This is a genomic window from Mesorhizobium sp. M0276 (assembly GCF_040321755.1).
In the GTDB taxonomy this organism is placed as follows: Bacteria; Pseudomonadota; Alphaproteobacteria; order Rhizobiales; family Rhizobiaceae; genus Mesorhizobium.
The window spans coordinates 113,271-170,941 of sequence record NZ_JAMYSC010000007.1 but is presented as its reverse complement, the minus strand read 5'-3'; the positions used below and the strand labels follow the sequence as shown (position 1 = coordinate 170,941).

48 protein-coding genes, 1 tRNA gene and 1 pseudogene (2 of these 50 cut by a window edge) are annotated in these 57,671 nt (G+C 62.4%); 17 read left to right on the top strand and 33 right to left on the bottom strand.

Annotation, left to right across the window (positions count from 1 at the left end):
- From NKJ01_RS08200 to NKJ01_RS08160, 9 genes are all read left to right on the top strand, one after another.
- On the top strand, positions 1–4 hold the final stretch of the coding sequence (locus tag NKJ01_RS08200; protein WP_352727341.1) for an ABC transporter ATP-binding protein. 1,010 nt of this gene lie to the left of the window's left edge; 4 of the gene's 1,014 nt are visible here — the last part of the coding sequence; its start codon lies beyond the left edge, outside the window; the stop codon is at positions 2–4.
- A gap of 84 nt (positions 5–88) precedes the next feature.
- Positions 89–1,732: a dihydroxyacetone kinase subunit DhaK gene (locus tag NKJ01_RS08195; protein WP_352727339.1), complete on the top strand. Its 1,644-nt coding sequence runs from the start codon at positions 89–91 to the stop codon at positions 1,730–1,732.
- Positions 1,733–1,804: 72 nt separating this feature from the next.
- Positions 1,805–2,407, top strand: coding sequence for a dihydroxyacetone kinase subunit DhaL (dhaL, locus tag NKJ01_RS08190; RefSeq protein WP_352608202.1), 603 nt, complete (start codon positions 1,805–1,807; stop codon positions 2,405–2,407).
- Positions 2,404–2,793, top strand: coding sequence for a dihydroxyacetone kinase phosphoryl donor subunit DhaM (gene dhaM / locus NKJ01_RS08185; protein ID WP_352608200.1), 390 nt, complete (start codon positions 2,404–2,406; stop codon positions 2,791–2,793). The genes dhaL and dhaM overlap by 4 nt, the downstream gene beginning before the upstream one ends.
- A 21-nt stretch (positions 2,794–2,814) precedes the next feature.
- Complete coding sequence (locus NKJ01_RS08180) at positions 2,815–3,117, top strand: HPr family phosphocarrier protein (RefSeq protein ID WP_352727337.1); 303 nt, start codon at positions 2,815–2,817, stop codon at positions 3,115–3,117.
- Positions 3,101–4,687 (top strand): phosphoenolpyruvate--protein phosphotransferase, encoded by a 1,587-nt coding sequence (ptsP, locus tag NKJ01_RS08175; protein WP_352727335.1) that lies wholly within the window; start codon positions 3,101–3,103, stop codon positions 4,685–4,687. The genes NKJ01_RS08180 and ptsP overlap by 17 nt, the downstream gene beginning before the upstream one ends.
- An 11-nt stretch (positions 4,688–4,698) precedes the next feature.
- Positions 4,699–5,121, top strand: coding sequence for a hypothetical protein (locus NKJ01_RS08170; RefSeq protein ID WP_352727333.1), 423 nt, complete (start codon positions 4,699–4,701; stop codon positions 5,119–5,121).
- A 95-nt stretch (positions 5,122–5,216) separates the two neighbouring features.
- Entirely contained in the window at positions 5,217–6,203 is a 987-nt protein-coding gene (dhaK, locus tag NKJ01_RS08165) for a dihydroxyacetone kinase subunit DhaK (RefSeq protein WP_352727331.1), read from the top strand.
- A 634-nt stretch (positions 6,204–6,837) separates the two neighbouring features.
- Positions 6,838–8,745 carry a propionyl-CoA synthetase gene (locus tag NKJ01_RS08160; RefSeq protein ID WP_352727329.1) on the top strand — a complete coding sequence of 636 codons (1,908 nt, stop codon included), beginning with the start codon at positions 6,838–6,840 and terminating at the stop codon, positions 8,743–8,745.
- A gap of 193 nt (positions 8,746–8,938) precedes the next feature.
- Here NKJ01_RS08160 and NKJ01_RS08155 read toward each other — a convergent pair whose 3' ends face one another.
- From NKJ01_RS08155 to NKJ01_RS08130, 6 genes are all read right to left on the bottom strand, one after another.
- The gene (locus NKJ01_RS08155; protein WP_352608188.1) at positions 8,939–11,326 is read right to left on the bottom strand and encodes a polysaccharide biosynthesis tyrosine autokinase; all 2,388 of its coding nucleotides are present in this window, start codon (positions 11,324–11,326) and stop codon (positions 8,939–8,941) included.
- A 238-nt stretch (positions 11,327–11,564) separates the two neighbouring features.
- A complete protein-coding gene (locus NKJ01_RS08150) occupies positions 11,565–12,461 on the bottom strand; it encodes a UTP--glucose-1-phosphate uridylyltransferase (RefSeq protein ID WP_352727327.1) in 897 nt (298 codons plus the stop codon).
- A gap of 73 nt (positions 12,462–12,534) precedes the next feature.
- Entirely contained in the window at positions 12,535–13,485 is a 951-nt protein-coding gene (locus NKJ01_RS08145) for a glycosyltransferase family 2 protein (protein ID WP_352727325.1), read from the bottom strand.
- On the bottom strand, positions 13,475–14,425 hold the full coding sequence (locus NKJ01_RS08140; RefSeq protein ID WP_352727324.1) for a glycosyltransferase family 2 protein: 951 nt from the start codon (positions 14,423–14,425) through the stop codon (positions 13,475–13,477). The genes NKJ01_RS08145 and NKJ01_RS08140 overlap by 11 nt, the downstream gene beginning before the upstream one ends.
- A complete protein-coding gene (locus tag NKJ01_RS08135; RefSeq protein WP_352727322.1) occupies positions 14,425–15,420 on the bottom strand; it encodes a glycosyltransferase family 2 protein in 996 nt (331 codons plus the stop codon). Before NKJ01_RS08135 ends, NKJ01_RS08140 begins: the two co-directional genes overlap by 1 nt.
- Before the next feature lie 40 nt (positions 15,421–15,460).
- Complete coding sequence (locus NKJ01_RS08130; protein ID WP_352727321.1) at positions 15,461–16,633, bottom strand: glycosyltransferase; 1,173 nt, start codon at positions 16,631–16,633, stop codon at positions 15,461–15,463.
- 292 nt (positions 16,634–16,925) lie between these two features.
- On the opposite strand from NKJ01_RS08130, the pseudogene NKJ01_RS08125 reads away from it, so the two are divergent.
- A pseudogene (locus NKJ01_RS08125) lies at positions 16,926–17,975 on the top strand (polysaccharide pyruvyl transferase family protein); the annotation flags it as partial.
- Between the two features lie 225 nt (positions 17,976–18,200).
- Here the strand turns inward: NKJ01_RS08125 and NKJ01_RS08120 are convergent.
- The 9 genes from NKJ01_RS08120 to NKJ01_RS08080 all read right to left on the bottom strand — a co-directional run bounded on the left by NKJ01_RS08120 (position 18,201) and on the right by NKJ01_RS08080 (position 28,737).
- On the bottom strand, positions 18,201–19,667 hold the full coding sequence (locus NKJ01_RS08120) for a lipopolysaccharide biosynthesis protein (RefSeq protein ID WP_352727319.1): 1,467 nt from the start codon (positions 19,665–19,667) through the stop codon (positions 18,201–18,203).
- Positions 19,664–20,833: a glycosyltransferase gene (locus tag NKJ01_RS08115; RefSeq protein WP_352727317.1), complete on the bottom strand. Its 1,170-nt coding sequence runs from the start codon at positions 20,831–20,833 to the stop codon at positions 19,664–19,666. The genes NKJ01_RS08120 and NKJ01_RS08115 overlap by 4 nt, the downstream gene beginning before the upstream one ends.
- 294 nt (positions 20,834–21,127) lie before the next feature.
- A complete protein-coding gene (locus NKJ01_RS08110; protein WP_352727315.1) occupies positions 21,128–22,378 on the bottom strand; it encodes a glycosyltransferase in 1,251 nt (416 codons plus the stop codon).
- A 240-nt stretch (positions 22,379–22,618) separates the two neighbouring features.
- Positions 22,619–23,698 (bottom strand): glycosyltransferase, encoded by a 1,080-nt coding sequence (locus tag NKJ01_RS08105; protein WP_352727313.1) that lies wholly within the window; start codon positions 23,696–23,698, stop codon positions 22,619–22,621.
- Positions 23,699–23,730: 32 nt separating this feature from the next.
- Entirely contained in the window at positions 23,731–25,062 is a 1,332-nt protein-coding gene (locus NKJ01_RS08100) for a UDP-glucose dehydrogenase family protein (RefSeq protein WP_023761503.1), read from the bottom strand.
- A 67-nt stretch (positions 25,063–25,129) separates the two neighbouring features.
- The gene (exoK, locus tag NKJ01_RS08095) at positions 25,130–25,993 is read right to left on the bottom strand and encodes an endo-1,3-1,4-beta-glycanase ExoK (protein WP_352727311.1); all 864 of its coding nucleotides are present in this window, start codon (positions 25,991–25,993) and stop codon (positions 25,130–25,132) included.
- Positions 25,994–26,144: 151 nt separating this feature from the next.
- A complete protein-coding gene (locus NKJ01_RS08090; RefSeq protein WP_352727309.1) occupies positions 26,145–26,540 on the bottom strand; it encodes a hypothetical protein in 396 nt (131 codons plus the stop codon).
- 290 nt (positions 26,541–26,830) lie between these two features.
- Positions 26,831–27,853, bottom strand: a complete 1,023-nt coding sequence (locus NKJ01_RS08085; protein ID WP_352727307.1) for a glycosyltransferase — start codon at positions 27,851–27,853, stop codon at positions 26,831–26,833.
- Positions 27,854–28,464: 611 nt separating this feature from the next.
- Entirely contained in the window at positions 28,465–28,737 is a 273-nt protein-coding gene (locus tag NKJ01_RS08080; RefSeq protein WP_352727305.1) for an exopolysaccharide production repressor protein, read from the bottom strand.
- A gap of 603 nt (positions 28,738–29,340) precedes the next feature.
- Here NKJ01_RS08080 and NKJ01_RS08075 point away from each other — a divergent pair.
- Both NKJ01_RS08075 and NKJ01_RS08070 read left to right on the top strand, forming a co-directional pair.
- Positions 29,341–30,018: a sugar transferase gene (locus NKJ01_RS08075; protein WP_023761497.1), complete on the top strand. Its 678-nt coding sequence runs from the start codon at positions 29,341–29,343 to the stop codon at positions 30,016–30,018.
- Between the two features lie 100 nt (positions 30,019–30,118).
- On the top strand, positions 30,119–31,387 hold the full coding sequence (locus NKJ01_RS08070) for a polysaccharide biosynthesis/export family protein (RefSeq protein ID WP_031260783.1): 1,269 nt from the start codon (positions 30,119–30,121) through the stop codon (positions 31,385–31,387).
- Positions 31,388–31,570: 183 nt separating this feature from the next.
- Here NKJ01_RS08070 and NKJ01_RS08065 read toward each other — a convergent pair whose 3' ends face one another.
- Positions 31,571–32,884, bottom strand: a complete 1,314-nt coding sequence (locus NKJ01_RS08065) for an O-antigen ligase family protein (RefSeq protein ID WP_352727303.1) — start codon at positions 32,882–32,884, stop codon at positions 31,571–31,573.
- A gap of 530 nt (positions 32,885–33,414) precedes the next feature.
- On the opposite strand from NKJ01_RS08065, the gene NKJ01_RS08060 reads away from it, so the two are divergent.
- Complete coding sequence (locus NKJ01_RS08060; RefSeq protein WP_352727301.1) at positions 33,415–34,764, top strand: glucoamylase family protein; 1,350 nt, start codon at positions 33,415–33,417, stop codon at positions 34,762–34,764.
- On the top strand, positions 34,754–36,283 hold the full coding sequence (locus NKJ01_RS08055) for a mercuric reductase (protein ID WP_352727299.1): 1,530 nt from the start codon (positions 34,754–34,756) through the stop codon (positions 36,281–36,283). The genes NKJ01_RS08060 and NKJ01_RS08055 overlap by 11 nt, the downstream gene beginning before the upstream one ends.
- 121 nt (positions 36,284–36,404) lie before the next feature.
- On the opposite strand, the gene NKJ01_RS08050 is transcribed toward NKJ01_RS08055, so the two are convergent.
- From NKJ01_RS08050 to NKJ01_RS07980, 15 genes are all read right to left on the bottom strand, one after another.
- Positions 36,405–36,980 carry a DUF1349 domain-containing protein gene (locus NKJ01_RS08050; RefSeq protein WP_352727297.1) on the bottom strand — a complete coding sequence of 192 codons (576 nt, stop codon included), beginning with the start codon at positions 36,978–36,980 and terminating at the stop codon, positions 36,405–36,407.
- A 120-nt stretch (positions 36,981–37,100) separates the two neighbouring features.
- Positions 37,101–38,540, bottom strand: a complete 1,440-nt coding sequence (locus NKJ01_RS08045) for an aldehyde dehydrogenase family protein (protein ID WP_352727295.1) — start codon at positions 38,538–38,540, stop codon at positions 37,101–37,103.
- A gap of 308 nt (positions 38,541–38,848) precedes the next feature.
- The gene (locus NKJ01_RS08040) at positions 38,849–39,334 is read right to left on the bottom strand and encodes a hypothetical protein (RefSeq protein ID WP_023761490.1); all 486 of its coding nucleotides are present in this window, start codon (positions 39,332–39,334) and stop codon (positions 38,849–38,851) included.
- A gap of 120 nt (positions 39,335–39,454) precedes the next feature.
- Positions 39,455–40,015 carry an FMN reductase gene (gene msuE, locus NKJ01_RS08035; protein WP_352608150.1) on the bottom strand — a complete coding sequence of 187 codons (561 nt, stop codon included), beginning with the start codon at positions 40,013–40,015 and terminating at the stop codon, positions 39,455–39,457.
- Positions 40,016–40,083: 68 nt separating this feature from the next.
- Complete coding sequence (locus NKJ01_RS08030) at positions 40,084–41,331, bottom strand: SfnB family sulfur acquisition oxidoreductase (RefSeq protein WP_352727293.1); 1,248 nt, start codon at positions 41,329–41,331, stop codon at positions 40,084–40,086.
- Positions 41,332–41,354: 23 nt separating this feature from the next.
- Positions 41,355–42,161 carry an ABC transporter ATP-binding protein gene (locus NKJ01_RS08025; protein WP_352727291.1) on the bottom strand — a complete coding sequence of 269 codons (807 nt, stop codon included), beginning with the start codon at positions 42,159–42,161 and terminating at the stop codon, positions 41,355–41,357.
- Between the two features lie 85 nt (positions 42,162–42,246).
- On the bottom strand, positions 42,247–43,584 hold the full coding sequence (locus NKJ01_RS08020; protein WP_352727289.1) for an ABC transporter substrate-binding protein: 1,338 nt from the start codon (positions 43,582–43,584) through the stop codon (positions 42,247–42,249).
- Between the two features lie 79 nt (positions 43,585–43,663).
- Complete coding sequence (locus tag NKJ01_RS08015; protein WP_352727287.1) at positions 43,664–44,704, bottom strand: branched-chain amino acid ABC transporter permease; 1,041 nt, start codon at positions 44,702–44,704, stop codon at positions 43,664–43,666.
- A 3-nt stretch (positions 44,705–44,707) separates the two neighbouring features.
- Complete coding sequence (locus NKJ01_RS08010) at positions 44,708–45,607, bottom strand: branched-chain amino acid ABC transporter permease (protein WP_352727285.1); 900 nt, start codon at positions 45,605–45,607, stop codon at positions 44,708–44,710.
- Positions 45,604–46,536 carry an ABC transporter ATP-binding protein gene (locus NKJ01_RS08005; RefSeq protein ID WP_352727283.1) on the bottom strand — a complete coding sequence of 311 codons (933 nt, stop codon included), beginning with the start codon at positions 46,534–46,536 and terminating at the stop codon, positions 45,604–45,606. The genes NKJ01_RS08010 and NKJ01_RS08005 overlap by 4 nt, the downstream gene beginning before the upstream one ends.
- 122 nt (positions 46,537–46,658) lie before the next feature.
- Positions 46,659–47,762, bottom strand: coding sequence for a dimethylsulfone monooxygenase SfnG (sfnG, locus tag NKJ01_RS08000; RefSeq protein ID WP_352727281.1), 1,104 nt, complete (start codon positions 47,760–47,762; stop codon positions 46,659–46,661).
- Between the two features lie 145 nt (positions 47,763–47,907).
- On the bottom strand, positions 47,908–49,368 hold the full coding sequence (locus NKJ01_RS07995) for an FAD/NAD(P)-binding protein (RefSeq protein WP_352727279.1): 1,461 nt from the start codon (positions 49,366–49,368) through the stop codon (positions 47,908–47,910).
- Positions 49,365–50,537: an FMNH2-dependent alkanesulfonate monooxygenase gene (ssuD, locus tag NKJ01_RS07990; RefSeq protein WP_023761482.1), complete on the bottom strand. Its 1,173-nt coding sequence runs from the start codon at positions 50,535–50,537 to the stop codon at positions 49,365–49,367. Before ssuD ends, NKJ01_RS07995 begins: the two co-directional genes overlap by 4 nt.
- A 369-nt stretch (positions 50,538–50,906) precedes the next feature.
- Positions 50,907–50,982, bottom strand: a tRNA-Ala gene (locus NKJ01_RS07985).
- Positions 50,983–51,154: 172 nt separating this feature from the next.
- Positions 51,155–51,544 carry a TIGR02300 family protein gene (locus tag NKJ01_RS07980; protein ID WP_352727277.1) on the bottom strand — a complete coding sequence of 130 codons (390 nt, stop codon included), beginning with the start codon at positions 51,542–51,544 and terminating at the stop codon, positions 51,155–51,157.
- Between the two features lie 206 nt (positions 51,545–51,750).
- Here NKJ01_RS07980 and aroA point away from each other — a divergent pair, with 206 nt between their 5' ends.
- From aroA to rpsA, 3 genes are all read left to right on the top strand, one after another.
- Entirely contained in the window at positions 51,751–53,109 is a 1,359-nt protein-coding gene (aroA, locus tag NKJ01_RS07975) for a 3-phosphoshikimate 1-carboxyvinyltransferase (RefSeq protein ID WP_023761479.1), read from the top strand.
- Positions 53,110–53,192: 83 nt separating this feature from the next.
- Positions 53,193–53,843: a (d)CMP kinase gene (gene cmk, locus NKJ01_RS07970; protein WP_352727275.1), complete on the top strand. Its 651-nt coding sequence runs from the start codon at positions 53,193–53,195 to the stop codon at positions 53,841–53,843.
- A gap of 208 nt (positions 53,844–54,051) precedes the next feature.
- Complete coding sequence (rpsA, locus tag NKJ01_RS07965; protein ID WP_013528183.1) at positions 54,052–55,749, top strand: 30S ribosomal protein S1; 1,698 nt, start codon at positions 54,052–54,054, stop codon at positions 55,747–55,749.
- A gap of 84 nt (positions 55,750–55,833) precedes the next feature.
- On the opposite strand, the gene NKJ01_RS07960 is transcribed toward rpsA, so the two are convergent.
- Both NKJ01_RS07960 and NKJ01_RS07955 read right to left on the bottom strand, forming a co-directional pair.
- The gene (locus NKJ01_RS07960) at positions 55,834–56,541 is read right to left on the bottom strand and encodes an SDR family NAD(P)-dependent oxidoreductase (protein ID WP_023761477.1); all 708 of its coding nucleotides are present in this window, start codon (positions 56,539–56,541) and stop codon (positions 55,834–55,836) included.
- A 187-nt stretch (positions 56,542–56,728) separates the two neighbouring features.
- Positions 56,729–57,671: the 3' portion of a 5-guanidino-2-oxopentanoate decarboxylase gene (locus tag NKJ01_RS07955; protein WP_352727273.1), read on the bottom strand. The gene runs 647 nt beyond the window's last position; 943 of the gene's 1,590 nt are visible here — the last part of the coding sequence; its start codon lies off the right edge, out of view; its stop codon occupies positions 56,729–56,731.

Genomic DNA, 57,671 nt, shown 5'->3' with positions numbered 1-57,671 from the left:
GTGAATGGGGCTGATGTGAGCGGTTTTCGGTGTTTGCCTGCCAGCGGCTCAGCGCCGGTTTTTGACTTTGCGAGTACGGGACGAATCGATGAAGCACTTTTTTAACCGCAGGGAAACGATCGTCACCGAGGCGCTGGACGGCCTGTTGCGGACCATCGGATCAGGCGATCTCGCGCGCCTCGATGGCTATCCCGAAATCAAGGTCATCCTGCGCGCCGGTTGGGACAAGACGAAGGTCAGCATCGTCTCCGGCGGTGGCGCCGGGCACGAACCATCGCATGCCGGTTTCGTCGGCAAAGGCATGCTGACAGCGGCGGTCTCGGGCGAGATCTTTGCCTCGCCAAGCGTCGAGGCGGTGCTGGCGGCCATTCGCGCGGTCACCGGTCCGGCAGGCTGCCTGCTCATCGTCAAGAACTACACAGGTGACCGCCTCAATTTCGGCCTCGCGGCCGAGAAGGCGCGCGCCGAAGGCTTTCGCGTCGAGATGGTGATCGTCGCCGACGACGTCGCTTTGCCTGACATCACCCAGCCGCGCGGCGTTGCCGGCACCTTGTTCGTGCACAAGATCGCTGGCCATCTGTCGGAAACCGGCCATGACCTGGCGTCTGTTGCGGCAGCCGCGCGCGCGGCGGCGAAGGATATCGTTTCGTTCGGCATGTCGCTGTCGTCCTGCTCGATCCCCGGCCAGCCGCATGAAGACCGGTTCGGTGAAAATGACGGCGAGCTCGGCCTCGGCATTCATGGCGAGCCGGGCGTCGAGCGCATTGCGGTGCAAAGCGCCGACAGGCTGGTCGCGGTCATGGCCGAGCGCCTGTCGGCGCGGCTCGACCCTGCGGCCAGCTACGCCCTGCTGATCAACAATCTCGGCTCGGTGCCACCGCTCGAAATGTCTGTTCTTGCCAACGCGGTGCTGGCTTCGCCGCTGGCCAAAGCGATCAAGCTGACCATCGGCCCAGGCCCGCTGATGACGGCGCTCAACATGAACGGTTTTTCGCTGTCTCTGATCCGGCTCGACGCGGCACGCGAAACAGCCTTGCTGGCGCCAGTCGGCCCGCATGCCTGGATGCCGGCAAAGCCTGTTGTGCCGCCTGCCGTCTTGCCGATGTCGAAAGCGGCCGGGCAAAGTGCGGCGTGCAAGCCCAGCCAGGATGCAAACACCAGACGCCTGATCGTCACGGTCTGCGAAAGATTGATCGCGCTCGAAGGCACCTTGAACGTGCTGGATGCCAAGGCGGGTGACGGCGATACCGGTTCGACGGTGGCGACCGGCGCACGCAGCGTGCTGGAACGGCTCGACACGCTGCCGCTTGCCGAACCTGCCGCGACCCTTGGTGCGATAGGTGACATTCTGAGCGCGTCCATGGGCGGTTCCAGCGGCGTGCTGCTGTCGATCTTTTTCACGGCGGCGGCTCAGGGTTTGGACAGCGGGGCCAAACTGGCCAAGGCGCTGCTAGCCGGCCTGGAGCGGATGACCTTCTATGGCGGTGCAAGGATCGGGGACCGGACCATGGTCGATGCCTTGGAACCGGCCCTGAAAGCGCTCGACGCCAATGGCCTGGAAGATGCGGCAACAGCGGCCCGACGCGGCGCAGAGGCTACCTCCTCCATGGAGAAGGCGAAAGCCGGACGATCCGCCTATGTCGGCAGCAAGCTGCAAGGCGTTGTGGACCCCGGCGCCTATGCGGTGGCCGAGGTCTTCGCGGCCGCCGCCGCGCTGCACGAAGCGGCCTGATGCATGCTCCAGTTGTCGAATGAGCGTTCTTTCGATACTGCCGGAAGGGTGGAAACCAGGAATGCGGGTGATATGGCGGCGCTGAACCTTGCCGGGCTGATAACGGCTGCCGCGGACACGATTGCCGCGCACGCCGAAGAGTTGACGGCGCTCGACCAGGCGATCGGCGACGGCGACCACGGGTTGAACATGAAGCGCGGCTTCGAGGCGGTGCGGGCCGAGGCCGAGATGTTTGCTGCCAAGCCATTGCCCGAGGCGCTGAAGGCGATCGGCACCAAGCTGGTAATGACGGTCGGCGGCGCTTCCGGCCCGCTGTTCGGAACTTTGTTCATGGCGCTCGGCAAGGAAATTTCGGCGGAGCCCGATCGCACCAATCTGACCGCGGCCTTCGGCAAGGCGATCGAAGCGGTGGCCGCGCGCGGCAAGTCACAGGTTGGACAAAAAACCATGCTCGACGTCCTACAGCCGGCGCATGATGCGTTGGTCGTGGGCAAGACTGGATCGGAAATCGCCGATGTCGCCGACGCTGCGGCTAAGGCGACCGTGCCGATGAAGGCCCTGCGTGGCCGCGCCTCGTTCCTCGGCGACCGCTCGATCGGCCACATGGATGCCGGCGCACGTTCGACCGCGCTTCTGGTACGCACGATCGTCGAGATGCTGGAACGTCAGCCATGAGCAATGTCGGCATCGTCATCGTTTCGCATTCGCCGCTGGTCGCCGAGGGCACGGCCGACATGGTGCGGCAGATGGTGGGCGACGAAGTGCCGCTTGCGTGGTGCGGCGGAAACGGCCATGGCGGACTCGGCACCAATGTCGAGGCCATCATGGCCGCCATCGACAGAGCCTGGTCGGAGGCCGGTGTCGCCATCCTGGTCGATCTCGGCGGCGCCGAGACCAACAGTGAAATGGCGGTGGATTTGATCGGCGAGCCCCGGTCGCAAAAGATCATCGTGTGCAACGCGCCGATCGTCGAAGGCGCGGTGATGGCGGCGACCGAGGCGTCCGGCGGCGCCTCGCTGAAGGAAGTGGTGGCGACGGCGCATGAATTGTCGCCGTCGTGAGCGAACGGGAAGCTTGAAGACATGTCCGCATCCGCCGAAGCGACCGTTGTGATCACCCACGAGGTGGGCCTGCACGCGCGTCCTTCGGTGAAGTTCACCAAGCTGGCCAAGACTTTTGCCGCTGAGGTGGAAATAGCGCTGGCCGCCAACGGGCCATGGTTCGACGCCAAGAGCATCGTCAAGGTGATGGCGACCAAGGCGCCGAAGGGTACGGTGCTGCATATCAGGGCCAGCGGCGACGGCGCCAATGATGCCGTCGACGCGCTGGTAGAACTGGTGCGCCGCGACTTCGACGAAGGCAAGGACCATGTCCGGACCGCTTAGGCTGCAAGGCATTTCGGCCTCGGCCGGCTATGCCGAGGGGCCGCTGTTCGATCTCGACCGGGTTGCCGCATCCTATGTCGGCAAGGCGACAGCCGCCGAAGAGAAAGCCGCGCTTGAGAGCGCAATCGGCAGTGCGGCGGCTCGTCTCGCCGCTTTGATCCAAACCGCCGACGGCGACGCTGCCGACATTCTTGAATTTCAAATCGCCATGCTGGAGGATGATGCACTGAACCGCCCGGCCTTTGCCGCGATCGGGACCGGTCAACCCGCCGATGTGGCGTGGCGACAGGCGCTCGACGCCGAGATTGCCGGCTACGATGCCTCGGACCAGGACTATTTCCGCGCACGTGCCGCCGACATACGCGACATCAGGGACCAGGTGCTGCGGGCACTGACCAAGGATAGTGACATCCAGGCACCGGCCGGCGCCATTCTCTATGGCGAGGACATCGCGCCGACGCGCTTTCTCGAAACCGACTGGAGCGGCGGCGGCGGCATCGCGCTGGAGGCAGGCAGCACCGCCAGCCACGTCGCCATGCTGGCGCGCTCGCGCGGTGTTCCCATGGTCGTCGGGCTGGGCGCTGCGCCGGCTCACCCCTCGGGCAACGCCCTGCTCGACGCCGAACATGGCGGCATCGTGCTGTCACCCTCCAAGGCCGATATCGTTGCCTTTCACCAATCGTCGTCATCATTCTCGGCGCGCCGCGACCGGGCTGGGACTTTCCTGGCACGGCCGGCGGTGACCAGCACCGGCACGCCCGTTCGCGTGCAGGTCAACATCGCCGACCCGTCCGAAGTCGACAGCATCGACATCGCCACCTGCGACGGTGTCGGGCTGATGCGCACCGAATTCCTCTTCGGCAGGACGCTTCCGGATGAGGAGACGCAATATCGCGCCTACCGCAAGGTGCTGGAGTGGGCCGGCGACAAGCCGGTGACGATCCGTACCGTCGATGCCGGCGGCGACAAGCCGGTGCCCGGCTTCACCGTCGAGGAGAGCAACCCGTTTCTTGGCCTGCGCGGCATCAGGCTGTCGCTGGCAAGACCGGAGGTTTTTCGTGTACAGATCCGTGCGCTGTTGCGCGCAGCCGTGCACGGCAGTCTGAAGGTGATGTTCCCGATGATCGCCGTTATTGAGGAATACAGGCAGGCAGCGGCGATGTTCGCTGAGGAACAGGCCGCGCTTGCCGCGCGCGGCATCGCCCAAAAGATGCCGCCACTCGGCATCATGGTCGAAGTGCCTTCGGTGGCGATCGCGCCGGAGGCGCTTGCCGAGGCCGCCTTTTTCTCTATCGGCTCCAACGATCTCACCCAATATGTCATGGCGGCCGCCCGCGACAATGCCGCGGTGGCACATTTGAATTCGGTTCGTCATCCTGCCGTGCTGCGGCTGATCGCTGCCGTGACCGCGTTTGGCTCGCGTGAAAATATCCCAGTCAGCCTGTGCGGCGATGCCGGCGCGGACCCCGCCTCGATCCCGTCACTGCTCGAGGCCGGCCTGCGCGACCTTTCCGTCGCTCCGGCGCAACTCGCCATGGCCAAGGCGGCCATCGCCGACGTTTCGATTTAGGCGCGGCTGGCATGATCGACAAGAAACCCGAACCCGGCTCCGAAGAGGCAATCCGCGCCTACAAGACGATCCTGTCGCACGTCATCGACCAGCGCCCATCCGGCATGCGCCAGCGCCTTGCAGACGCGCTCGGCAAACACCGCAGCTTCGTCACGCAGATTTCCAGTCCGGCGTATTCGATCCCGATTCCGTCCAAACATTTGCCGGCTATATTTTCGGTGTGCCATTTCAGCCCGGCAGAGCGCGATCAGTTTCTCGCCGCCTATCATCAGGCGCATCCGGGAAAGATGTCGGTCGCGGCAGGCATGCGCAAGACGCGTCATGTTTCGCTCGTCGTGCCGGATTTCGGCGACGACAAGCAGAACGCCGCGCTCGACAGGGCTGTCAACGACTTCATCCAGAAGATCACCAGCATCACCGGCAAGGGTGGCTGACCCCTTGGAGTTTGTACGCAATTCCGGACGGAAAACCGTTACACACTTTTCCTGGAATTGCTTTGATGTCAGGCCTATTTCGGGAGGAGACGGCCGTGAAGAAATTCATGAATTCGGTGGACACGGTGCTGACCGAGAGCCTCGACGGTTTCGCGGCTGCCCATGCCGACATTCTCGTGCTTGGCGACGAGCACAAATTTGTCCGCCGCAAGACCTTGCGGCCGGGCAAGGTGGCGCTGATCTCAGGCGGCGGCTCCGGCCACGAGCCGCTGCATGGCGGCTTTGTCGGTCACGGCATGCTGGACGCCGCCTGCCCCGGCCAGGTGTTCACCTCGCCGACACCGGACCAGATGCTGGCAGCGGCCGAAGCCGTCGACACCGGCGCCGGCTGCCTGTTCATCGTCAAGAACTATGAGGGCGACGTGATGAATTTCGACATGGCGGCCGAGATGTCGGAAGGCGTCCAGCAGATCGTGACCAATGACGATGTCGCCGTCGAGAACTCATCCTTTACAACCGGCCGGCGCGGCGTCGCCGGCACGCTGGTGGTGGAAAAGATCGTTGGAGCGGCGGCCGAACATGGCCTGGCGCTGGCGGCCTTGAAAAATCTGGGCGATCGCGTCAACGCTGCAACCCGCTCGATGGGCGTGGCACTGACCAGTTGCACGGTCCCGGCATCGGGCAAGCCAACTTTCGACATCGGCGACGGCGAAATGGAATTCGGCATCGGCATCCATGGCGAACCCGGCCGCCGGCGCGACACGTTGAAAAGCGCCGATGCTATCGCACAGGAGATTTGTGCCGCGATCCTGGGCGATCTCGGCGACAGGGCGAAAGGCCCGGCGCTGCTGTTCGTCAATGGCTTCGGCGGCACGCCGCTGATGGAACTCTACCTGATGTACAACAGCGCGCGGGCGATCTTTGAGACTCATGGCGGGACGGTGACCCGTTCGCTGGTCGGCTCCTACGTCACCTCGCTCGACATGGCCGGCTGCTCGATCACACTCACCATGCTCGACGATGAGACGACCGCATTCTGGGACGCGCCGGTACACACGGCGGCGCTGCGCTGGGGCATGTAAAGCTGGCTTCCACCCCGGTTTTCTGCACCATCTTCTCCCTTTGATCCGCAACATAGTCCGGGTTGATGCTGCCATCTCTCACGCCACCCGACCTCGAACTCCCGCCGCCGGGAGGCACCTGCGGTTTGCCTTTTGACAAATCCTCCCGGTCGCGAAATCGCCTCCGCTGGCCGTTCCCGACAGGAAACGTCCAGAAATAGTCGTCAAGGCGAGGCGACAAGCAACCGAACTGACCGGCTCGGCCGTTGCTTTTCTTCCGTAGAGTAAGGTAAAACCTGCCTGGGTCGTGGGGAGATAGCGTAATGCGTTACAATTGGGAGCGGGCTCCAACGAGCTTCGAACGTCACAGAAGAGCACTGGCGACAGCTATTCTGATTGCTGGCGGAATTGGCCTCATGCTTATGGCCTTGCCGATCTAGAACAACTTGCTTTCACCAAGCGGATTCCGCCTGTCAGGGCGCTCGATGCGTGTTGGCGCGGCTGACCGGTCACGGCAATGAGGCGGCGGTCGCGGCCTTGATAGCGCTTGCCCCTGGCGCCCAGCTCAAATGTCATAGCACAACAGCGTGCATTTGCGGCTAAGGATAGAGCGCGCTATCTGGAGAGTTGAAAATCATTCCTGGGGAGGAGCCGGATGACTTCACGCTATCACGAGGTCTATGAGGGCTGGAAACGCGACCCGGAACAATTCTGGGCGGATGCGGCCCGCGCCATCGACTGGTATTCGCCCTATGACAAGGTGTTCGATGCCGCTGCCGGCGTCTATGGCCGCTGGTTTACCGGCGCCACCTGCAACACCTGCTACAACGCCATCGACCGCCATGTGGCGGGCGGACGCGCCGACCAGATCGCGCTGATCCATGACAGCGCCATCACCGGTACGGTCAAGAAGTTCACCTATGCCGAACTCAAGCGCGAGGTGGTCGCACTCACCTCGGTGCTGAAGAACCGCGACATCGGCAAGGGCGACCGCGTCATTATCTACATGCCGATGGTGGCGGAGGCGGCCATCGCCATGCTTGCCTGTGCCCGCATCGGCGCGGTGCATTCCGTGGTGTTCGGCGGCTTTGCCTCGCATGAGCTTGCCACCCGCATCGACGATGCCAGACCGAAGCTGATCATTTCCGCTTCCTGCGGCCTGGAGCCGGGTCGCGTCGTCGCCTACAAGCCGCTGCTCGACAAGGCGATAGAGATCTCCCGCCACAAGCCGGACGCCTGCCTGATCCTGCAGCGCGACCAGCTGCGCTGCGACCTCAAGGAGCATTTCGACATCGACTACGCCGATGCCGTCGCCCGCGAACGGGCAGCGGGCGCCAATGTCGATTGCGTGCCGGTGTTTGCCACCGACCCGCTCTACATCATCTACACATCGGGCACGACCGGCCAGCCCAAGGGCATCGTGCGCGACAATGGCGGTCACATGGTCGCTCTGAAATGGACGATGGAGAACGAGTTCGGCGTCAAGCCGGGCGAGGTGTTCTGGGCAGCATCCGATGTCGGCTGGGTAGTCGGGCATTCCTACATCGTCTACGGGCCGCTGCTGCATGGCTGCACCAGCATCCTGTTCGAGGGCAAGCCTGTCGGCACGCCCGATGCCGGCACCTACTGGCGCGTGATATCGGAATATGGCGTCGTCGCACTTTTCACTGCGCCGACCGCATTCCGCGCCATCAAGGGGCAGGATCCGAAGGGCGAGTTCATTGCTAAATACGATTTGTCGAAATTCCGCACGCTGTTCCTTGCCGGCGAGCGCGCCGACCCGGAAACCATCAAATGGGCGGAGCAGAAGCTGAACGTGCCGGTCATCGACCATTGGTGGCAGACCGAGACCGGCTCACCGATGACGATCAATCCCGCCGGCCTTGGCCTGCTGCCGGTGAAATACGGCTCGCCGGGCGTGCCTATGCCGGGCTACGACATTCGCGTGCTCGACGATGCGGGCCACGAGGTGCCGCGCGGCACACTGGGCAATGTGGTGGTCAAGCTGCCGCTGCCAGCCGGCTGCCTGCCGACGCTGTGGAACGCCGATCAACGCTTCCGCCAAGCCTATCTCGACGAGTTCCCTGGCTTCTACAAGACCGCGGATGCCGGCATGGTCGACGAGGACGGCTATCTCTACGTCATGGCCCGCACCGACGACATCATCAATGTCGCCGGCCACCGGCTGTCGACCGGCGCCATGGAGGAGGTGCTTTCGGCCCATCCCGATGTCGCCGAATGCGCGGTCATCGGCATTGCCGATGCGATGAAGGGGCAGATTCCGCTCGGCTTTGTGGTGCTGAATGCGGGCGTGACGCGCGATATCGGCCTGATCGAAGGTGAAGTGGTCGGCCTGGTGCGCGAACGCATCGGCCCGGTCGCCGCCTTCAAGACGGTGGTGACGATCAAGCGCCTGCCCAAGACGCGCTCGGGCAAGATCCTGCGCGGCACCATGCAAAAGATCGCCGACAAGGAAGAATGGACGATGCCGGCGACGATCGACGATCCGGTCATTCTCGACGAGATCTCCGCCGCCCTGAAGGCGCGCGGGATCGGCCTTTGAGCCGCTGAAGCGGTTTTACCTGTCGGCGCGGCTTTTCCGGATCGGCGGGCAGTCTTTTATTGTTCACGGAGAATGCACTCTACACGATCCACGACGTCGTCGGCGCGGCGATGCTTGGGTGGCGATCGTCCGCGCCGGAGCGTCCAGTCACGATGAACGGAACGCGGCCGGCTTTGTCCTGGCAGCGGTCAAATCAGACCGGTGCCTTGCCGCGCACCTCCGACTTTTCCAGATAGTAAGTCGAGTATTTGTCGAAGAATTTCTCCGAGCCGCCGAACGACCCGTATTTGGCCAGCTTCTTCAGATCGACCTTGTTCAGCACCGCGCCGACGATCTTGTTGGCTACGTAGGGTTCGGATTCCAGCATAGACCTGACCATTGCGCGCGGCGTGCTCCCCCATTCGGTGACGAGCACAAAACCGTCGACCAGCGGCGCGAAGGCCTTGGCATCGACCACAGGTCCGAGCGGCGGCAGATCGACGACTATGTATTCGAATGTCTCCTTGGCGTTCTCGACAAAACGCCGCATGCCCGCCGAAGAGAGAAGTTCGCTCGTATGTGAGAAGTTGCCGCGCAGCGCTGCCGGGATGATCGCCAGCTTCGTCTGCCTGTCGATCTTGCCGACGGACTGCCAGGTCAGGCCGTTGACCACCGCCTCCATCAAGCCCTGCTCGGCTTCCATGCCAAGGCCCCGGCTGAGGCCGGGATTGCGCATGTCACCGTCGATCAGCAAGGTCTTGGCACCGTTGGTGGCAAGCAGGCCGGCGAGATTGGCCGCGACCGTCGACTTGCCCTCGCCGGGGAGCACCGAGATGATGCCGATGACGCGGCTGCCTTGCCCTTCCAATACGACGTCGAAGGCGATCTTGGCGCTGCGCAGCGTCTCGGAGAACATCGAGGCAGGCGAATCGATGCTGACCCGCATGCGCGCCCGTTTTTCCGCAGCCGACAGCGATTTGGCGGTCTTGGCATCCACCTGGGTCTCGCCCGGCTTTTCCTCCTTGCCGAGTTTGCCGCCGATCATCGGCAGATAGCCGAGGAATTTCAGACCGACGCGGTCGCGTACATCCTCGCCGGTCCTGAAGAACCGTTCGTTGAACTCGTTCAGGCCTCCGAAGCCGGCGCCCATCAGCATGCCAAGAACCAGCGAAAGGCCAAGCACGACAATTGTGCGCGGGCTTGACGCGCTAAGCGGCATCGAAGCGTCCGAGATGATGCGGATCTTGCCGACCGGGAAGGATTGCTGCTGCGCGGCTTCCTCATAACGGCCGAGGAATGTCTGATAGAGCGTGGTGAGCGCCGTCGCCTGCTGATCGAGTTCACGCAGCTTGACTTGCGTCTGGTTGTCGACGGAGCTCTTGCCTTGTGCGGCCGCTACGTTGGCCCTGAGCGCGGTCTCGCGGGTCTGCGCCACCTCATATTCGTTGCGATAGCTTTCGGTCAGCTGCTTCAGTTCGCCGAAAATCTGGGTCGAGATGTCGGCCTTCTCTTTGGCGAGTGCAACCGCCTGTGGATGCTCGGGACCGAAATTCGCCTCGACGTCCTGCAGCCGCTTGGACACCGCCAGGTAGCGGGTCTTGAGCGCCGCGATGACCGAACTGCTCGGCTGGTCGCTCGATATGGCGGCATCCTTGAAGGCGTTGTCGGAACCGCTGTCGACAATCGCCTTGTATTGCTGGTAGCGGGCGCTGGCGCGCGCGGTGTCGGCCTGCGCCACGATGAGCTGCGCATTGAGATCGGAGAGCTGCTTGTCGCTCATCAGCTGGCCATCGCTGTTGGCGGCGAGCCCGTGTTCGGCCCTGAATTTCTCAACGGCGAGCGAGGCTGCCTGGGAACTCTGGCGCAGTTCCGTCAGCCGACCCTGCAGCCAGACCGCCGCCCGCTCGGTGGCGTCGAAGCTGGCATCGAGCTGATCGGCGAGATAGGCATCGGCATAGGCTTTGGTGACCGCGTTTGCGAGGGTCGGATCCGTCGCCTGATAACCTAGCGTGATCACGAAGCTTCGCCCGACGCGCTCCGCCTGCACCTCGCTTTGCAGTTTGAGGATTGCGTAGTCGCGACGCGACGTCGCCATCAGCGCGTCGCGGGCGGCGGGGTCGAGCTTGCTGATGTCGCCAACACCTGGCATGGAAGGACTGGGGCGGACATACTGGATCACGCTTCGGACGAAACCGACGCCCGTCGCCAGAGCCGATACGGGCGGATTCATGAACGCATCATTCTGGTCGAGCTTCAGCTTGTCGACGACGACCGAAGCAAGCCGCGTCGAGGTCAGGATTTCGATCTGGCTCAGGATGGCGGAATCGGTCTGCATGGTTGTCGACGCGGCCGAAATGTCGTCGACAATCTTGTTCAAGCCCTCGTCGATCAGCACGCTCGCGTACGACTGATATTTGGGCGGCGTCGTCTGCAAATAGAGCACGCCCAGGAAAAGGCCAATGACAGCGCACACGGCAACCACCTTGGCCTGCCGCGCAGCCATGCCAAGCAGCCGCTCGATATCGATGAAGTCTTCGCCGTCTCCTGCGTCGGAATTCGGCAATGGCATCCTCTTGTCGAGAGGAAAGTTGGCATAGTTCATCTTCGGTCCAATTCTAGAGCCGGTCCCATTCCGATTGATCGCAATGGGCTCTATCTCACTATTTGAACATGATCTTTTCCGGAAACCGGGACCCACTTTCCGGGATCATGCTTTGGCTTGCAGGCGCCGCCAGGATCGGGAGCGTTTGCGCAAAAGCGACGCAAACTTCGTGCCAGACAGCGCGGGGCCTATAGCCCCGCGCCATCCACCATCTGAAAATGCTCCCAAAACATGGGCATTATGCGGCTTCTTCCTGACGTTCATGCGACCGGACGAACTCCTGAAGCATCTCGAAAACCGGGCCCTTCATGTCGTCGCGCGCGAGCGCGAAGGCGATGTTGGCCTGGATGAACCCTTCCTTGGAACCGCAGTCGAACATGCGCCCCTTGAAAGGCTGGGCGAAGAACGGCTGATCCTTCGACAGACGCACCATGGCGTCCGTCAGCTGGATCTCGTTGCCGGCGCCGCGCTGCTGATTGCCCAGAAGCGCGAAGATCTCGGGCTGCAGGATGTAGCGGCCGTTGATGTAGAAATTCGACGGCGCGTTGGCCGGCGCCGGCTTTTCGACCATCGCCGTCACCTCGAAGCCACTGCCGATCTCGGCGCCGCGGCCAACGATGCCGTATTTGTTGGTCTCGGCCGGTTCGCAACGCTCGACGGCGATGACATTGCCGCCGGTGCGCTCATAAAGGTCGACGGTTTCGGCGAGGCATCCGCGCCCGCCAAAGGAGACCATGTCCGGCAGCAGCAAGGCGAAGGGCTCGTTGCCGATGACTTCGCGCGCGCACCAGACGGCATGGCCGAGGCCTTGCGGCGATTGCTGGCGGATGAAGCTGGTGGCGCCGGCCACCGGCAAGAGGCTTTCCAGCGACTGCAACTGCGCCTTCTTGCCGGTCTGTTCCAGGGTTCCGATCAGTTCCGGATGGAGGTCGAAATAGTCCTCGATTACCGCCTTGTTGCGACCGGTCACGAACACGATGTGCTCGATGCCGGCCTCGAAGGCCTCGTCCACCGCATATTGCACGACGGGTCTATCAACGACAGGAAGCATTTCCTTCGGCATCGATTTGGTCGCCGGCAGGAACCGTGTTCCAAGCCCCGCCACCGGTATGACGGCCTTCCTGATTTTCTTCATCGCAAATTCCTTCTGAGGAGATCGACTTCAGTCCGTTCACAGGCCACGAAAAACCCTCCATGTGCCTGCATCTTCACCTGCCCACCCCAACGGCAAACTGCGCCGCCATTCTTCGCAACCGCACGGCGATCGGCATGCCCATATGTCTGATCGCCGCCGGGTCGCCGAGCGCTGTCAGGATCGCCTTGAATGGCGACCGCGCCTTGATGTGCTGAACCATCGACAGGAACGAGGCGGCCGTGCGCAGGCTGCGGCCGCGCCGGGCGAACGCGGCCTGCGCGGCGTCATCCATCTGATGAGTTTGAGCGAACACCGCATCTGCCCTGTGCATGGCTTCGATATGGTGAAGCTCGAGCACACGGGAGATGGAGCCGCTGCGGATATGATAGGCATAGCCGATATCAGGTTCGACGACGCATTTGCCGCCCATGGCCAAGGCGTTGGCCAGGAGGATGTAGTCTTCTCCGATGATAAGTTTTTCATCGTAGCGAAGCCCGTTCTCGTTCAGGAACTCGCGCTGGAAGATCGGCTTGAGATAGCCGAGATTGAACTTCGATTCGAAGAGGATGTTGCCGGCGATGTAAGTGGCCAGCGAAATCTCCCGCAAGCCTTCCAGATAGTGCCGCGGGAACATCGCGGCCTCGATGATACCGTCCTCGCGAATGACCTGGAGGTTGTCGACGGCGATCTGGGCGCCTGCACTCTCGGCACGCGCGATCATGGCGGCGAGCCGATTGGGAAAGACGGCGTCGTCGGAATCGAGAACCGCGATCCACCTTCCTCGGGCGGCGTCGAGGCCAGCATTCCTGGCCCCGCCAGGGCCGCGATTGCTGGCCAGAGCGACGACGCGGACGATATCCTGCGGATAGGCCCGCGCCACATCGAGCGTCGCGTCGCTCGACTTGTCGTCGACAACGATGATTTCGACGCGGACGTTGTTCTGGGCGATGGCGCTGGCGATCGCCCGGTCGAGGGTCGCCTCGGCGTTGAAGGCGGCAATCACGAAGCTCACATCAGGCTGCACGCTTGCCTCCCTCCTGTGGCGAAGGCTGACCGTAGAGCCGGATTTCGCGAATGCCGACCAGACCACTGACGACGCCGACATGCATAATGCCGCGCAGCACGCTTCGGTTCCTTCGCACCGGACTGATGAGGACCGGAAGTGCCGAGGCGAAGCAATAGATGGCCTTCGCCGACGCCAGGCCGACCTGCTTGACCAGGCCGATGCCGCGCGCGTTGCGCCCCAGAAGATGGCCATGCGTCTGCCCGACGCGGAAGCGGCGGCGGCCGAGCCAGTCGAATGCCGCCCTTGTGCGCGGCACCACCTCGTCGACCCAGGCTTCCGGTGCAAAAGCGATGCGGCCGCCGGACTTGTGCATCTGGTCGAAGAACTCGGTGTCTTCGCCGCCGGTCTGGCCGCGCGCCAGGCTGAAGCGGCGGCCGCGCAGGCTCTCAGATCCCATCCGGAGCAGTACATTGCAGGTGTAGCCGGTCTGGATCACGCCGCGCACCCAGACGGGCAAGGTCGAATGGAAATCGCCGCGCCGCATCCAGTCCGGCGCATCCGGGCGATAGTGCGCCCTGACCGGACCGAGCACAGCGGCGGCATCGCTTGCTTCAGCCATGGCGACCAGTTCGGCGAGCCATGCGGGCGTGGCCGTCTCGTCGTCATCGATGAAGGCGACGAAATCCGCAGTGCTGGCGTCGAGGCAGGCGTTGCGGGCGATCGAAATGTTGCGCGCCGGAGCATGCTGATAGCGGATCGGCACCGTCAATTCCCGCGACAGCGCCGTCACCAGGTCGCGGGCGGTCGGGGTGTCGTCATTGTCGGCGACGACGATGCTGACATCGAACCCTTCAGGCATGTCCATGGCGTCGAGCGAGCGTAGCGTGTCGGCCAGTTCCGGCCGGCGGAACGTGCAGACGCCGACGTCAATGCTGCGCTTCTTGGCCTGCGCCGCCATCACGCCGCCTCGCGCCGCGACCCGAGGCCGAGAAGCTGCAGCCAGAAGCCGACCGACCAACCAAGATGCATGACCATCGCCGAAACGCCGGCAAGCGCGATATCGGCATTGCGCTGGCGGATGGCCGTCGACAGGCCATAGAAGAGGCATACCGAAGCCCAGACCAGCAGCGGCACCGCCGCCAGCCAATACACAAATGAGAAGGCGGCCAACAGCACGACCGGAAACACCAACAGCGGCACCATCTGTCGAACCTTGGGGATGACGCGGTGCTTGAGGACGTTCTTGGCGCGGCCGCGGCCATAGCCGAGATACTGGAAATAGAGGCCGCTGAGCGAGGCGCGTGGATAGTAGACCATCTGCGTCTTGCCGCTCATCCAGATCTTGTAGCCGGCTTGTCTCAGCCGGTAATCGAGCTCCGCGTCCTCATTGTGACTGAACGTCTCGTCGTAACCGCCGACGGCCTCGAAGGCCGATATCCGCATCAGTGCATGATGGCCGTGGTCGATCCACTCTCCCCCCGAAAGGTGCCGATGCTTCGAGCCGCCGGTGCCGAGCTTGGAATTCTGTGCCGCGGCGGCGGCCTTCTGCACGGTGCCGCTGCCGCTGGTCAGCATCGAAACGACAACCGAATCCGCCCCGGTGGCCAATGCCTCCTCGACCAGACGGTCGCAATAGTCGTCGGGATAGCCACCATGCGCATCGATGCGGATCAGATAGTCGGCGCCCTCGCCGAACGTACCGACGGCGAGATTGATCGCCGCGCTCTGGATGCGCCGCTTATTGTTAAGCAGGACAACGCGCTGGTCCTTCGCAACGATATCCTTGACGATGGTCAGCGTGCCGTCGGTGCTGCCGCCGTCGGCGACAATGATCCGGGCGTCAAGCCTGGCTGCCGCGGGTCGCAATTGATCGAGCAGCGCGCCGATATGGGCGGCTTCATTCAGACACGGGATAACGATCAGGCTGGATGAGGGCTTTTCAGTCTGCGTCATCAACCTCTGTCCATCCTGCCACTGTCCATCTCTGCCCATCCTATGCCAATGCCTCGGCCGCAAAGGAGCCGGGCACGGCGGTCAGGCTGCGCAGCCGCTCGACGAGCGCCCGGCAATCGCTGCGATCGTAGCTCCAGGTCCTCGGGTTGCGGGCAAGAACACGCCCTTTCAGCCTGGCAAAGCGATGCTCCTCCATCTTGCCGAGTTCGGCTTCGAGCGCTTCGGGCGAGGCCTGCGGCAACAACACACCGATATCCTGCTGTTTTAGGAACCGCCCGGTCTCGGTGTTGCCCATCGAGATCGGCACCGCGCCGAAACGGCAGCCCTCATAGAGCCGGTTTGGCAGAAGCCATTCGGAGTTCTGCCCGGCTTCGAAGAAATCGATTGCCCAGGAAAAATGGACTTCCTTGTAGATCGCCGCCATATCCTCCGGGTTACGGTAGGGTCCGCGAAACGACAGCCACGGCTCGGCTTCGACGAAGCCATGGAAATCCGGGAATTCGGACAAAGCCGGGCGACCGCGCAGCACGACCTCGAAGCGTCCCTCCATTCGGCGGGAGAAATCGGCCAGCAACTCAAGCGAACGGCGGCAGCGCAAGGCGCCGAACCAGCCGATCCGCCACGGCGGGCCAGGCAGACTCTCAACCGCTTCAGCATCGCCAGGCAGGACCGCCGCGACCTCGAAATACTTGTTTTCGACCAGCTCGATGGGTGCCGCGACCTGGCCGAATGGCTTGAAGTAATTGGCTATGAAGGCCGGCGAACTGGTCACCAGCAGCTTCACGTCCCTTGCCAGAAAGCGTTCGGTGGCGCGCAGTGCCTTGCCCAGAACATCGTTGCGCAGCACCAGGCGATGAATATCGAGGCACTCGTATACGATCGGAACCGACGCACCTAAGACTGACCTCGCGCGGCGGGCGAGCGCCAGCATTTCCAGGTTGCGCGCGATGATGAGATCGGGCCTCGGCACTCCGGCAAGCTTCGAGCCCATCGATGTTGTCGCCTTGGCGACCGCCGCGAGGCGCTGGCCGAATCGCCCGTCACGCGTCGCGCCAAGGTCGATCGGCCGCAATCCCTCGACATCCGCTATCGGAGTCGTGGTGCGACGGAAGCCGGCCAAGGTGACCTGGGCCCCACCTGCCCTGAGCATCGTAATCCTTCGGCGCACTGCCGGGTCGGAAACGTCGTGCACAAGGTACAAGACATGCAGCATGAAAACTCGACCGCTGTTGGCCCACCCATAGGAATCCTAGTACAGGTCTTGCTGCATCGCAACATTTTTGGTGCAATGATCCACCTTTTCTGTTGCACTGCAAAATTGAGGCGTTAATCTCGGGCTAGCTTTTAGCGCCACTCGGACCGTGCGGTTGGTAACCTGGTGCGGCGCCCTAAATCGTGACGCGGAGCGCATCGGGATCGTCCTGGCGTGCAGCATTTTTCGGTCACCCCCGTCTTAAGCACCGCTGGCCTGGCCGCGGAACCTGCTGACGATATGAGGTAATTCCATGAAGATCGTGGTCGAAAACACAGTCTGCCTGAACACCGGGGATGCAGCTATTTTGCTAGCGATCCGGCACATCCTAAAGGCAGTCGCCCGAACTGACCTGCAATTCTTCATCTTCGACAGCCAGCCCGAGGTCGCGGCGAGGCTCTACCCGCAAAGGGATTATCCGGACCTTGAATTTCACAAGCTGCTGTCGGAGTCCCTTTTCCGGTATAAGAATGGCGATGGACTGAAGAACTGGATCAAGCCGATCTACAACAAAATTGTCCTTCAGGCCCTGCGGTGGTTCGGGAGCAGCGCGATTGGCACTTTCTTCAGCCGGAGTGACCGTCGCAGCCTCGATATCTACACTGGCGCCGATCTCGTGGTCACGACAGGCGGGACCTATCTCGTCGAGAACTACAATCTCGAAAGACGTCTCAATCAGTTCCGGCTTGATGCCGTGCTCGGCAAGGATCCGGTCTTCTTCACGCAATCCCTCGGCCCGTTCAATAAAAGTTACAACCGCCAGGAACTGAGCCCGATCTTCGACCGCAGCCCGCTCATCCTGCTGCGTGACGAACGGTCCAGAAACCATATCCAGGATCTGGTGAAGGATTTCGGCAAATGCCACGTGGTGGCCGATGCCGTCTTCGCCCTTGCCGATACCGACAGGATCGAGAAAATTCTAGCCTCCGGTCACCCGCCGGCGCCGACGGGCCGTGTCGCCATTTCCGTCCGCCACTGGAATTACGTCAGCGATGGCGAAGGCGGCATGCGCCGCTATCTCGATTCGATCCGCGAGATCGCGTCGATTCTCGTCAGGGACCACGGCAAGGAGGTGACGTTCGTCTCCACGTGTCAGGGGGTGCCGGAATACGCGCATGACGATTCCAAGACCGCGCGGGCGATCGTCGCCGAACTCGATCCGGAGATCGCCAAACATGTGACCGTAGATGCTGCGTTTCACACGCCGGAACAGTTGATGGCGCTGGTGAAAGGCTTCGACTTCGTGGTCGCCACGCGTATGCACATGATGATCATGTCGCTTTGTGTCGGCACGCCGGTGCTGCCAATCGCCTATGAGTTCAAGACCAAGGAAGTGGCCAAACGGATCGGTGTCGCCGACGTGCTGCTCGACATCGACACAGTGACGTCAGAGGAAGCGAGTGAAAAGCTCGGCAGATTTGCAGCAAACCTCAACCTCTATCGCCAGACCAGCCTTCAGGCCGTGCTTGAGGAGCATGCCTCGGCGATGTCGGCCACAAACCTGCTGGCACCGTTGATCGACGGTCACTCAGCGGATGTTGCGCGCGGCATTGGACAGGGTGGTGAACAACGCGCGGCGCGACTGGGCGACCGAAAGCATGAGAATGAGACCGATCCCGTAATTGAGAGCAATCGCGAGAAAGACCGCGAGCAGGTCTGACTGTCCGGTCAGCGACGCCGGCAACCACGAGTACGCGTGCCAGGCGAGCAGGGACGAGGCAATGAAAAGCCCCTGCATGACCAGAAAGTCGGCGGCTGTGACGGGACCGACTCGATGGACCAGCACGGCAAGCACGGGAACGCGCAGCACGTAACCGCTGATGGCATAGGCCGCGGCAACGCCGACGGCACCCCAGTGCAGGCCGACGATGAAGGCGGCTACGGTCGTCAGTGACGAATAGATGCCCCAGTGGAACATGGTCTTCGTCTTGCCCTGACAGATGAATATCCAGCCTGTGGTGCTTGAAACGGACTGGACCAGGCTAGCGATGCCCAGCCAGGCGAAAATCGGCGCCACCGGCGCCCAACCCTGGCCGAAGAGAAGCGCCACGACCTGATCGGAGGTCATCGTCAGCGCCGCGATGCCGGGCATGGTAACGGCAGCCAGCATCCAGTTGGTCCGCACGTAAATGTCGCGAAATCGAGCCTTGTCCTCATGGATGCGGCTTAGCAGAGGCACCATCACGCGCGTCAGCGGCTGGTTGATGTTCTGCAGCGGGAACAGCAGGAGCTTATAGGCGCGGTCGTAATAGCCGAGCTCGATCGCGCCGGAATATTTTCCGATGAGGATGTTGTCGAGATTGCGCGAGAAGAAGTTGGCAAGATTGAAGCCCGTCAGATTGGCGCCGAACGACAATATGTCGGCATCGACTTTCAAATCCGGGCGTAGTGGCTTCCACCGCGCCACCCGCCACGCGGCCGCCAACGCGACAACCGCTGAAACAGCCGGGCCGATGACCAGCGACCAGTAGCCAAGCCCCGCATAGGCCGCGACTGCAGCGGACAGAAGTCCGGCGGCGGCGCTTATCACATCGTTCACGGCGAGCTGGCCGAATTGCAGGTGGCGATTCATCAATGCCAGCGGCACCGCGGCAAGACTGCCGAGGAGCAGCGGCAAGGCGGAGCCAAGAGTGATGCCGGACATGCGCTGATCGCCGTAGAAAGCGGCAATCGCAGGCGCCATGCCGGCCACTACCACGGCACTGCCCAGCCCGACGAGCGCACTGATCCAGAAAACCTGGTTGAGCTGCCGGTCGCTGATGTCCTTGCGCTGAACCACAGCCTGCTGGAGGCCCAGGTTTTGAAGCAATCCAACAAAGGCCACGATCGGCCCGACGGAAGCCACCAGGCCGAAATCCTCGGGAACGAGCAGTCGGGCGAGCACGATGACGGAGAGAAACTGGATCGCCATCTTGAAGCCCTGCGCACCGATCGTTACCAACCCGCCACGAAGGGCGACACGACCGAAATGAGGGGGCGGCGGATTGACATTCATGAACCGACCCTCGTTTCGCCAAGCTGCTCGGCGATCTGTGCGAAACGTTCGTTCAGCACATCTGCGTTGAAGTCCGCCTCGATCTTCTTGCGCGCGGCGAGGGCAATTTGCTCGCAGGGCTTCGGATTCTCGGCGATCCAGGCAAGTTTGCGAGTCAGTGCCGCGATATCTCGCTCGGGAGCCAGAAAACCTGTCTTCTGATCCTCGATCAGTTCGGGAATCCCCGAGTGATATGTGCTGACCACCGTCAGGCCGGCGGCCATCGCCTCCATCAGTGAAACCGGGATACCTTCCAGATCGCCATCGCGCGCAGTGACGCTAGGCAGCAGGAACACATGGGCATCGCGCAGACGCTGCTTCACTTCGCTGTGCGGACGCGGGCCAAGAAAAGTCACCCTGTCGGCGATGCCGAGATTTGCGGCGATCCCCTTCAACTCCTCCAGAAGTTCTCCGCCTCCGATCACCGAATAGACCCAGTTGCGCCGCGGCAGGCTGGCGAGCGCGCGAAGCGCATATTCGATGCCCTTTTTCTCAGTCAGGCGGCAGACCGAGATGAAAGATAGCGTGGCTTGCTCCCATGAACGCCACCGATAGCCGATCTCGCTCGGCCGCACGCCCATATGGTGAACCATAACCTGCGTCGGCGATGCACCAACGTCGATCAAGGCATCGCGGAAAAACGCATTCACCGGCAGTTGAAGAGCGCCCTTTTCGAACACAATCTTGTAGCGCGCGAGCGTATCGTCATGCAGCGGCTCGCCGACATCGCGGCCATGAAATATCGTCATAAGGGGAGCGGAAATCCTGCCTCGTTTAATAGCGCGGGCCACGCGCATGCCGTTGTTGCCAAAATGGGCGACGATCACGTCGGCATTCTGCAACCTATGCGCATGAGCAATGTCGATGGCGGTCGAGAGTTTATCCCAGAACCTGCCAGACCACTTCCTGAGCAGCGGGCGATAGCGAGCTAGGCGACCCCACCAGCATACGACCTTTCCCGGCAGCGCGTGCCAGCGCGAATCGTCGATATTGCCGTCCTTGCCAAAGGACATCTCATTGCAGACGACGCCGACTTCCATGCCGCGCTCAAGGCACCCTGCTATCTGGTCGAGAACGAACGTCTCCGACAATGAGGGGAACTTGTCGACTACGAAGCAAATCTTCATCGGCAGGATGCATTCATGCGAATACCGATCAAGCAGCCCGTTGTGAACCGCCCCGCATGGGGACCGGCAGGGGGCACGGAAACCTCGCAAGGTGGCTGCAGGTCAACCGCACTGGGAGCCGGTGCGCGCCCGACGACGGCCGGGCCGAAAACATCGTGCCCAAGGCACGAGACATGCAGCATAGAATTCTACCGCTGTTGGCCACCCGGAACGGACGTTAGTACAGGTTTTGCTGCACTGCAACATTTTTGGTGCGGCGGAGCAAGATTTCCGGCAATTTGGCGTGTCTGCCGATCAACCACCAAGGCCCGCAGATGAAGGACTCGCCAGGACCTCGGCAGCGCCGGCATGCTTGGCGGGTTCAGGTGCAGAGGCCGGCGTGGCCAGTTGAGCAACCATTTGTGCAAAACGTTCATTCAGAATATCGGCGTTGAAGTCGTCCTCGACCTTGCGGCGCGCGGCAACTGCGATTCGTTCGCATTCCTGCGGATGTCCGGCTGCCCAGGCAAGCTTGGCGGCAAGCACTGAAACGTCTCGCTCGGGTGCAAGCAACCCTGTCTCCTGATCCTCGATGAGCTCGGGGATTCCCGAGTGATGCGTGCTGACCGCAATCAATCCGGCGGCCATGGCCTCCATGAGCGCGACCGGAATGCCTTCCATGTCCCCGTCGCTGGCGGTGACGCTTGGGAGCAAGAAGAGATGTGCCATGCGAAGCCGTCTTTTCACCTCCATGTGGGGGAGGCTGCCAAGGAATGTTACGCGACCCGCCAAGCCCAATTCGACAGCCAGCTTCTCCAAACCAACCCGCAATGGACCGTCGCCGACAATATCGTAGCGCCAGTCTATCTCAGGATGGGACGCTGCCAGAGAGGCAAGGGCGCGCAAGCCGAACTCGACGCCTTTCTTCTCCACCAGGCGACAAACCGTAGTCACGATCAGCTGGGTGCCTTCCCACGATTCCCAGCGATAGCTTATTTCGCGGGGATCGATTCCCATGTGATGGACCGTTGTGCTTGCCTGAGACGCACCGGCTTCCAGCAACATCCTGCGGAAGAAATCGTTGACCGGCAGGTTCAAGCTGCCGTGCTTGATTAGCCCAGCGTATTGCGTCGCAAGCACTGCCTGCCGCGCGGGGATCGCGACATCCGCGCCGTGAAAGATGGTTATGATAGGCGGTTTGAGGACCTTCCATTTCTTCAGCGCCGCCGCTCTCTCCCCGTTCTGTCCGAAGTGAGCGACAATCACGTCACAGTGGTTCAGGCGGCGTGCGAAAATCATATCAAGAGCGGTCGAAGCCTTGTATCGCAGGCGCGGCGGCAGCCGGCGTACAAATTCGCTGATTCCAGCGGCCCATCTCCACCAATGTTGGGTTCTGGCGAGCAGCGTCGCCATCGGCTCCATTCGCCGGTCTATCCGATCGTCGCCTTTCGTCCTGTCGCAGACGACCTCAACATCGAAGCCCCGCGCCAGCAGCCCAGCCATCTGGTCCACGACGAAGGTTTCTGAAAGCAGAGGGAATTCGCCGACGACAAAGCCCACACGCATAGCCCGCCTGCAAGGTTGGGGCTTGCCCTAGACCCCAAGCGGTCCGCGTTGCGCCAGCCCTAATGTATGCGGACAGAATACACGTTGATTGCTGCATTGCCACAGGAATATTGCGCTGCAGCATTTGAATCGAACTGCCCGGCAGATGGCTGGGCCTGGAACTGGCTCAGGGGCGTTTATGCGATTGCAGGCGCCTGGCAGCGTAGGGCGCCAGGTAAATCGATTCCAACGCACCGCGTCTTAGGCAGCCCGCTCCAGGCCGACACGCCGAGCGCTGTCGAGAACGTCCATGAACGTGGCGAACTGACGGTCCGGGTTCATTTGCGGTCGCTCTGAAAACTGAGTCGCCGCCGCCGATAGACGCTTGTACTCGGCGTCGTCGCTCCACAGCCGTCTGACGGCCGAGACCCAGTCGGCAAACGGTGCGTCGTAGTCCAGCACCACCCCGCCGGAGCCGATCGCTTCAGGCAGACCGCCGCGACGTGAGCCGACCACGGGAATGCCGCTGCAATGCGCTTCCGAGGCTACCCTGCCCCAGGCCTCTTCCCATTTGCTGGGTGCAAGCAGGATCTTCGTGCGGCCGTAGACCGTCTTCATGTCACTGGTGCGGCCTTCCAGCTTGACGTTTTGCAATGGAGAAATCGTCGCTTCGATCCGGGCCCGATGATCGTCATCGAGCTTCCAGCTTTCGACGAACAGGAATGGGATCTCAGGACAGGCGGCGGCAATGCGGACTGCAAGGTCGAAGCCTTTTTCCTCATAGGGATTGATGAGCGTGACAAATTCACCGGTCGTCGGTGTGCAGTAGAACGCGGGATTGATGGTCGGCGGAATGACCGTCGAATCGATATCGAATTTTGCCTTGTAGGTGCGCGCCGTGAACTCGGAATTGGCGATATAGAGCGCCGAATGCAGGTCGCGCAGGTCGCCGGCCAGTTCGCGGAATTCGACATTCCTCAGATAGACGACGACGGGTACGCCTTCGGCCTGCAGTGCCCTGCCGATCGGAACCGAGTTGTGGCATTGCACCACGGCGACATCCGGCCTCAGCTTTTCGACCGCAAAGCCGACCGCTTCCCAGGGAAACCATGCCCGCACCACCGGATAGCCCGGGAAAGTGTCGATGACGGCGCGCTGACGAAGGAGCTTCATCTTGGCGCGCGCCCTGAAGCCGAACATGCCGTCGCCGAACAGCGCCGCCAGAACGGAAGCATCATGACCGTTCTCGCGCAATTGTTCCACCAGATGGTGGGTGCTCGACTGCACGCCGCCGCTGAATTGCGGCGTGTAGCCGCTGCCGCCTGCAAACAGAACTTTCATGGACCTGGCTCCTTGTTGTGCCGCCCCTCCCGTCACGCCGCCATTCTGCCGATCGAGTGATATTCGATGCCATGGCGGGCGATGACCTTGGGGTCATAGAGGTTGCGGCCGTCGAAGATGATCGGTGTGGTCAGTGCATCTCGCAGCGCGTCGAAGGACGGCGCGCGGAAACTCTTCCATTCGGTGGCGATCAGCAGCGCATCGGCGCCGCGCAGTGCCGCCTCCTTGGTGCCGCACAGAAGCAGGTCGTCGCGCAGCCCGTAGATGGCCTGGCATTCCTGCATCGCCTCGGGATCATAGGCTTGCACATTGGCGCCGGCCTTCCACAGCGCTTCCATCAGCGTGCGCGCCGGAGCCTCGCGCATATCGTCGGTGTCGGGCTTGAAGGCGAGACCCCACAGCGCAAAGGTCCTGCCCTTGAGGTTGCCCTTGAAATAGCGGTCCACCTTGTCGAAGAGAACCGATTTCTGTGCGTTGTTGCGCTCCTCGACCGCGCGCAGCAGCTTGGCATCGAACTGGACGCCTTCGGCGGTCTTGATCAGCGCGCGCACGTCCTTTGGGAAGCAGGAGCCGCCATAACCAAGACCCGGATAGATGAAATGGTAGCCGATGCGCGGATCGCTGCCGATGCCCTTGCGGACCTCCTCGATGTCGGCGCCGAGCTGCTCGGCCAAATTGGCCATCTCGTTCATGAAGCTGATCTTGGTCGCCAGCATGCAATTGGCGGCATATTTGGTGAATTCGGCGCTGCGCACGTCCATCACGATCATCTTCTCGTGGTTGCGGTTGAACGGCGCGTAGAGTTCGCGCATCACCGCCTCGGTGTCCTCGCTGCCGGTGCCGACGATGATCCGGTCCGGCTTCATGCAGTCGGCGACCGCAGACCCTTCCTTGAGGAATTCCGGGTTGGACGCGACGTCGAAGGTCAGATCCTCGCGGCCTCGTTTCTTCAGCGTTTCGGCGATCCTGGCCTTGACCTTTTCGCAGGTGCCGACCGGCACCGTCGACTTGCCGACGACGATCTTCGATTTGTCCATCTCGCGGCCGATGGTCTCGGCGACGGCCAGCACATATTTGAGGTCGGCCGAGCCGTCCTCGCCGGGCGGCGTGCCGACCGCGATCATCTGAATCTCGCCATGCCTGACGGCAGCGGCGGCATCGGTGGTGAACTTGATTCGGCCGGCGGCGTGGTTCTCCCTGACCAGGCTTTCCAGTCCAGGTTCGAAGATGGGAACCAGGCCCTGATTGAGCCGCTCGACCTTGGCGGCGTCTATGTCGACGCACACCACCTGGTGCCCGACTTCGGCAAGTACCGCCGCCTGTACGAGGCCAACATAGCCAATTCCAAACACCGTCAAATTCATTCGGTTTCGTTCCCATGCAAGGCAGCGGGCCGTTTTCGGCCCGGCCAGTTCAACACGACTTTCCCAACTACTTTACGCTGCATGCCAGCGATTCCGGAAATTGACAGGGTTCCCCCTGGGCCGTGAATGCGACGCGGTCGATTTGCAGCGAAAGTTTGCGGCCCGGATCCGTGAAAGCGCCCATCCAGCCGGTCATCGTATCGCTGCCCCAGAAGCTGAAGAATATCTTCTGCGCATGGGTCGGCAATTTCGCCGGATCGGTGATGGTGTTGACCAGTTGACCGTTCACGTACCAGCGCAAACTGTCCTTGTGCCAGACGAAGGCGTAATCGTTGAAAGCACTCTCGGTGCCACCCGGCACGTCGACCAGCTTCTCGTTCTTGCCCTTGCCCGCAATATAGGCGTTGACCTGCACCTTGGAAGTGTTCTTGGTCAGGACCTCGAAATCGATCTCATCCCAAGGCTGCTTGTCGGATGGACCGATATAGGAGAAGAACGCCGCATTGAGGCCGGAGCCGGTATCGGTCTTCATCCGCGCCTCGTAGGTGCCGTAGCCGAAACGCTGCTTGGTCTGGACCTCGCCGCAGGCAAACTCACGGTTTTTCAGTTGCTGCTTCTCGAAGCCCAGCGACAGCACCCCGTCCGAAAGGCTGACCTGTCGCTTCGACCAGGTGCAATTCTGATGGCTGCCATTGTTCCAGCCGTCGGAAACATACCAGCGCGCACGATCAAAGCTTTTGAAATCGTCGACAAAGGACGGCGATGTCGGAATGTCCTGGGCATAGGAGGGGGTTACCAGGAAACTTCCAAGAGCAGCCAGCAGCAAGGCACTGAGCGAACGCAATCGCCGCCGGCTGGCTTGCGCGGTCCGCTGTGCGAGCGGCGGTGCGCCAAATGCTGTCGTGGACGTAGGTTTCGGATCCGAATTCATATCAAACTCACCTTTGCGCTGCGCGTCCCCAACCCAAAGTCGACGTTCGAACCGCTCCTGAAACGGGCAACCTTGACCTGCTTTTGTGACCCTCCCGAATTGCTTTTCCTGCCTTGCATCAAATCCGTTGAACAGTTTCGAGCCGTCACCATCAACCTCTGCTGGCGCCCGCGGGCCTGGCGAATTTGGCCGCTATTTCCGAGCCGGTATTGTCATCGAAGACCATATGCAGCGAATGACGGATCTCTTTCATCATGCCGTCCTGGCGCGACAGCGCCGCGATGCGGCGTTCGCAATTCAGGATCGACTGCGTCAGCGCGCTGACTTCCGAAGACCGCTTGTCGGAGGCGGAGCCGTTTTCCATCGCTTCGATCAGGAAGGCGGCATTGGTCGCCTTGGTCCGGTAGCGATTCTCAAGCCCGGCTTTCTCGGACTCGATCTCGGCCGCGATCTGCTCGAACAGCTTTGCCAGGCGATCAAGGCGCGAACCGTCGGTCTGCCGGTCGCGGGCCGGATCCCTTGATCTGAAACCGAATATCGAGGCCATGAACTCAGATTCCCGTCATCGCCGGCTCTTGGGCCGGGCTTCTGGCCGATCCCCGCAGCGGGGGCTCAGAAAACTCGTGTCGCATTGTCCTGCTCCAATCAAGGAGACATCAGACCAATCCGATCGGGGGCCAGTTCGGCTGGTCATCCAATTTGCTGCACCGCACCATAGACTGCCATCGTCGGAGCCGACAGGCAACCACCCAATTCGTAAACTCATAAATCCGGCCGAAATGGTTTGCGTGATGAACGTGCCCTCGGTGAATAGATCGCGCCTGATCGGCGCCGCTGTCAACGTTGCTTGCCCATGCTGGTTCCGGCCATCAGAAAACGCAGCGGCGGCACGTGCTTCTGCCTGGACACGAGGCCAACACGGCGAAACAGCGCCTCAAGCTTGTCGGAAGCGACGCCCTGCACGATAGGAACGAAGTTGGATTGGCTTGATAAGGCGTAGGCAGCGGCCGATGCCAGCCCCCGCTCGGCCTTGACGTCGAGGAAATTGCGCAGCCGGTACTTGTCGCGCACGTGCCGCTCATGCCGCCGCAGCACCGCTTTCGAGCCTTCCGGCAGGGTGTCGATCGCCAGCAGCGCCAGGTCCGCATCGGCCAGACGCTTCAGATCCTGCGTCTTGTGGCGGCCGCTCAGCGAATCGGCGCGGACGATGGCGCCGTAGCCGCAGGAGCGAATGACCTTGAACCGCGCCCCACGGGCGACCGCGCGGGCGTAGAGTTCATAGTCCTCGCCCAGCCGCAGGCCCTCGTCGTAGCGCAAGCCATGGCGGTCGAGGAAGGCGCGGCTGATCACCGGCTTCAAAAAGCCCAGTTCACCCCTTTGCACGCGGCGTCTGGAGATGTTGCCTTCGACGAAGCGCTCGAAATCGAGGAATTCCGGATCGGCGGCAAACTGCGGCGCGACGATTTTCGTCGCATCGCCTGTCGCGTCATCCCTGATCAGCATGATGTTGTCTGCCGCGAAATCCCAATCGGCGCCGGCGAACAGGTTGCGAAATCGGCCTTCAAGGAAAAAATCGTCGGCATCGAGAATGCTGATGAACGGCGATTTCGAGCCGGCGATGGCTGCGTTGCGGGCAAAGGAGGGGCCGCGATTGATATCGAGGCGCATCACCTTGAGCCGCCCGCTACCATCGTCTGCGGATCGCGCGACATCAGCGGTGTCGTCGGTGGATGCGTCATCGACGACGACGACCTCCGCCACTTCCGCCTCACGCAACGCGGACGCGATAGCGACAGCGATCGTCGCTGCCGCGTTTCTTGCCGCGATGATCACGCAGACCTCGGATTTCGTCATCGACATGGATTTGCCTCTCGTACAGGTGATATCGCTTTGCCCTCGCCCCGTACTTGCCGTCGCCGCGAGTCATATGCTGTTCGCCGAGGAAGCGGACCAAGGCGTAGGCACGTCGCCGGAGTCGGCGTCCGGCCCGGCGAAAGCAGGCCTGCACACAGGCCACCTCGTCGTCACAGTCGGCGGCGCGCAATCCTTCGTATGAACCATCCGGCAAGGCCACTTTGGCGCACAGTCTCCCAAAGAAAGCGGTTGCGCGACGCGTATGCTGCAGTTGCGAAGCAAGCATCACCAAAAACCTCGATGCCGTAAAGCCCTTCCTTTTGCAGTGCGGAATTCTGCAGCCAGAGCGTTACCGAGATCGCCTGCCCTACGCACAAGGAATCGGCTCAAAAGATCTCGGGGTTTGGGCGTGGCTCACATGGGGTGACGCCGACAAACCTGCAATTGATCGACACATGATAAACAGCCTTGACCCATAAAAGGCTACCATGCGGCCGTATCGCCGAAGCCAATATCAGCGGCTGAAGAAAAACCGGCAGCCGGTCGTCGAGGATGCCGTCGGGGGGAACAGCCGGAGAGCGAACCCGCCAACGTGGCGTAAGGCTGATAAGCCGCGACTAGTGCAGGCCGCGCCTTGCGCTCAGCTTCTCGCCTTCGGCAACTTCGGGCGCACTCAGTTTTCGCTCAGCGTCACGAGCCATGTCGGCCGGCGTCGGCGGGCTCCTGGCGATCATGGCATAGACGAGCACGAAGTAACCCGCCTGGATGACAACCGCGCAGATTATGACGCGCACCAGTATTGTGCCTATCGATGCGCCGCCCAGCCAGGACCAGCCGACCACGATAGCCAGAGCGAAAATCATCCCGAGGATGAATTTTGGAAGTGCCATACCCAACAGCCCATAAACCGGCTCGGGTACATATAACGTTTTGCCCCACCCGAGCGCCGTCCCTTGTCATGTGGGCTTGTTAAGGTCGCCCACTCTCGGCCGGTTGCTTCCGGCCTTTTCTACCTGTCGCCACTGTGACAGATATAATTTGCAATTCTATTAAGACGAGCAGTAGGCGGCAAGGGCAACTCCGGATATTTTTCATCGGGCTTTTGCGATCGACTCCGCCATGCTGCAACGCACGCAACGAGATTCAAGCCGATCTCCCGCCATCAGCATTTTTCAGTAGAATAGCCAATATTGAGTAGTATTTTAGATGGTTTTGTCCAAGCACCGCCTAGCGCTAAAGCACTAACATGCGCCGCACCTTGGTCGGCAGGTAGGCTTGCCTAAAAACCGCCCTACAAATGTCGGTATTTTTCCGACTATGCCCATTTCTTGTCACAAATGTGCTAAGTACGCCGAAATTTGTGCATGACTAGCTTATTATTTGGTCAATTCATGACGCGACTATTTCAATGCGGTTGGAAATTGTGTGTTGCGCTGCAACATTTTTTTGGTATCTTGCCGCGAACCATTCGTTCAACGCATGGAGTTTATGGCATGAGGGATGTTGCCAAGTCGGCCACAGCGGGCTTTTCGCAGGCTGACATCGATTTTCCGCCGCCGATCGGCGGCCTGCTCAAACGCAGTTTCGACATTACCGGTTCACTGATTGGCTTGATCGCTCTCAGCCCACTGTTCGTCATGATAGCGCTGCTCGTCAAGTTTTCCGACGGCGGCTCGATCTTCTACGGCCACAGGCGAATCGGGCGTGGCGGGCGGATTTTTTCGTGCCTGAAGTTCCGCACCATGGTTCCGGACGGCGACAAGGTGCTGGCGGCCTATCTCGCCACCAACCCGGACGCCAACGCCGAGTGGATCGCGACCCGCAAGCTGAAGAACGACCCGCGCGTCACCCGTGTCGGAGCCGTACTGAGGAAACTCAGCCTGGATGAACTGCCGCAGATCATCAACATCCTGCAGGGCGACATGAGCCTAGTCGGCCCTCGTCCGGTCGTGCGCGACGAGCTGGAAATCTATGGCACGTCAGCGGTCTACTACCTGAAATCTCGCCCGGGCCTGACCGGCCTGTGGCAGGTCAGCGGGCGCAACGATGTGTCCTATGACAGCCGCGTCGCCTTCGACCGCCACTATGTCGAGAACTGGTCGCTGTTCGAGGACGTTCGCATCATCATCAAGACCGTCCCGGCCGTCTGGATGTCGCGCGGCTCTTACTGACCGGCCGGTGGCCAACGCCAGATATTGGCGCCGGCCATTCGACGCAAGCTCATCGGGCGATGGGGCTAAAGCGGATCGGAATGTTCAGTTGAAAAAAGATATGTTCGAAGCCCTTCGCAGCAGCCCGGTTTCCGGCCGCCTGCGGCGGGCGCGTTTGCTGGCCACATGCCTCGCCATGTCGCTCGTCGTCCCCCACATCGCCGTCGCAGGCGACTACCGCCTCGGCTCGCAGGACAAACTCACCATTCGAGTTGCCGAATGGCAGACCGTGGAAGGCACGTTTCGTGACTGGTCGGCGGTGAATGGCGAGTACACGGTCGGTCCATCGGGCACGCTGTCGGTGCCGTTCGTCGGCGAAGTGCCGGCAGCAGGCAAGACCACGTCCGAAATCGCAACGACGATCGGTGAGGCGCTGCAACGCAAGCTCGCTCTGTCGGATAGGCCGGAAGCCTCGGTCGAAATGGCGCAGTTCCGGCCATTCTACATTTCGGGCGAAGTACAGAACCCCGGCAAATTTCCTTATGTGCCCGACCTGACAGTGTTGCAGGCGATCAGCGTCGCCGGTGGCATCAGGCGAAACCCCGACTATGGTCCTCAGCTAGGCAAGGATCTGGTCACAGCCAAGGGTAACTTCGATATCTCTGACGACTTGCGCATTCGGCTAATCGTCAAGCGCGCCCGCATCGACGCGGACATGACCGGCAAGACAAGTTTCGACGTACCGAAGGAGGTCGAGGGCGATCCGAGACTGCCAGCCATCGTCGCCGACGAGATGACGATCCTGACGGCCGACCAAAAAGCGCTAAAGCTGAAACTCGAGGCGCTCGACGAGCTGAAGAGGGTTCTACAGTCCGAGATCGAATCCCTGCAGAAGAAGATCGTCAACCAGCAGCAGCAGGTCGATCTGGCGCAGCAGCAACTCACCAGCATCGGCCCGCTGGCGCAGAAAGGCCTGATCGCCAACGCCCGACTGCTGGATTCGCGCCAAAACGTTGCCGATCTGCAGGGCAAGATCCTGGACTACGAAACGGCCATCCTCACCGCCAAACAGGCGATCAGCAAGGCTACGCAGGATGCCATCGATGCCCAGAATACCTTGAGTTCAAGGCTCGCCACCGACCGGCAGCAGACCGAAGCCGAGCTGAACGAGGCGGCGCTGAAGGCGAATATGCAGAAAGGCCTGATCGCCCAGGCAACCGATCCTGCCACGACGGCGGCCGCCAGTGCTACCAACGAAGAGCCTACCCTGCTCTACACACTGGTGAGAATCGTCGACGGCAAGACCAGCGAAATTGCCGCGAAGGAAGATACGCCGGTGCTGCCTGGCGATGTGATCAAGGTCAAGCTGGCGCCGCTGGCCAGCCAATAGACGCGCCGGCACCGCATACCATCCAGTGTTTCGACCCATTTCAATGGGTTGGGACGTGTCTCAATTCTGAAAATTTGAAATCAGCGTTGGGCGGCTTGATGTTGGCCGAGCCGTGGCAATGCGCATGACCTGGACGGCACTGCCGATTTTACGAGCGCCTGCTTCAACCTGCGAGCCGGTGGGTCATGACGGATCGGCGGCCGCCGGACGGCCGGCATGCCGGGGCCAATCGGCCTCTCCCCTGGCCTCTGCCTGCTGCTGCAGGGCCTGCGCCCGTCGCGTGCGGGTAACGGGCACTCGCGCCAGCTTGAAGAAGCTGAAATACATCAGGAAAGAGCCCATGATGTAGGGATTGAGTATCTCGACCTCGACGAAGGAGCGGATCAGCAGCAGCACCATCACGCCGGCGAGGATCACCGAATCCGCCTGCCATGTCCTGAAGATCACAGCGGCGACGTGGCCGTAGAGCGTGCGCAGCATGATCAGCGATACCAGCGTCGCCCCGACGAAGCCAAGTTCGACGAGGGCTTCGATATAGGTGTTGTGGAAGTGGAACCCGGTGCGTGTGGTGATGTAGAATTCGTTCCACAGCCGCTCGGCTTCGGCGAAACCCTGCACCCAATAGGCGGCATAACCAACACCGAGAATTGGCGATTTCTGCACGGTATTCCAGCCCTGTTCCCACAGATAGGTCCGCCCGGTCAACGTTGAATCCTTGCCGAAGAGGCCGAGGACGAAGTCCATCAGCCCGAGATTCAAGGCGACAAACGCAACCACGACCAGCAGCCCGGCGCCGATCAGGAAGATCACGCGGCGATAGCGCCGTGACAAAAGTTTGCTCATCGCAAGAAGCGCTACCAGCGCCAGAACCGCCGGGATCGAGGCCATCGAGGTGGCGGAATGCGAGACGATGAGCACATAGGCCGACAGCAGCACGACGGGCGCCGTCAGGATGAGGCTCAGCCGGCCGCGCCTGTAAAAGGCGAGGAAGACGGCGCAGAAATAGATGCCGAGCGAACCGACAAAGCCTATCTGGTTCTTGGAAGCGAAGGCGCCGACAAAGTTGACGGTGCCATCCAGAACGTCTTCGGAATAGTTCGCGACCTTCAGCGAATAGATGAGGACGACGAATATCCCGACCAGAGCACCTATGGTCAGCGTGCGCACGCTGACGGTGCGCGCAGCGACATAGGCGCAGGCTATATGGGAAAAATACTGGACGGCCGTTCTCGCCGTGACGCCGGGCGCCTGCGACCAGAAGACGGAGGAGCAGACATAGGCCGCAAACAGCAACGGCAGCCAGGCGCTGGACAGTTGGCGCATAAACCGCCGGTAATCGACCAGGATGAGCGGAAGCCAGACCGCATAATAGGCGAGAATCAGCACCTGGCCGAAAATGACGGAGTAGGAAAACGCCCAGATCGACACGGCCACAGCAAAGGCGCCATAGACCGAGTTTTTCTCGGGATCGATCAGCAACGACTTTGGAATCTTCATCTCAGAGTCCCGCCGGCACGACCCACGGCCGGCAAGCCATGAGCCGGCCGGAATTTTCGCAAACATGGGCGTGCAATAAACGGCGTCTCCATTGTGCAGCGCAATATAATCTATCGCGCCCAGCGCTCAATGGCAAATCCGGTCACCTTGTCTTACAGCGAGGCATTTGCGGAGAGGCGCCCGGCAGCACATCGACTTCATACTGCCAAAGATACAGATGGCCCGCGTTGGCGAGATCGACGAGTGCCGCTAACCTCTGCGGATCGCCTCGGAGGAGTGCTCGTTCACGACGGCCGCCATGTTCGACTTTTCCAGCGGCCGCGCCACCTACTAAGCAGGACGCATCACAATTCCGCGTGACGGTGCAACGAACGGGTGCGTAGCGGCGTATAATCCCAGACTTCGAATCGACGGAGACGCACAAAGCTATGCGGGGAAAGCCATGACACGGCGTGACAGTTCGGCAATGACCTGCCGGTGCTATGCCACCGCTTGGCAATTGACAGCAATCGGGCGGGAGGTTGCTTCTTTTGCTTAAGGTCGAACCTGCCGTGCTGTCCGACGACGAGCTTCTGGAGCGCTATCAGCGCGCCGCCTTCGATTATTTCATCGAGAACGTGAACCAGGAAAACGGCCTGGTCGCCGATACGTCGCGGCCGAATTCGCCGGCCAGCATCGCTGTCGTCGGTTTCGCGCTGTCCTGCTACCCGATCGGCGTCGAGCGCGGCTGGATGGCGCGCGATGTGGCCGTGAAGCTGACGCTTGCGGCGTTGCGCTTCTTCTCGACGAGCCGGCAAGGCAATGGCGACGAGGTCACCGGCCATAAAGGTTTTTACTACCATTTCCTCGACATGCGAACCGGCCTGCGCGTCGGGCGCTGCGAACTGTCGATGGTGGATACGGCATTGCTGATATCAGGCATGCTCGTGGCAGGCGCCTATTTCTCCGACGACGACGGCGACGAAGCCCAAATCCGCCAACTGGCCGAGGCGCTCTACCGGCGCGTCGACTGGCGGTGGGCGCAAGGCTCGAGCCCGACGCTCCGGCAGGGCTGGAAGCCGAAGAGCGGCTTTCTCCACTATGGCTGGGAAGGCTACAACGAAGCGACGATCCTCTACGTGCTGTCGATGGCCTCGCCCGACAACCCGACCTCGGACGACAGCTACGAGGGTTGGACGGCGACCTATCAGTGGGAAAACATCTACGGCTACGACGTGCTCTATGGCGGTCCCCTGTTCATGCACCAGTTCTCGCATGCCTGGATCGACTTCGCCGGCATCCGCGACGCTTTCATGCGTGAGAAGAACTCGGACTATTTCGAAAACAGCCGCCGTTCGACGTACCTGCACCGCGACTATGCGCGCCACAACCCTTACGGCTACGGCGGCTACGACGCGAACCTGTGGGGACTTTCGGCGGGCGACGGACCTGGCAGCTTTCGTGCCAGCGTACAGCGACAGCGTCGCCGGTTTTCCGGCTATGCCGCGCGCGGCGCGCCTTTCGGGCCGGACGATGGAACGATCGCCCCATGGTCCTGTCTGGCGTCGCTGCCCTTCGCGCCGGATATCTGCCTGGCGGCCTTGCGCCATCTCAGGGACCGCTACCCCGAGGTGATCGACAATTTCCGGCTGCCGAGCGGCTTCAATCCGACATTGGCCAACCGGCGAAAATTCGGCCGCAACGGCTGGGTGTCGGAAGGCCATTTCGGGTTGGATCAGGGCATCGTGGTGATGATGATCGAGAACCATCGGTCGCGCCTGATCTGGGAACTGATGCGGTCCAACCCGCACATCCGCCGCGGCCTGGGCAGAGCCGGATTCAGCGGCGGTTGGCTGTCTCAGCCGGCAAGCCCGGCGTCAGGTGGTGGCGATGTCGCGTGACCGGACCATGGCCACCGTCTTCCCTGTCGATCGCAATGACATCGAGCTGATCAGGGGTGCCCATCCACCGCTGTGGAAGAACCCTGAGCCCAATGGCCCATACAATCTCCTCGTCGTCGGCGCCGGGCCGGCCGGCTTGACGGCTGCCAGCGAGGCGGCAAACCTCGGTGCGAAAGTCGCGCTGATCGAGCGCGGGCTGATCGGGGGCACCTGCATCAATGTCGGCTGCATCCCGTCGAAAGCGATCATCCGCACGGCCAGGCTCTATGCCGATATGCGCGATGCCGAAAATCTTGGCGGCGACACGCCGGACCGTCTTCGCATCGACTTTCAGCGGGCAATGACGAGGATGCGGCAGATCCGGCAGCGGATCAGCCGCGCCGATTCGGCTGCGAGCGTGGTTTCCGCAGGCATCGACCTCTACTTCGGCGAAGCACGTTTTTCCGGGCCGGACGAGGTCACGGTTGCCGGGAAGACTCTGCGTTTCAAGAAGGCGCTGGTTGCGACGGGCGCGCGTCCGGCCCTGCCGACGATTCCGGGCCTCACCGAGGCCGGCTATCTCAGCAACGAAACGATGTTCGATCTCACAGAGTGCCCGAAACGGCTTCTGGTCATCGGCGGCGGACCGCTCGGGTGCGAGGCGGCGCAGGCCTTCTGCCTGCTCGGCGCTAGCGTCATCCTGGTGCAGCGGGAGCCGATGTTTCTGCCTGGCGAGGAACGCGACGCCGCCCAGATCCTTTCGGACGCGCTGGCGCGCGAAGGGGTCGAGGTTCGCCTGAATACCGAGGCGGTGGCGGTGCGTTCAGAAGGCGGCAAGAAGCTCGCCGACCTTGTGTGCGACGGCGACACGATGACGGTTTCCGTCGACGAGATCATCACCGGCATCGGCCGTTCGCCCAATGTCGACGGGCTCGACCTGGAGAACGCCGGGGTGGCGTACGACGCCACCGGCATCAAAGTGGACGATTATCTGAGAACCTCCAATCCGCGCATCTATGCGGCGGGCGACGTCTGCCTCGCATACAAATTCACCCATACAGCCGAGGCGACGGCGCGGATTGTTGTGGGCAATGCCCTGTTTCTCGGACGCAGGAAACTAAGCGAACTGGTTATTCCGTGGTGCACCTACACCGATCCGGAGATCGCCCATGTCGGCCTCTATCCAACGGAGGCGCGCCAGAACGGCATCCCGGTCAAGACCTATACGGTGCTGATGCACGACGTCGCCCGCGCAGTCATGGACGGCGAGGAGGAGGGTTTCGCCAAAATCCACGTCAGGGAGGGGTCCGACCGCATCCTGGGTGCCACGATCGTCGCCAGTCATGCGGGCGAGATGATCAATGCGGTGTCGCTGGCGATCAAGTCGGGCATGGGATTGCACGCGCTGGCCGACGTCATCCACCCTTTCCCGACGCAGGCACAAGGCATCAAGATGGCCGGCGACGCCTATCGGCGGACAAAGCTCACCTCGTCCTGGAAACATCTGGCGGGCCGCTGGCTGGCGTGGTCCAGGCGGTGACCACGTCGTGCTCCGGCGCAAAGTCCGGAGCGCCCGCTGCTCAATCATCGTGCTGTGCGGGACCTGCTTCGCATGCACGCGTCCAGGCACGTCCATGGTGAGGAGCCGAGGCTCTCTTCGATCAATCGTGCAGTTCGCGCGAAATCGGTGGTCCGACGGAAAAATCGGAGAATGTGACCTCGAAACCCTCGCGCTGCGGCGAGCAGCACATCATGCCAACATCGACCGTCTTCGAGATCGGAAAATAGGCAAGCCGCACCGGCTTCCAGTGGCTGTCGGAAGCATTGAGGTACTGGACGCGGATCGTCTCGGCGTGACGGGTCACTCGGATCCGTACACCGTCGGGACTGGCCGGAATTGTGGCCAGCGACCAGTCGGAGGCATCGTTGGTGACGACGACGGAAAAGTACATCACGCCGTCGCTGTATTCGATGCCGGCCTTGATCCAATGCGTTTCACTCAGCCGGATCATCAGTCCGGCCTGATCGTAAAGCACCTTGTAGTCGCCTTTGACGGTGACCTCTGCGGTGAAATCGCCCTCGACCTGCCGGTAAAGAAAGTGACCGTTGTCGCGCCAGAAATCGTAGAACGTCTCGCGCCAGAAATCGGTCTCCTTACCGGTTCGCACACGAACGGCATCGCCGTCGATGGAATGGTGCGGCGGCGGATTGAGCCAGGTCAGGTTCTGCACCGTCATCGCTTCGCACCACTCCAATCTCGATGTGCCCAAATCTTGACGTGCGTGCGGCCCGATCAGCCGGCGACCGATCAGCCCGGCCAACGGCCGATCAGCCCGGCATGATCGGCCAACGGCCGATCAGCCTGGGAACGTATAGGCGGTTTTCACCGTGGTGTAGAACTCCGCCGCGTAGCGGCCTTGTTCGCGCGGGCCGTAGCTCGAGCCCTTGCGGCCGCCGAAGGGAACATGGAAGTCGACGCCCGCCGTCGGCAGGTTGACCATCACCATGCCAGCCTCCGAATTTCGCTTGAAGTGGGTGGCATGCTTGAGGCTCGAGGTGCAGATGCCCGAAGTCAGCCCGAACGGCGTGTCGTTGGCGACGGAAAGCGCCTCGTCATAGTCCTTGACGCGGATGACGCTGGCGACGGGTCCGAATATCTCCTCGCGCGAACTGCGCATGGCGTTGGTGGCCTGCGTCAGCAGGGCCGGCTGCAGGTAGAAGCCCGGCGTCTTGCGGTCGAGTCGCTCACCGCCGAAGGCAAGCGTGGCGCCCTCCCTGACGCCGATGGCGATGTAGTCCTCGTCCTGCTTCAACTGTGTGGCGTCGACAACCGGACCGATCTGGGTCTGCGCGTCGAGCGCGTCGCCGATAACCAGCTTGCTCATGCGATCCTTGAGGGCATCGACGAAACGGTCGTGAATGGCATCCGTCACGATCAGCCTGGACGAGGCGGTGCAGCGCTGGCCCGTCGAGAAGAAGGCGCCGTTGAGCGCGCAATCGACAGCGACCGCGAGATCGGCATCGTCGAGCACGACCAGCGGGTTCTTGCCGCCCATTTCGAGCTGGAACTTGCGCATATGCTCGACGCTTGCCGCGGCGACCCGCTTGCCGGTGCCGACCGAGCCGGTGAACGTGATGGCGTTGATATCGGGGCTGTCGAGCATCGCCTGACCGACCACCGAGCCTTTGCCCATGACGAGATTGAGCACGCCCTTCGGCAGGCCGGCGCGGTGCAGGATATCGACGATGGTCCAGGCGCTCTCCGGAACCAGCTCGGCCGGCTTGAAGACGACAGTGTTGCCGTGGCACAGCGCCGGCGCGATCTTCCAGGCCGGGATGGCGATCGGGAAATTCCAGGGCGTGATGATGCCGACCACGCCGACCGCCTCGCGCGTGATCTCGACGCCGACGCCTGGCCGCACGCTTGGCACGACCTCTCCTGAGAGGCGCAATGTCTCGCCGGCAAAGAAATCGAAAATCTGGGCGGCGCGAATGGTCTCGCCGATGCCCTCGGCCAGCGTCTTGCCTTCCTCACGCGCCAGGTTGCGGCCGATCTCGTCCTTGCGCGCCATGATCTCGTCCGCGGCCTTTTTCAGAACCGCGTGGCGCGCCAGCGGACCGGAACGGGACCATGCCGGAAACGCCGCCTTGGCTGCAGCGATCGCCTGCTTGGCCTGCTCGACTCCCGCCGAGGCATAATCGCCGACGACATCGCCGGTATCCGAGGGGTTGATGTTACGGGAACCGGCTTCGCCGACCCATTCGCCATCGATGAGGTTCTGTCGAAACAGCGTCATATCCTGTCTTCCCTGCTGGTTGGCCGCGCGGCGGCATCTGTCTGAATTGGTATTTGCCAGACAATTGCCTTGCGGGAAAGCAAACACTGCGTCACTTGCCGCGACAAAAATCCCCCTCGCTTGCGACGTGGGCGGCGAGAAAGCCCATCGAGCTCAGCTCGGCTGGCGCCGACGAGGAACGCGTCAACGCCATCCACGACATGGAAGAGAGTCAAGGATATCGAGGATTTTGTCGCGCTGTTTCGTGGAGATGAATTCGCGCAAACGTCAACGGCCATCCACTGCACGCAAGGACTGGAGCCGGCTGGTCAGAGGGTGAACGACCACAACAGGCAGGCCAACGTCGCGGCGGCAAAGACGGCGAAAAACAGGCTGCGCAAGAGCACATTGCGGCGCAACTCGTTCATGATGAAGTGACACCCGACGATCGCCGCCGCAAACAGGAACCGCCAGTTCAACAGCGCCCACACGGCGCTGCCCTGGCCGAAGGCCCATCTGGCGGCCAGACAGCCGACGATGGCCGCAAAAAGTGTAATCACGGTCCAGAAGACCGCGTCGGCGGCATGGGTCAGGACGACGCCAGCCGCCCTGATCGGCAGGATCATCATCAGCATTGCGCTGAAGAAATAGACAGCGGCAATCGGGATGAACACGCCGGCATCGGCAATGCCGTCAAGGCGCCTGACGCCGATCGCGCCATAGGGATAGCCGTGCCTGGCTACAGCCAGGCTCAAGGCCATGAGCAAGGCGGTCAGCACGGCGACCAGTGCGAAGGATGTAAGCGCTTTGCTCATGATGTTCCTATCCCAGACGAATCAGACAGGAACAGGATGTAGCGTGCGGTCGTAAACTGCGCGTAAGCGAGGGCGCTGTCCTCGCTTATTTTGATCGTGGCGAAATCTGGTGGCTCCAGACTATTCGGCGGCGATCCTGCCGGCCGAGCGGTTGGCCAGCACGAAGCCGACCTCGTCGACCGCCTGCGCCGCACGCTTCAGGATGGCCTCTGAGTGCAGCACACCGTCGGTGAAATCCTTGTCGGTGGCATAGACGGCGGTAGGCAGGGCAAAGGCCTCGAAGAAGCCGAACAGCGGCCGCAGCTGGTGTTCGACGATCAGGGCATGGCGCTCGCCACCGCCGGTCGCCGTCAATACGATGGGCTTGCCCCGCAGCGCTGCCGGATCGATCAGGTCGAAGAAATGCTTGAACAGGCCGGTATAGCTGCCCTTGTAGGTCGGCGACCCGACGACGAGGACGTCGGCTGCGAGGATTTGTTCCAGTATCGCGCGCGCCTGCCCATCGAGATCGCGGGCCCATTTCGCGGGTCCCAGCGACGGACCGAGATCCTCGATATCGTAGGTGCTCGCGGACAGGCCGTGGCTGGCGGCGATGTCCCTGGTGACCAAATCGACGAAGGCACGTGTCTTTGACGGCCGGGTGATGTTGCCGGAAAAACCGACGACTGTTGGATTTGACATGGCAGTGGGGCCTCTTGCGAATGATGGTCGAAGGTCGACGTGGCGAGCTGCCTGCCCGCCGATGGAAATCAGCTCCAGGCGTGCAACGGCGGGTTTTCGCCGTTGAGGAAATATTTGCCGAGGATCGAGTACTTCCAGCGCACCGGATCGTGCAGCGTGTGCGTGCGCGCGTTGCGCCAATGCCGGTCGAGATTGTGTTCAGCAAGGGTCGAGCGGGTTCCCGCCAGCTCGAACAGCTTGTTGGTCGCAGCGATGGCGATTTCGGTCGACAGTATCTTGGCTTCAGCAGTCACGATCTGGGCGTGCGCCACCGACTCGGCGGTCGGTTCGATCACCGCCCGGTCGATCGCGTGGCCAGCCTTTTCCAGCAGCGCCTGCGCCGCGTGAAGGCGCAGCGTCAGGTCGCCGACGGCCTGGATGGTGTAGGGATCGTCCCAGGCATTGTCGACGCCGCTGTCGATCCAGGCGCGGCTTTTGGTCCTGACGAAATTGACCGTCTCATCGATCGCGGCCTGGGCGATGCCGGTGTCGACCGCCACCTGGATGATCTGGAAGATGGCGCCGTCTGCGGTCGGTCTGTCGTAGCCCTTGTAGCCGGGCACCAGATGCGTCTTCGGCACCTTGACGTTGTCGATGATGACGGTTCCGGACAGCGTCGTGCGCTGCCCAAAACTCGACCAGTCGTCGATGACCGTCAGGCCGGGCGCGCCACGGTCGGCGATCGCGTACCAGGCGCGGCCCTCGTCATCGAGTGCCACGATCGGCACCAGATGGGCGAGCAGCGCACCGGACGAATAGAATTTCCGGCCGTTGACGACCACATGATCGCCGGCATCGGTGAAGCGGGTCTCGAAATCGGCGGCGCGCTTGGAGCCGAACTCGGAAAAGGCGTTGCCGAACCGGGTGCCCTTCAGCGCTTCGGCGAACAGCAGCTTCTGCTGATCCGCGTCGGACACCGTGCGGATGGCGGCGACGACGCCGAGATGGTTCTGCGCCACCTGGCCGATCGAGGAGTCCGCCGCCGAGATGATCTCGATCACCTTCGCCAGCGTCGCATAGGATACCTCCGGCCCACCGAATGCCTTGGGCACATTGATCGACCACAGGCCGCTTTGCGAAAACGCATCGAGTTCGGCAACCGGCCAGATCCGCTCGCGATCACGCCTGGAGGAATCCTTGACGAATTCGGCCGCGAGCGCGTGAGCAATCGCAATCGCTTCGGCGTCATCCTTGATGATGTGCGCCGGCGCAGTTGGCCGCGCGACTGGCGGCACGGCGGCGGAAGCGTGGTCGGTCTTGACGGTCGAAACGGTCATTTCACTGCTCCTTGAGATTCGGTTCAGGCAACGGCGTGGAGATGGGCTGGCTTGGCGGCAGGCGATGCCTGTTGCCCGGGGGTCGATTGACCGAGATAGAAGGACCGGACGTCCTCGCGCTGGCGAAGATCGGCAGCCGTGCCAGAGAGAACGGAGACACCGTTTTCGAGGACGGTGGCATGGTCGGCATATCTGAGCGCGACCGCCGAGTTCTGCTCGGCGACCAGGATCGACAGGCCGGTCTCGCGATTGAGTCTTCTTAAGCTCTGGAAGATGTCCTGGACGATGAGCGGGGCGAGCCCCATCGACGGTTCGTCGAGAACGAGCAAACGGGGCCTCGACATCAACGCCCGACCAATGGCGGTCATCTGCTGCTCGCCGCCGGACGTCAGGCCGGACAATGTCCGGCGCTTTTCCCGAAGCCTCGGGAAATAGTCGTAGATCCGCTCGAGGTCTTGATTGATCTCGGCGCGGCGGCCGCTGCGGCCGATGCCGCCTGCAACCAGATTTTCCTCGACGGTGAGGCTCTTGAAGCAGTGGCGACCCTCCAGCACCTGGACCAGGCCGCCACGCACAAGATCGCCCGGCTTGCGGCGCGAGACATCGCTGCCTTCATAGCGGATGGTGCCGGCATTGACCTGGCCGCGCTCGGCAGGCAAAAGGTTGGAAACAGCCTTCAATGTCGTGGTCTTGCCTGCGCCATTGGCGCCAAGCAATGCCAGGATCTGACCGCGCCGCAACTCGAAGCTGACGCCGTGCAGCGCCGTGATGGCGTGATTGTAGGTGGCATGGACCGCGTCCACGGCAAGAATGACGTCATTGTCCGGCATGGGCTCTTATTCCCGTGGTTCGATGAACCGAAATAGGCCGGGGGCTGCGTGTGGAAAGTCGTTCGCAGCGCCCGGCCTTGGCTGATCAGTTGGTGGTCACCGCGTCGGCATCATCGGCGGTACGCAGCTTGATGCCCTTCTCGGCGGCATAGGCCTCGGCAGACTTCTCGATGATCGGCCGCAGCAGCGCCCAGTCCGGCGCGATCCAGTCGGAGACGACGTTCCACTTCTTGCCGTCCCACTGCTGGAAGGTCACGTAGCCTTCGCCTTCATGATTGTCCCAGCTGACGTTGATCGAGTGGAACAAATCCTTGGCGCCGAGCGCCTCGACCTTGGCCGGATCGAGCTTGAGGTGCTCGAAACCCCAGCGGACCTCGTCGCCGGTCAGTGTGCGATGGCCGAACTTCTCCTGCGCGACGCGGATCGCCTCGACATTGAGGATACCGTTGACGATGCCGAGGTTGTGGTAGACCGAGCCGATGCGCGACTTGTCTTCCAGATTACCCTTGCCGGCGCCGTAGACCGTCTTCACGATCTCCTGCACCACCGGATAGGAGTTGCCGGAAGCCTGGGTGGTGATAGCGGTGTAGCCCTTGGCGGCGTCCCCTGCCGGGATCACGTCCTCTTCCGAATTCGACCACACATTGCCGACGATATGGTCGACGGGATAGCCGACCTTGACCGCCGTCTTCAGCGCCACCGGGTTCATCACGCCCCAGCCGCGCAGGACGACGAAGTCCGGCTTGGCGCGGCGGATGGTCAGCCACTGTGACTGCTGCTCGTTGCCGGGATGCGGCACCTCGATCTGCTGAACGGTGAAGCCGTATTTCTGCGCCAGCAATTCATAGATCGGGATGGTTTCCTTGCCGTAGGGCGAGCCGTGATAGAGCACGACGATCTTCTTGCCCTTCAGCTTGTCGATGCCACCTTCCTTGGAGGCGATGTAGTTCACGATGCCGGATGTTTCGCTGTAAGGATTGAGCAGCAGCGGGAATACATAGGGGAAGACACGCCCGTCGGTGGAGTCGGTGCGGCCATGGTTGACGGTGATCAGCGGCACCTTGTCGCCGGTGATGCGGTCGATCATGGCGTAGGCGATGCCGACCGAAAGCGGATTCCACGCGGCGGCACCAGCATGGCTCTTCTGCCGCTCGTAGCATTCGACTCCGCGCTCGACCTCATACTGGGTCTCGCATTCGTCCCAGGTCAGCTTGACGCCGTTGACGCCGCCGTCGCGGATGTTGATGAGATTGAGATAGTCGATGAAGCCGCCGAAGAAGCCGGTACCGCCCGCCGCATAAGGCCCGACGCGATAGCTTTGCAGCGGGAAATATTGCTCGTCGGCGTGCGCGGCTGGCAAGGCCACCGACACGATCATCGCCGCGGACAGCGCCGCCGCCTTGATTGCGCTGAGGAAATTCATGGTCGAGGTACTCCCGGTATAGGCCGAGGTTCGGCCCCTGGTTCATTTTCGGATGTGATCTATTTTCAAATGCACGGGCTCAGGTCGTTTGCCAGGCGAACAGGAGCCGTCTTCGGAGCCTGTCCCAAAGGGCCACCAGCCCGTCGGGTTCGAGGATCAGAAACAGGATGATGAGCGCGCCCAGCACGATGCGCTGGCTCATGTCGAGCACGCCCGAATCGAAGAGATCGCCGAGCAGGAAGCCGCCGAGGCGAGACAGAGCGAGTGGAAAGACGACGATGAGGGCGGCGCCGAAGAAGGCGCCACGGATCGAAGCAAGGCCGCCGATGATGATGATGAACAGGATCTGGAACGAGCGGTCGAGATCGAAGCCGTCCGGCTCGACGGTCCGCAGATACGCAAAGGCCCAGATAACGCCGGCGACGCCGATGATGAAGGACGAGATGGCGAACGCCAACAACTTGGTCTTCAGGACCGGGATGCCGATGATGCGGGCGGCTGTTTCATTGTCGCGGATGGCGATGAAATTGCGCCCGGTCTGCGATGAGACCAGCCGATAGGCAAGGAAGGTAAGGATGGCGACAATGGTCAGCGCGAAGAAATAGCGGCCGACGGCGCCGTCGAGCGCAAAGCCTGAAATCGACAGCCTGGGCGCATCAATGACGCCAGATGCCGAATTGTTGGAGAACCAGCTGAACTTGGTCAGTGCCCACTGCACGAAGAACTGCGCGGCAAGGGTCGAAACCGCGAGATAGAAACCCTTTAGCCGCAAGCTCGGCAGACCAAAGACGATGCCGATCGCGGCCGCGACGATGCCGGACAGGAAGATGCTGCCGATCAAAGGCAGGCCTTCGACGCGCAGGTTGAGATTGTAGGCGGCAAAGGCGCCGGCCGCCATGAAAGCAGCACTCCCAAGGGAAACCTGGCCCGCATAGCCGGTGAGGATGTTCAAGCCTACGCCGGCGAGGCTGAGCGCCAGGAACGGCAGCAGGATGGCCTCGAACAGATAGCTCGAGCCGACCAGCGGCACGACGCCATAGGCGAAGGCGAGCAACAGCACGGGCGCGACCCATTTCGGCAGCACCGGCGCCGACGAGAAATCGCTTGATATCGCGGTCATCGTTCAGATCCTCTCGACGAGCTTCTGGCCGAACAGGCCGGAAGGGCGGATCAGCAGGAATACGAGCGCGACGACATAGGCAAACCAGCTCTCGATGCCGCCGCCGAAATAGTCGCCGATATAGACCTCGGCGAGCTTCTCGCTGGCGCCGATCAAGAGGCCGCCGACGATGGCGCCGAGGATGGAATCGAAGCCGCCGAGCACCAGCACCGGCAGTGCCTTGAGCACCACCAGCGACAGCGAGAACTGCACGCCGAGGCGTGCCCCCCAGAGCAGTCCCGCCACCAGCGCGACAAGCCCGGCGGCGGCCCAGACTGTCGCCCAGATCAAGGGCAGCCTGAGGCCGACCGCGAGTGCGGCGAACTGGTCGTCGGCGACAGCGCGGAAGGAGAGGCCGATGCGGGTGTAGCGGAAGAACAGCGACAGCAGGACAACCATGCCGGCGGCGACCACGGCGGCGAAGATGTCGAACTGGCTGATCAGCACGCCGCCGATTTCCAGCGGCACGTCCTCGATGCCGAGATCGAGGCCGTGGACCTGCGTGCCCCAGATCAGCTGGGCGGCGCCCTCGATGATGTAGGACAGGCCGAGCGTCGCCATGAACAGGGTGATCGGCGGCTTGTTGGTCAACGGCCGCAGCACCGTGCGCTCGATGGCGATGCCGATGGCCACCATGATGGCGAAGGTGATCACCAGCGCCAGCGCGAACGGAACCCCACGCTCGACAAGGCTGACGAAGGTGAGTGCGGCGAACAAGAGCATCGCGCCTTGCGCGAAATTGAGCACGCCCGAGGTCTTGTAGATCAGCACGAAGCCGATCGCGACCAGCGAATACATGACGCCGGAAAGCAGGCCGCCGACGAGCACTTCGATGAAGAACTGGTAGTCGAAATCGGCGATCATATGCCCGCCCCGTCCTCATTGTCCGAGGCGACGCCGAGATAGGCATCGATGACGCGCTGGTCGTTTCTGACTTCCTCGGGTGTGGCGTCGGCGATCTTACGGCCGTAGTCGAGAACGGCGATGCGGTCGGACAGTCCCATGACGACGCCGACATCATGCTCGATCAGCACCACGGTGGTGGCGAAGCGGTCGCGCGCGGCGCGGACGAAGGCCGCCATCTCGCTCTTTTCGCTTGCTGTCATGCCGGCCATCGGCTCGTCGAGCAAAAGCAGGCGCGGCGCGGCGACCAGAGCGCGGGCGAGTTCGACCCGTTTCTGCAGCCCGTAAGGCAGTGTACCGGCAAGGCGATCACGAATAGCGGTAAGATCGAGGAATTCGAGGATCTGTTCGGCGCGGCTGAGCGAGTGGCGCTGCTCGGCACGCGAGCGGCCGATGCCCAGCACCTGGCCGGCAAAGTTGGAGCGGACCTTGTAAGCGAGGCCTGAAGCGACATTGTCGAGGACGCTGAGACCCTTGAACAGCGCAAGGTTCTGGAAAGTCCTGGCGACGCCCAGATGCGCCAGCCGCTGCGTCGGGACCTGAGCATAGAAGATGCCGTCGAGCTGAACATGGCCGCGATCCGGCCGGTAGACACCGCTGATGACGTTGATCAGCGAGCTCTTGCCGGCGCCGTTCGGCCCGATGATGGCGCGGATTTCGCCGGGGCGGACCGACAGGTCGATATCGGCCAATGCCACGACGCCGCCAAACGACAGGCCGATGCCCTGCAGTGAGAGCAGCGGCGAGGCTACGCCGGCAACGGTTCCCGTCGGCTCGGCGCTGTCTTCGGACGGCTGCTGCCACGAGCTTGAGGGTAGGCCGCGCGCAAAGACTTCCGGTGCATAGGCGGAAGCCTCCATCACTCCTAAGGCATAACTGGGCAGAGGCATTCCAACAGTCCTCGATGTCTTCAGCAGGCGCGCAAATCCCCGTGGCCGCTCGACGGATCGAGCCTGCCGGGCAACCCTTCATTCGTTTGCTGGCTGGAACCAGTCCGGCCAGGCTGTGGGGGCTACTCTGCCGCCAGCGACGCTGCCGCCTCGGCATTTTCCAGCTCGCGAACGAGCGGGATGACATGCTTGCCGAAATACTCGACCTCTTCCTGGAAGTGCAGGAAGCCGAGCAGGATGAGATCGGCACCGGCGCGCTTCAGGTCGACGATGCGCTCGGCGACTTGCCTCGGCGTGCCGATCAGGTTCGAACGGAAGCCGTCATTGTACTGGACCAAATCGTCGAAGGAGGATTTCGCCCAATTGCCCTCGCCCTCCGGCGAAGCCTTGCCGGCATTCTTGACCTCATGGCCAAAGGCGTTGACCGCCTCGGGATTGGCCTTGGCGATGATCTCGGCGAGCACCGCCCTGGCCTCATCCTCGGTCTCGCGGACGACGGCGAAGGCATTGACGCCGACCTTAACGGAATGGTTGTTGGCGTTCGCCTTGGACTGGATATCGTCGACCTGTTTGGCGATCTCGGCCGGCGTGTTGCCGTTGGTGAAGTACCAGTCCGAGACGCGCGAGGCCATGTCGCGCGCGGCGCGCGACGAGCCGCCCTGGAAGATTTCGGGCAGCGGATGCGGGGGCTTCGGCTTCAGCGAATATTCGTTGAAACGGTAGAAATCGCCACGGAAGGTGAAGCTGTCTTCGGTCCATATTCCGCGCAGCGCACGGATGAATTCCTCCGAGCGGCGATAGCGCTCGTCATGGTCTAGCCAGTGCTCGCCGATGGCGTGGAACTCGCCGCGGAACCACCCGGAGACGAGGTTGATCGCCACGCGGCCGTTGGTCAAATAGCTGATGGTGGCGATCTGCTTGGCCGCCAGCGCCGGGTTCCACGGTCCGGGCAGGATCGCTGCGATGACCTTGAGCGTGGTGGTCGCCGCCAGCAGATCATGGCTGAAGGCCACTGATTCATGCTGTTCGTCGGCGCCGTAGCCGGCGGTGAAACGGATCTGGCTGAGCGCGTAGTCGAAGCCGGACTTCTCGGCGATCTGCGCCAGCTTTCGGTTGTACTCGGCCGAATGATTGGTGCGCTGCTCGATGTTAGAAATCACCAGTCCGCCTGAAACATTGGGCACCCAGTAGGCGAATTTGATCGGGTCGGCTTCTGCGTGTGCCATAAACTGTCTCCCATTCAGGCCGTGTCGTTGATCGGTCCGGACCGATGCCGGTCTTCGCCATTATTTATTATGTTTATAGAATATATATACAAAGAAGGATTTTCCGTTTTTGGGGCCCTCATGGGACGGAAATACCAATTTCTGCTCAGCAGGTTGCCGATGTCAGCCCGCGAGCAGCATTGGCACTGACGGCCGGCGGCAGCGCTTCGACCAGCTTTGCAATTTCGGCCGCGACGTTCTGGGCATGGCGGGCGACCTCGGGCAGGCCCATAAGTTCGCCGAAAGTCCCTCGTGCCAGCGGGCCGGCGACGAAGAGTGTCGTGACCGACCTGCCATCCCGGTCGACGGCGCGGCTGTCGAGACCCGTCTCGATGCCAAGCCCGTATCGGTCAGCCTTGATCAGCCCGGCTTCAGTCAGCGAGCGCAATGCCGGGTTCAGTTGTAGCGCCTGCTGATGCGCCGGGCCGGTGGTGTTGATGATGGCATCGAAGCGCGTCGTCTCGATCCGCGTCTGCCCGCGCCGTTGAAAGCTGACAGCCAGGCTGCCGTCCTCATCGTTCGATGCGACAAGCCTGGCAGCAATGGTTTCGAATGTGCCGGCCGCATGGCGGCGGTCGAGCACGGAAGCGACCTGCGGGGCGATCCTGAAGCGATGCACGTCCCAGAACACCCGCAGCTGGCGGACCAGCCTTGCCCGCTCCGGTGGGGCAAGTGCGGCCCACAGCACCGGGCCCTGCAGGCGCAGCTGGTCGAAGACGGACTGCCAGTTGACATTGGCCACATGTGCCGCTGCCAGCGTCGCGCGAATGTTCTTGAGCAGGCCAAGCGCCGTCGTGGCCGGTGCGGACGCAAAGTCGCCGAAGGGTTCGCCCCTGATGTCCGGGTGGCCGCGCGAGCGCAGCCCGCGGCGCGACAGCGCCAGGATGCGGCCGCGATGGCCACGGCGGTCGAGCTCGGCGACCATGTCGGCCGAAGTCAGTCCGGAGCCGACGATCAGCACCTGTGCGTCCGGCGCGATCCCGGCAAGCGCGGCTGGCGCGTACGGATCGGCGATGAAACCCGATGCTTCAGACAGCGAGGCCAGTGCGGTGGGAATTCCAGGCTGCGGATGCGTCGCTGCCAGGACGACGATGTCGGCGGCAACCGATCCGCTGGGCGTGTACACAGTCCAGCCCGTCCCATCCGTCTCACGCGTCACGCGTGTCGCGAGACCCTCGACATGACGGATAACGCCGGAACTGAGATGGGGCGCCAGATGCTCGGCAACATAGCGGCCGAACACGCGCCGGCGCGGATAGGCATCGCCGTTCTTCCAGATGGCGTCCGGGTCGAGTTGCAATTCTCCGCTGCCAGTCAACCAGCGCGCAAAATGCTGCGGATCGTCGGGAGCCATGCTCATTCTGGCGGCCGGAACATTAACCCGATGCGACGGCTCCTCGGTGGAATAGGCAAGACCGCCGCCGAGCACCGGCCGCGGCTCGATCACGGAAGTCGACAGGCGCTCCGGCCAATAGCTTCGCGCCAGCTGCCAAGCTACCGCCGAGCCGGAAAAGCCGCCGCCGATTATGGCGACGTGCAATCGCGGGACCAAAGGCAGCGCGTTCACGAGGCGCTTGCGAGCGACTTCGGCCGGTGATCGCCGGCGATGGTCTCGCCGAACGGGCCGGTGTTGACGGACGAGGCGGCAAGTTTGACCGGATGATCGGTCGGCAATTTCGGCAGCACCAGTTCACCGAAGCGATAGGCTTCTTCGAGATGCGGGTAGCCGGACAGGATGAACGTGTCGATGCCGAGGCGTCGGTATTCGTCGATGCGCTCAGCGATCGTGTCGGGATCGCCGACAAGCGCTGTTCCCGCGCCGCCGCGCACCAGGCCGACACCGGCCCAGAGGTTGGGCGCGATCTCGAGCTTGGCGCGGTTGCCGCCATGCAGCGCGCTCATCCGCGCCTGGCCGACCGAATCCATGCGGGCAAAGACCTTCTGCGCCGAAGCGATCGTCGTGTCGTCGAGCCGGCTGATCAGCCTGTCGGCGGCGGCCCACGCCTCTTCGGTGGTTTCGCGGACGATGACATGCAGGCGAATGCCGAAGGAGAGCTTGCGGCCGGCCTTCTGCGCCAGTTCGCGCACGCCATCCAGCTTGCGCTCGACATCGGCGGGCGGCTCTCCCCATGTCAAATACTTGTCGATTTCCTGCGCCGCCACCGCGGATCCGGCGTCGGACGAGCCACCGAAATAGAGCGGCGGATAGGGCGTCTGCACCGGTGGAAACAGCAGCCTTCCGTCCTCGATGCGGAAATGCTTGCCCTCGTGCTCGACCGTCTCGCCGCTCAGCACCCGCTTGTAGATCTGCAGGAACTCCTGCGTCACCTCATAGCGCTCGGCATGCGACAGGAAGATGCCGTCGCCCTTATTCTCGAGCGGATCGCCGCCGGTGACGACGTTGATCAGCAGGCGCCCGTTGGAAATGCGATCCAGCGTCGCGGTCATGCGCGCGGCGAGCGTCGGCGACTGCAGGCCGGGCCGTACTGCGACAAGGAAACGCAATCGCTCTGTCAGTGGCACCAGCGCCGATGCGATCACCCACGAATCCTCGCATGCCCGGCCGGTCGGCAGCAGCACGCCGTAGTAGCCCAGCGTGTCGGCGGCCTTCGCCACTTGCGTCAGATAGGGCAGATCGACGGCCCTGCCGCCTTCCGTCGTGCCGAGATAACGGCTGTCGCCATGCGTCGGCAGAAACCAGAGCACCTTGATGCGTTCGGGAATATCTTTGGTCATGGCCTGCCTCCCGTGCGCCGACTGGCCTGGTCGGATATGGCTGGCTTGGTAAAGGGGGAGCGCAAAAGAGTGGGCATGGCGTGTCCTGTCCGGAGAAAACCAGATCGCCAGTGCAGATTGCTTATTCTATAAACTCTGTAGAGTTAGTTTATTCCAATTCCGCCGCCGTTAGTGGAATTTCTCTCCATCGCTCGAACCCAAAGTATTGGTGCTACGCTTTGATGGACCGTGGGCCGCAGCCTCGCCATTCCGAAACCCGGCTACGGCGGACAGGCGATCGAGCAGCATGAAGCCATTCCCGAGCTGGCAAGCCTTTGAAGAGGCGCGATTATCCCGCAAGGAAACAGCCAGGTTTGCAGAGGGACTGTTTGGTGGAGCCAATCGGGATCGAACCGACGACCTCTTGAATGCCATTCAAGCGCTCTCCCAACTGAGCTATGGCCCCACTTCCGGCAGTCAACCGGCGCCGTTTCCGGCGAAGAGATCCGGCGCGGGTTGGAGACCGCGCCGTTAGTGCAGGCGGCTTCTAACCCCGCCTTTCGTCAATATCAAGCCTTCGAGAGCCGCTTTTTCGCCACAGGCCACGAAAGCCTGCAAACGCCCACTTTCAAGGCCGATCAGACCTCGTCGTCGTCGTCGCCGACGCCGATCATGTCGGCAACGTCGTCGTCTTCTTCCTCTTCGTCGGCGAGGAAAGTATCGTCTTCGTCTCCGCCGAGATCGACATCATCCTCGTCGTCGCCAAGATCCGGCAGGTCGTCGCCCTTGACGTCCTCGTCGGCCTCTTCGAGCGAGACGACCTCGACGCCCTCTTCTTCCTCGGCATCCACTTCCTTCTCGGCCACTTCCTCTTCCTCCTCGAGGGCGGCAATCTTGCCTTCCTCGAAATAGGAACGCGGATAGGTCTTGCCGGTGTACGGCGAGACGATCGGGTCCTTGTTCAGGTCGTAGAATTTTCGGCCCGTCTCCGGGTCGATACGTTTTGTGCCAAGTTCAGTTTTTGCCACGGCAAGCCTCGTCAATAAAAGAGTGGTCCCCTTAACCACAGTTTGCAGCGCTGTCAAAGCGAAAAGCCGGCGTCACAAAACCATGCATTGGAAGGCCTCGCGTCAGTGACGACCACGGGGGATGACCATTTCGGCCCGCCGTGATACGAGACCGCCGCAACAAATGAAAAGCGCCGGCCCGCCGGCATTCCGTCCAGGGAAATTCCATGTCTCACGCCGCCGCCCCAAAGCCGGCCACCGCCCGCAAATCATCCGCCCTTTCCGGCACGGCTCGCGTGCCGGGCGACAAGTCGATCTCGCACCGCTCCTTCATGTTCGGCGGCCTTGCCTCTGGCGAGACCCGCATCACCGGCCTGCTCGAAGGCGAGGACGTGATGCGCACGGGTGCCGCCATGAAGGCGATGGGCGCGCATATAGAAAAACGCGGCGCGGAGTGGGTGATCCGTGGCACCGGCAACGGCGCGCTGCTGCAGCCGGAAGGCCCGCTCGATTTCGGCAATGCCGGCACCGGCTCGCGGCTGACCATGGGCCTTGTCGGCACCTATGACATGGAAACCACCTTCATCGGCGACGCCTCGCTGTCCGGCCGACCGATGGGCCGGGTGCTCGAACCCTTGCGCCAGATGGGCGTGCAGGTGCTGAAGGCGACGCCCGGCGACCGCATGCCGATCACGCTGCATGGGCCCAAGCACGCCGCACCGATCACTTATCGTGTGCCGATGGCCTCGGCGCAGGTGAAATCGGCGGTGCTGCTCGCCGGGCTGAACACGCCGGGCATCACCACCGTCATCGAACCGGTCATGACGCGCGACCACACTGAAAAGATGCTGAAGGGATTTGGCGCCAATTTGTCGGTCGAGACCGACGAGCGCGGCGTGCGCCACATCTTCATCGAAGGACAGGGCAAGCTGACCGGCCAGACCATCGCCGTGCCGGGCGATCCGTCCTCGGCCGGCTTCCCGCTGGTGGCTGCACTGATCGTGCCGGGATCGGACATAACAATCGAAAACGTGCTGATGAACCCGACCCGCACCGGGCTGCTGCTGACGTTGCAAGAAATGGGCGGCAAGATCGACATCCTGAACCCGCGCAACGCCGGCGGCGAGGATGTGGCCGACCTGCGCGTGCGTTATTCCGAGCTCAAGGGCGTCACCGTGCCGCCCGAGCGGGCGCCGTCGATGATCGACGAGTATCCGGTACTCGCGGTAGCCGCCAGCTTCGCCGAGGGCGAAACGCTGATGCAGGGGCTGGAAGAGCTGCGGGTGAAAGAGTCGGACCGACTGTCGGCCGTCGCCAAAGGACTGATGCTCAACGGCGTCGACTGCACCGAGGGCGAAGCTTCGCTTGCCGTGCGCGGCAAACCGGGCGGCAAGGGCCTCGGCGGACACCCCAACGGCCACGACACGACCGTGCAGACCCATCTCGACCACCGCATCGCCATGAGCTTCCTGGTGATGGGGCTGGCCACGGAAAAGCCGGTTACCATCGACGATCAGGCAATGATCGCGACGAGTTTCCCGGAATTCATGGGGCTGATGAAGGGGTTGGGCGCGGAGATTGGGTGACCATTGATGGGTTGGAGCCAAAGTGGAATGCTGGCGGGACAGCACCCCCCTCTGTCGCGCCTTTCGATCGCAGCGGCCAGCCAATGAGCATCCCCTTCACCATCGCCATCGACGGACCCGCCGGCGCCGGCAAGGGGACCCTCGCCCGGCGGCTGGCGGACCATTACCGGCTGAACCTGCTCGACACGGGCCTCACCTATCGCGCCGTGGCCTACGCGCTGATCCAGCACGCGCTGCCGCTCGACAATGTCTCGGCGGCTGAAACCGCGGCCCGCCAGGTCGACCTGGCAAAGCTCGATCGGGCGGTGCTGTCGGCGCATGCGGTCGGCGAGGCGGCCTCGAAGGTCGCCGTTTTCCCGACCGTGCGACGTATCCTCGTCGAAAAGCAGCGCGCCTTTGCCAAGACGCCGCCGGGCGCGGTGCTCGATGGGCGCGACATCGGCACCGTCGTCTGCCCCGACGCCGACATCAAACTCTATGTGACGGCGAGCGCCGAGGTGCGCGCGAAGCGCCGGCTGGCCGAGATCGAGAGCATCGGCGGCACCGCCGATTTCGCCGAAATCCTTGCCGATATCGTGCGCCGCGACAAGCGCGACATGGGCCGCGCCGACTCGCCATTGAAGCCGGCGACCGACGCGCACTTGCTTGATACCAGCGAAATGGCTATAGAAGCCGCGTTTCTCGCAGCCAAGGCGATCATCGACGACGTGTTGGCCAAGAGAGACAACGCCTGATCCGGGTTTTTCCCTCGCGTTTCCGTTGTCGGAGGCGAAGAAGACACCCATATCGGGCACGAACCAGCCTGCCAGCATTCTTCATGCGCCGGAATTGCCGCTTAAAGAGCGGCCCAGGGCTTTTGTAGCCCGGAACGCCGGCAGGCTAACGCAACGCTAACCCACGGCGCCCGTCCCGCTTGAGATGCGGGACATTCCAGGAGAAACAATGTCAGCTGCAAATCCCACTCGCGATGATTTCGCGAGCCTGCTCGAAGAATCATTTACCACAGGCCATTCCGGCGAAGGCCAGGTCGTCAAGGGCACGATCACCGCGATCGAAAAGGACATGGCCATCATCGACGTCGGCCTCAAGGTCGAAGGCCGCGTGCCGCTGAAGGAATTCGGCGTCAAGGGCAAGGACACCACCCTCAAGGTCGGTGACACCGTCGAAGTCTATGTCGAGCGCATCGAGAACGCGCTTGGCGAAGCGATGCTTTCGCGTGAGAAGGCCCGCCGCGAAGAGAGCTGGGTCCGTCTCGAAGAGAAGTTCACCAAGGGTGAGCGCGTCGAAGGCGTCATCTTCAACCAGGTCAAGGGCGGCTTCACCGTCGACCTCGACGGCGCCGTGGCCTTCCTGCCGCGCAGCCAGGTCGATATCCGCCCGATCCGCGACGTCTCCCCGCTGATGCACAACCCGCAGCCCTTCGAGATCCTCAAGATGGATCGCCGCCGCGGCAACATCGTGGTGTCGCGCCGTACCGTGCTCGAGGAGAGCCGCGCCGAACAGCGTTCGGAAATCGTGCAGAACCTCGAAGAAGGCCAGGTTGTCGAAGGCGTCGTCAAGAACATCACCGATTACGGTGCGTTCGTCGACCTCGGCGGCATCGACGGCTTGCTGCATGTCACCGACATGGCATGGCGCCGCGTCAACCATCCGACCGAAATCCTCAACATCGGTCAGACGGTCAAGGTGCAGATCATCCGCATCAACCAGGAAACCCACCGTATCTCGCTCGGCATGAAGCAGCTCGAGAGCGATCCGTGGTCCGAGATCGGAACCAAGTTCCCGATCGGCAAGAAGATCAAGGGTACCGTCACCAACATCACCGACTACGGCGCGTTCGTCGAGCTGGAGCCGGGCATCGAGGGTCTCATCCACGTTTCGGAAATGTCGTGGACGAAGAAGAACGTGCATCCCGGCAAGATCCTGTCGACGACGCAGGAAGTCGACGTGGTGGTGCTCGAGGTCGATCCGGCCAAGCGCCGCATCTCGCTCGGCCTCAAGCAGACGCTCGAGAATCCGTGGCAGGCTTTCGCCTCGAGCCATCCGGTCGGCAGCCAGGTCGAGGGCGAGGTCAAGAACAAGACCGAGTTCGGCCTGTTCATCGGCCTCGAAGGCGACGTGGACGGCATGGTGCACCTTTCCGACCTCGACTGGACCCGTCCGGGCGAACAGGTCATCGAAGAGTACAATCGCGGCGACATGGTCAAGGCGCAGGTGCTCGACGTCGACATCGACAAGGAGCGCATCTCGCTCGGCATCAAGCAGCTGGCCAAGGATACGGTCGGCGAAGCGGCGACTTCAGGCGAACTGCGCAAGAACGCGGTCGTCACCTGCGAAGTCATCGGCGTCAAGGATGGCGGTCTGGAAGTGCGGCTGGTCGACAGCGGCATCGAGACCTTCATCAAGCGCTCCGATTTGAGCCGTGACCGCGACGAGCAGCGCCCCGAGCGCTTCACCGTCGGCCAGAAAGTCGACGCCCGCGTCATCGCCTTCGACAAAAAGACCCGCAAGCTGCAGGTCTCGATCAAGGCGCTGGAAATCGCAGAAGAGAAGGAAGCGGTCGCTCAGTACGGCTCGACCGACTCCGGCGCTTCGCTGGGCGACATCCTGGGTGCCGCGCTGAAGAAGCAGGGCAGCTAAGCCTCTTCGCATAGGCTCGAAAACAAAACCCCGCCGGAGCGATCCGGCGGGGTTTTTCTTTGACCAATGTAAAAGGTTGGAAGGTTACGCCCTGCCGTAAAGCGGTACCAGCGCGCCGCTCATCGCCTGATTGGCCGGCGAGGCTAGATAAGCGATGGCTTCGGCGGCGGCTTCGAGGCTGACCCATCTGGTGACATCGGCATCCGGCATATCGGCGCGGTTTGCCGGCGTGTCGAGCGTCGACGGCGCCACGGCGTTGACCAGGATGCCGTTGTGCTTCAGCTCCTCGGCCATCGCCACCGTCATCGCTGCCACCGCCGCCTTGCTGGCGGCGTAAGCGACCGAGCCGGCGCCCTTGCGCGGTTCCAGTGCCGCCCGTGCAGCGATGTTGACGATGCGGCCTGCCGTGCCTGACGCCAGCATCGAGCGCACCGCCGCACGACAGCACAGGAAGGCGGTGCGCGCATTGGTATCCATCATCTCGGCAAAGGAAGCCGACTCGATCTTTTCCACCGGCGCCCCGGTAAAGCCGCCGGCCAGGTGGATCGACCCCCACAGGTCCGGAACCTGGCTGTAGAACGCCTCGACCTTGGCGGAGTCCGAGAGATCGACATTGTGCACCAGCTTGACACGATCATGCGCGGTGAAGGGGAAATGCGATGGCGCGGCGGCATGGGCATTGGGCACATGGCAGATCGCGCCGTCACTCAGCAGTTTGCCGACAACCGCACCGCCGAGCGCGCCGGTTCCGCCGGTCACGACGATATGCTTGCCTTCAAGGGTTTCCGTCATCTTGGACCGCTCCTGTCATTTTTTTATCGTTAGGTCGTTTCTTGCGCCGCCGACGCGGAGCGTCGCGCCTTTCGCGCCATCACTCAATTGAAATCTCGACATGGCAGTCGTTGCGTCTTTGCATGCGTCCAGCCACGGGCCAGCCATGGGTCATGCAGCCGCGACGGGAAGCCCGCGCCACCGGTGTTCAGTCAACCGTGATTTCGATGACGCGCGGCAGTCCGGTGGCCCGCGCGCGCTTCAGCGCATCTGCCAGAGCGTCGATATCGGCAAGCCGTTCGGCGCCGATGCCATAGGCCTCAGCCAGCTTGCAGAAATCCGGCGGTGCCGGCGACACGCCCACCGGCTCGACGCCGACATCGAGCATCGAGGTTTCGATCTCGCGATAGCCGCGATTGTTCCACACGATGAAGATCACGGGCGCCCGGGCATCGAGCGCGGCGCCCAGTTCCGGCAGCGTGAACTGGAAGCCGCCGTCACCCGTGAGGCAGACGACGGGCGCCTCGGGCACCGCAAGGGCGGCACCGATCGCCGCCGGCGGGCCATAGCCGAGTGCGCCGAAACCTGTCGCGGCATTGAACCAGCCGCCCGGCCGATCATGGTCATAATAGAGGTTGGCAGCATAGATCGGCTGCGTCGAATCGCCAACTATGAGTGCGCCAGGCAGCGCGTCGCGGATCGTCTCGACGGCGCGCACCTGGGCCTGCAGCGTCGGATTGAGCTCGGCGAAGGCCGCTTTCCGTGCCGCGGCGGCGCGCAAAGGGCCGCTCTCGCTTGCCGGAACATGGCTGATTTGCGGAAGCAGCGCCTCGAGCGCCTCGGCACAATCGGCCTGGATCGAAACCGTCGCCGGGCGGCGGGCAAGCTGGTCCGCGCCGATATCGATGCGGATCAGGTTGACGGGCAGGACGAAGCCGCCATCGCTGTAGCCATCGTAGTCGGTCGGGCCGAATTCGGTTCCGGCGGCAATCACCAGATCGGCTTCGGCCATCAGCGCCCGCACTGCTTTCAGGCTGGGGCTGGCCGGCACGCAAAGCGGATGACCATGCAGCAGGCCGCGCGCGTTGGCGGTCTGGACGACCGGCGCTCCCAGCCGTTCGGCCAGACGCCGCAATGGCGCCTCGGCGCGC

Bases quoted from the DNA above. Each gene is read 5' to 3' on its own strand.
- NKJ01_RS08085 (WP_352727307.1), bottom strand. From the start codon at position 27,853: ATGTCGATGACGAAATCCGAGGTCTGCGTGATCATCGCGGCAAGAAAC.
- NKJ01_RS08070 (WP_031260783.1), top strand. From the start codon at position 30,119: ATGTTCGAAGCCCTTCGCAGCAGCCCGGTTTCCGGCCGCCTGCGGCGG.
- NKJ01_RS08155 (WP_352608188.1), bottom strand. From the start codon at position 11,326: ATGAACTATGCCAACTTTCCTCTCGACAAGAGGATGCCATTGCCGAAT.
- NKJ01_RS08015 (WP_352727287.1), bottom strand. From the start codon at position 44,704: ATGACCGCGATATCAAGCGATTTCTCGTCGGCGCCGGTGCTGCCGAAA.
- NKJ01_RS08075 (WP_023761497.1), top strand. From the start codon at position 29,341: ATGAGGGATGTTGCCAAGTCGGCCACAGCGGGCTTTTCGCAGGCTGAC.
- NKJ01_RS08150 (WP_352727327.1), bottom strand. From the start codon at position 12,461: ATGAAGAAAATCAGGAAGGCCGTCATACCGGTGGCGGGGCTTGGAACA.
- NKJ01_RS08130 (WP_352727321.1), bottom strand. From the start codon at position 16,633: ATGCTGCATGTCTTGTACCTTGTGCACGACGTTTCCGACCCGGCAGTG.
- NKJ01_RS08100 (WP_023761503.1), bottom strand. From the start codon at position 25,062: ATGAATTTGACGGTGTTTGGAATTGGCTATGTTGGCCTCGTACAGGCG.
- NKJ01_RS08030 (WP_352727293.1), bottom strand. From the start codon at position 41,331: ATGACCGTTTCGACCGTCAAGACCGACCACGCTTCCGCCGCCGTGCCG.
- exoK (WP_352727311.1), bottom strand. From the start codon at position 25,993: ATGAATTCGGATCCGAAACCTACGTCCACGACAGCATTTGGCGCACCG.
- cmk (WP_352727275.1), top strand. From the start codon at position 53,193: ATGAGCATCCCCTTCACCATCGCCATCGACGGACCCGCCGGCGCCGGC.
- NKJ01_RS08105 (WP_352727313.1), bottom strand. From the start codon at position 23,698: ATGAAAGTTCTGTTTGCAGGCGGCAGCGGCTACACGCCGCAATTCAGC.
- NKJ01_RS08020 (WP_352727289.1), bottom strand. From the start codon at position 43,584: ATGAATTTCCTCAGCGCAATCAAGGCGGCGGCGCTGTCCGCGGCGATG.
- dhaL (WP_352608202.1), top strand. From the start codon at position 1,805: ATGGCGGCGCTGAACCTTGCCGGGCTGATAACGGCTGCCGCGGACACG.
- NKJ01_RS08135 (WP_352727322.1), bottom strand. From the start codon at position 15,420: ATGACGCAGACTGAAAAGCCCTCATCCAGCCTGATCGTTATCCCGTGT.
- NKJ01_RS08065 (WP_352727303.1), bottom strand. From the start codon at position 32,884: ATGAAGATTCCAAAGTCGTTGCTGATCGATCCCGAGAAAAACTCGGTC.
- NKJ01_RS08050 (WP_352727297.1), bottom strand. From the start codon at position 36,980: ATGACGGTGCAGAACCTGACCTGGCTCAATCCGCCGCCGCACCATTCC.
- NKJ01_RS08005 (WP_352727283.1), bottom strand. From the start codon at position 46,536: ATGCCTCTGCCCAGTTATGCCTTAGGAGTGATGGAGGCTTCCGCCTAT.
- NKJ01_RS08055 (WP_352727299.1), top strand. From the start codon at position 34,754: ATGTCGCGTGACCGGACCATGGCCACCGTCTTCCCTGTCGATCGCAAT.
- dhaM (WP_352608200.1), top strand. From the start codon at position 2,404: ATGAGCAATGTCGGCATCGTCATCGTTTCGCATTCGCCGCTGGTCGCC.
- ssuD (WP_023761482.1), bottom strand. From the start codon at position 50,537: ATGACCAAAGATATTCCCGAACGCATCAAGGTGCTCTGGTTTCTGCCG.
- NKJ01_RS08115 (WP_352727317.1), bottom strand. From the start codon at position 20,833: ATGAAGATTTGCTTCGTAGTCGACAAGTTCCCCTCATTGTCGGAGACG.
- NKJ01_RS08160 (WP_352727329.1), top strand. From the start codon at position 6,838: ATGACTTCACGCTATCACGAGGTCTATGAGGGCTGGAAACGCGACCCG.
- NKJ01_RS08040 (WP_023761490.1), bottom strand. From the start codon at position 39,334: ATGAGCAAAGCGCTTACATCCTTCGCACTGGTCGCCGTGCTGACCGCC.
- NKJ01_RS07960 (WP_023761477.1), bottom strand. From the start codon at position 56,541: ATGACGGAAACCCTTGAAGGCAAGCATATCGTCGTGACCGGCGGAACC.
- rpsA (WP_013528183.1), top strand. From the start codon at position 54,052: ATGTCAGCTGCAAATCCCACTCGCGATGATTTCGCGAGCCTGCTCGAA.
- aroA (WP_023761479.1), top strand. From the start codon at position 51,751: ATGTCTCACGCCGCCGCCCCAAAGCCGGCCACCGCCCGCAAATCATCC.
- NKJ01_RS08180 (WP_352727337.1), top strand. From the start codon at position 2,815: ATGTCCGCATCCGCCGAAGCGACCGTTGTGATCACCCACGAGGTGGGC.
- sfnG (WP_352727281.1), bottom strand. From the start codon at position 47,762: ATGGCACACGCAGAAGCCGACCCGATCAAATTCGCCTACTGGGTGCCC.
- NKJ01_RS08170 (WP_352727333.1), top strand. From the start codon at position 4,699: ATGATCGACAAGAAACCCGAACCCGGCTCCGAAGAGGCAATCCGCGCC.
- NKJ01_RS08045 (WP_352727295.1), bottom strand. From the start codon at position 38,540: ATGACGCTGTTTCGACAGAACCTCATCGATGGCGAATGGGTCGGCGAA.
- NKJ01_RS08140 (WP_352727324.1), bottom strand. From the start codon at position 14,425: ATGGCGGCGCAGGCCAAGAAGCGCAGCATTGACGTCGGCGTCTGCACG.
- ptsP (WP_352727335.1), top strand. From the start codon at position 3,101: ATGTCCGGACCGCTTAGGCTGCAAGGCATTTCGGCCTCGGCCGGCTAT.
- msuE (WP_352608150.1), bottom strand. From the start codon at position 40,015: ATGTCAAATCCAACAGTCGTCGGTTTTTCCGGCAACATCACCCGGCCG.
- NKJ01_RS08025 (WP_352727291.1), bottom strand. From the start codon at position 42,161: ATGCCGGACAATGACGTCATTCTTGCCGTGGACGCGGTCCATGCCACC.
- NKJ01_RS08120 (WP_352727319.1), bottom strand. From the start codon at position 19,667: ATGAATGTCAATCCGCCGCCCCCTCATTTCGGTCGTGTCGCCCTTCGT.
- NKJ01_RS08195 (WP_352727339.1), top strand. From the start codon at position 89: ATGAAGCACTTTTTTAACCGCAGGGAAACGATCGTCACCGAGGCGCTG.
- NKJ01_RS08010 (WP_352727285.1), bottom strand. From the start codon at position 45,607: ATGATCGCCGATTTCGACTACCAGTTCTTCATCGAAGTGCTCGTCGGC.
- NKJ01_RS08080 (WP_352727305.1), bottom strand. From the start codon at position 28,737: ATGGCACTTCCAAAATTCATCCTCGGGATGATTTTCGCTCTGGCTATC.
- NKJ01_RS08090 (WP_352727309.1), bottom strand. From the start codon at position 26,540: ATGGCCTCGATATTCGGTTTCAGATCAAGGGATCCGGCCCGCGACCGG.
- NKJ01_RS08110 (WP_352727315.1), bottom strand. From the start codon at position 22,378: ATGCGTGTGGGCTTTGTCGTCGGCGAATTCCCTCTGCTTTCAGAAACC.